The sequence below is a fragment of the Comamonas aquatica NBRC 14918 genome (assembly GCF_000739875.1).
Lineage (GTDB): Bacteria > Pseudomonadota > Gammaproteobacteria > Burkholderiales > Burkholderiaceae_C > Comamonas > Comamonas aquatica.
Genome location: NZ_BBJR01000022.1, coordinates 57672 through 112623, shown reverse-complemented (window position 1 = coordinate 112623; position 54952 = coordinate 57672). Strand labels below are relative to the sequence as shown.

Genomic DNA, 54952 nt, shown 5'->3' with positions numbered 1-54952 from the left:
GCATCGAGAAGGTCGAAGCCTGGCTGGCCAAGCCCGACCTGCTGGAAGCCGACAAGGACGCCGAGTACGCCGCCGTGATCGAGATCGATCTGGCCGACATCAAGGAACCCATCGTCTGCTGCCCCAACGATCCCGATGACGCCAAGTTCCTGTCCGAAGTGGCCGGCACCAAGATCGATGAAGCCTTCATCGGTTCGTGCATGACCAACATCGGTCACTTCCGCGCAGCGGCCAAGTTGCTGGGCGGCCAGCGCGACATCCCCGTCAAGCTGTGGGTGGCACCGCCCACCAAGATGGACCAGAGCGAGCTGATCAAGGAAGGTCACTACGCCGCGTTCGGCACCGCCGGTGCGCGCACCGAAATGCCCGGCTGCTCGCTGTGCATGGGCAACCAGGCGCAAGTGCGCGAAGGTGCGACCGTGATCTCCACGTCCACCCGCAACTTCCCCAACCGTCTGGGCAAGAACACCAACGTGTTCCTGGGCTCGGCCGAGCTGTCCGCGATTGCTTCGCGCCTGGGTTACCTGCCTTCCAAGGACGAGTACCTGAAGGAAATGGGCGTGATCGATGCCGACAAGGCATCGGTCTACCGCTACATGAACTTCGACCAGATCGAAGAGTACGCTGAAGTGGCCAAGGGCGTGAACGCCTAAGTCGTTCCGGCTGCAAGTCAAGGCCTGCTGCGCATCGCGCGGCAGGCTTTTTTTATGCAGGCCGTGGGCAGGGCCCACTATGTTGCGGGGGACCAGGACGTTGACGGCGCAGCCGCGCTGGGGGCGTTAGCATCGGTGCTCGAAGATCGTTGGACACAAGGAGCCGCATGTTGCGAACAATCCGTTGGCTGGTGGGGATGGTCCTGTGCGCCAGCGTTGTGGCGCCCGGGCTGGCGGCCGAACCCTGCACCCAGGCCGCGCCGCTGTTTGCGGCGGTCACGGCCAACCATCCGGCCGAGATCCGGCGCCTGCTGGACTGCGGCGCGCCGCTGGAGGCGCGCAATACCGCCGGTCAGACCCCACTGCTGGTGGCCACCCATCACAACCATGTGGCCGCCGCCCGGGGCTTGATCGAGGCCGGTGCCGATGTCAATGCCAAGGACCAGATCCAGGACAGCCCCTACCTGTACGCCGGGGCCCGGGGCCATCTGGACATCCTGCAGATGACGCTGGCGCACGGCGCGGACGTGCGCAGCCTGAACCGCTACCAGGGCACGGCGCTGATTCCGGCGGCAGAGCGTGGCCATGTGGAAGCCGTGCGCCTGCTGATCCAGGCGGGTGTGGATGTGAACCACGTGAACCGCCTGGGCTGGACCGCGCTGATCGAGGCCGTGGTGCTGGGCCAGGGCGGCGAGCGCCACCAGCAGGTGGTGCAGGCGCTGGTGGATGCCGGGGCCGACGTGAACCTGCCCGATGCCCAGGGCCGCACGCCCCTGGCCTTGGCCCAGGCCCATGGATACCCAGAGATTGCCCGCATTTTGCGTCGGGCAGGAGCACATTGAAGATGACAGTGACACACGACGACACACAGTTTTTGCGCGAAGCCATTGCGCTGGCGTATGCCAATGCCGAGCAGGGCGGGCGCCCATTCGGGGCCGTGGTGGTCAAGCAGGGCGTGGTGATCGCCTCGGCCGTCAACGAGATCCTGCGCAGCAACGATCCCACGGACCATGCGGAAATGCTGGCCATCCGCCGGGCCAGCCAGCACCTGGCCTCGCCGAACCTGCAGCACTGTGTGGTGTATGCCAGTGGCCACCCCTGTCCGATGTGCCTGGCGGCCATGCGGATGGCGGGTGTCAGCCAGGTGGTGTTTGCCCATTCGAATGCGGATGCCGCACCGTTTGGCCTGTCCACAGCGGCGATCTACGAAGAACTGGCCAAGCCGTTTGCCCAGCAGTCGATGGTCATCCGCCATGTGCCCGTACGGCTGACCGAGCGGCCCGGCCTGTACGCCGACTGGAAGCAGCGGCAGACGCCGCACTGAGGCCGGGGCTTGTAGCGCCCACGTCCTAGGCGCCAGGCCCTAGCGCATCGAGTGCAGACCGATCAGGTTTTCGTCCGGGTCGGTGATCAGGGCGATGAAGCCGTAGGGGCCGATCGGCATCTTGTCGCGCACCACGGTGCCGCCCTGGGCGACCGCGCGACCGGCTTCGATGGCGCAGTCCTCGCAACTGAAATAAATCAGCGTGCCGCCATTGCCGGACGGCGCTCCCGGCATGCGGACCAGGGCGCCGGCCGCCCCCCCGGCCTCGGGCTGCATGGGAAAGGCCCACATCTCCATGTCGTTGCCGTCGGCGCCGGGTGGGGCCAGGGCTTCCAGCGTGCGCGACAGCACGTTTTCATAGAACGCCTTGGCACGGTCCATGTCCTGCACATAGATTTCGAACCATCCAACGGGATTGCGTGTCATGGCAGACCTCCTGGGGGGATGCAGCGGGGGCGTGGCACGGGGCCACCGTGTGTCCCGATTGTCGAAGTCTGGCCCGCCAGGGATGCAGGACGGTGGCTTTTCTTCCAGCAGGCGCACGCGTTGTGGATTAAAAACCATAGCTGACTGCGTAGGTACAGTCTGGGATTTGTGCCATTTTGTGCACCCACCTCAATCCTGCATGTTCGCCCTGGACTCAGGTGGCGGCGGCCGGCCCTGGCGCGTCAGATGGGACGTCGGCAGGGGCGCTGGGTGCGGCATCCCCGCGCAGCGCGCCCAGCTTGGCCTGCAGCCAGTCGTCATAGCCCTTGTGCACCAGCTCGTAGGTCTGGGCAATGCCGGCCGCCACCGGGCTGTCCGCACCCAGCACGCCCAGGCTGTTCAAGATGTCTTCCGCCTCCTGGTAGCCCTGCTCGAAACCGCCGCGGATCAGCTCCACAAAATCCTGGGCCACCTCGGCCAGCGCCTTGTCGGGGTAGCGGGCCGCATAGGCGTCGAACATGGCGGTGGACAGGCCCACGATGCGGCCTGCCGTGGCCTGCGCGCTGTGGTCCTGGCCCATGGCGTTCTGGATGGCGTCGGGGCCCAGTTCGGGCGCCAGCTCCTGGTTGATGGCGTCCACCGCCGTGCGGTACAGCAGGGCCAGGCTGTCGTTGCCGGTCTGCAGGCTGACCTGCAGCGAGGCTTCCAGGATCTGCGCATTGCGCAGGTTCTGCTGGCCCTGGCTGCTGGCGGTGGCGGTTTTCTGCGCCTCGTCCAGCGGCGTGCTCTTGGCGGGCACGGCCGTGTCGGGGGAAGCGGAAGCGGGGGCGGGGAGGGGGGGGACGTTCAGCATGGTGCTCTCCAGAGGCAACACAGGCCGACAGGGCCTTATCTGGCATGTCGGCAATTTGGCGGTGTTCTGAAGTGCCATTGGTCGAGATGGCGGGTTTTGCTGAAAAAAGGAAGCGGTTGGCGCTGGATGGATAAGCTTTTCAGGGTCTAAAGAGATCGAGTACCCCATCTGTTCTGCAGTGGCAGCTCACTTTTTGCTGAACTGATATGGTGATGCTTGGATGGAGTGCATCTGATTCGGTCTTTTTGCCCCCAATCTGATGCTTTTGTTCCAGGGACGGCGCGCGCACAGTCGTTGCTGAGCGCAGCCAGGCGGTACTGGCTGGCCTGCCCATTCCCGCTATGTCCCACGAAAACTCCTCTCCGCAACCCGGCGGCACACCGCCGCCCCGCAAGACCATCCCCATCCAGGCCGCGCCGCATGCCGTGCCGTTCTACGAGCCGCGCACCAAGATCCAGCCGCGTTCCATCCAGGGCCTGTTCTCCCGCTGGCGCTGGGCCCTGGTGTGGGCCACGCAGCTGTTCTTTTATGTCGTGCCCTGGCTGCAAATCCATGGGCGCCAGGCCCTGCTGTTCGATCTGGAGCAGCGGCGTTTCTACGTCTTCGGCTGGCTGCTGTACCCGCAGGACTTCATCTACCTGACGGCGCTGCTCATCGTCAGCGCCCTGGCGCTGTTCCTGTTCACCACCGTGGCCGGACGGCTGTGGTGCGGCTTCAGCTGCCCACAGACGGTGTACACCGAGATCTTCATGTGGATCGAGCGCCGTCTGGAGGGCGACCGCAGTGCGCGCCTGCGCCTGGACGGCAGTGGCTGGACGCTGGAGAAAACGGCCCGGCGTGGCGGCAAGCACCTGCTGTGGTTGCTGCTGTCGCTGTGGACGGGCTTCACCTTCGTGGGCTACTTCGTGCCCATCCGCGACCTGGCGGTGCAGGTGATGGCGCTGCAGGGGGCGTGGCAGATCTTCTGGATCGCCTTCTACGCCCTGGCCACCTACGGCAATGCCGGCTTCCTGCGCGAGCAGGTGTGCAAGTACATGTGCCCGTATGCGCGCTTCCAGAGCGCCATGTTCGACAAGGACACGCTGGTCGTCACCTACGACGCCGCGCGCGGCGAAGGCCGTGGTCCGCGGGCCAAGGGCGTGGATGCGCGCGCCCTTGGCCTGGGCGACTGCATCGACTGCAAGCTGTGCGTGCAGGTCTGCCCCGTGGGCATCGACATCCGTGATGGCCTGCAGTACGAATGCATCGGCTGCGGCCTGTGCATCGACGCCTGCAACGGCGTGATGGACAAGATGCACTATGCGCGCGGCCTGGTGCGGCTGAGCACGCAAAGCGCCCTGGCCCAGGGCTGGAGCCGTGCGCAGATGCTGCGCCGCGTGTTCCGCCCGCGCGTGCTGCTGTACGGCGCGGGGCTGCTGGCCATCACCGTGGCCATGGTCACCAGCCTGTCTGTGCGCGTGCCGCTGAAGGTGGACGTGGTGCGCGACCGCGGCACCCTGTCGCGCATCGTGGCCGGCGGCATGGTGGAGAACATCTACCGCGTGCAGATCGGCAATGCCACGGAAGTGCCACAGCACTATGTGCTGTCGGCCGCGGGCCTGGACGGGCTGCGCGTGGCGTCAGACACCGCGGTGGTGCTGGGTGCAGCCGAAGACCGCTGGGTGGTCATCCGCCTGCAGGCGCCGTATGGGGCGGCGGCGGGCGGCTCGCACCCGGTGGCGATCGAGGTGCGCGCCCAGGCCGACCCGGCCATCCAGGTGGCCGCGCCGACCACCTTCCTGGTGCCACGCTGAGCCGCAGCGCCACTCAGCCCGCGCCCTGCTGCATGCGGTGGCACCAACTGCCCAGCTGCTGCAGGACCTGGTCGGTGCGGGCGTCCCACAGCAGGCCGTAATTCAGGCGGATGCAGCGGCCAAAGCGCTGGCTGGCCGAAAACACCGGCCCCGGCGCCAGGCTGATGCCTGCGGACAGGGCCTGCTGGTGCAGCTGCAGGGCGTCGCAGCCGGGCGGCAGCTCGATCCACATGAAATAGCCGCCTTCGGGGCGCGTGGCGCGCGTGCCAGGTGGAAAGTGGCGGGCGATGGCCTGCGTCATCGCATCGCGCTGCGTGGCCAGGGTGTGGCGCAGCTGGCGCAGGTGCTTGTCGAAACCCACGCCTTCCAGGTAACGCGCCAGCGCGGCCTGGGCCGGGGCGTTGGTGCTGAGCGAGGTGGCCAGCTTCTGCCGTGCCACGGCCTGGGTGAAGCGCCCCGCCGCCGCCCAGCCCACGCGCCAGGCCGGCGCCAGGCATTTGGAGAACGAGCTGCAGTGCAGCACCCAGCCTTCGCGGTCGTAGGCCTTCACGGGCAGGGGGCGGCGGGCGGAGAAGTACAGCTCGCCATACACATCGTCTTCGATCAACGGGACCTGGTGGCGCGCCAGCAGCGCACACAGGGCCTGCTTGTGGGCCGTGGGCACCAGGCTGCCCAGCGGGTTGTGGAAGTTGCTCATCAGCCAGATGGCCTGCGGGCGGTGGCTGGTGATGGCGGCTTTCAACGCCGGCAGGTCGATGCCGTCGCGCGGGTGGGTGGGCACTTCCACCGCCTTCAGGCCCAGGCGCTCCAGCGCCTGCAGGGCGCCGTAGAAACACGGCGACTCCACCACCACGGTGCCGCCGGGTTGGGTGACCGCCGACAGGCACAGGTTCAGCGCCTCCAGGGCGCCGTTGGTGATGACCACATCGTCCATGTGCAGCGGCATGCCATCGGCCAGGTAGCGGCGGGCGATGTGGCGGCGCAGGCCGCTGTGGCCGGTGCTCAGGTCATCAAGCAGGGCCTGCGGCTGGGCCTGGCGTGCGCAGGCGGCCAGCGACTGCGCCAGCTTGTTCCACGGGAAGTGCTGGGGCGCGGGAAAGGCGCTGCCCAGGCCCACCGTGCCCGGCTGGAAGCTGGCTTGCAGGATGGAGAACACGCGCTCGCTGACATCCACCGTCAGCGAGGCCGGGGGCGGCAGCCGGGCGATCTCGGGCTCCGGCGGCGGGTGGTGGGCGCCCGAGGCCACGTAGTAGCCGGAACGCTCGCGCGCACGGATCAGCCCGCGCGCCTCCAGCAGGTAGTAGGCCTGGAACACCGTGGACGGGCTGACGCCGCGTGCGGCGCAGCAGCTGCGCACCGAGGGCAGCTTGTCGCCCGGCTGCAGCACGCCCGCGTGGATGGACTGGGCGATGTCGGCGGCCAGGGTGGCGTAGCGCGTCAGGCTGGGGGAAGAGGCAGGTTCGGTGGACACAGCCACCCAGTGTAGGGGCTGTGCAGCGCCAGACTGCCCCGCCCCGGATTAGGCCGTGGCCGCGCTTTGCAGCAGGCCCTTGGCGCCATGCGGCTCGCAGCGCAGGTACTGCGGGGCGGCCGCCACCTGGGCGCCCAGCTGGCGGGCGGCCTCCCAGGGCCAGCGCGGGTTGTAGAGCATGGCGCGGGCCACGCCGATGGCATCGGCCTGGCCGGCATCTAGGATGGCCTGGGCCTGCTGCGCGTCGGTGATCAGGCCCACGGCAATCACGGGCATGGCCCCCTGCAGGTGGCGGCGCAGGCCGTCGGCCAGCGGCACCTGGTAGCCCGGGCCGATGGGGATCTGCTGCGCCGGGTGCAGGGCGGCGCTGGAGACATGCAGGAAGGCGCAGCCGCGCGCTGCCAGGGCCTGGGCCAGCTGGGTGCTTTGCGCCAGGTCCCAGCCGCCGTCCACCCAGTCGGTGGCGGAGATGCGCACGCCCAGCGGGAAGCCCGCCGGCAGGGCCGCCTGGATGGCGTCGAACACCTCCAGCGTCAGGCGCATGCGGTTGTCCAGGCTGCCTCCATAGGCGTCGTCGCGCAGGTTGGACAGGGGCGACAGGAACTGGTGCAGCAGATAGCCATGGGCGGCGTGCAGCTCCAGCGCATCCAGTCCCAGGCTGTGCGCGCGCAGGGCGGCATCGACGAAGGCCTGCGTGATCTGCGCGATGTCTGCCAGCGTGGCGCTGGCCGGCACCGGGTCGGTGGGCAGGAAGCCCTGGGCGCTGGCGCTGATCGTGGGCCAGGCCTCGGGGTGGTCGGCGGGCAGGGCGCCACCACCTTCCCAGGGGCGGCGGCTGCTGGCCTTGCGGCCAGCGTGGGCCAGCTGCATGCAGACGGGCATGGGGCTGTGGCGGCGGATGTGCGCCAGCACCGGGCGCAGCGCCTGCACCTGGGCATCGTTCCACAGGCCCAGGTCGTGGGCGCTGATGCGGCCTCGCGCCTCGACGGCGGTGGCTTCCAGGATCAGCAGGCCGGCGCCGGACTGGGCCAGCTGGCCGTAGTGCATCAGGTGCCAGCTGGTGGCACAGCCTTCCTCGGCCGAGTACATGCACATCGGGGGAATGACGATGCGGTTGGCCAGTTCCAGCGAACCGAATCGGATGGGGGAGAACAAAGCGGGCATGGTGGGCGCGTCCCTTCACAGCAAATCTTGCGCCGCAGCATGACACAAAAAAAGCGCGCCACCGATCCCGTCGGTGACGCGCTGCGGCTAGGGGCGGCGGCGGGCTCAGGCCTGTTCGGCCAGCAGCTCCTGCAGGGTCTTGACCTGCAGGCGCAGGCGTTCGTTCTCGGCCTCCAGCTCGGCCACGCGGGCCTGCAGTTCCTCGGGCGAGGCGGGGGCGGCGGCGTCCAGGCTGTCCTCGTCGGCCGCGAGTGGCTTGTCGGCCTTGGGCTTTTTCTTGGCCTCGCGCACGCGCTTGGCGGCCTGCTTCAGGCCCTCGGCGCCTTCGGCGGCCACGGCCTGCTGCTCTTCCATCGGCAGGGTGGCGACCACAGCAGCGGCGTTCAGCGTCAGCTCGCCGGCCTTGACGGCGGCGACCACTTCGGGGGCGGCCTTTTCCTGGATGGTCTCGATCATCTTGACCTGGCCGGCCGACAGGCGGGCGGCGCGGGCCAGGGCTTCGCGCGTGTCCAGGGCCTGGTCGGGCACCTTGGGGGTGTTGGCCAGGGCCTGGGCCACGGCGGGGTCGGTGTCACCGTCCCAGGGGGCTTCGGCGCTGGATTCGGCCTTGGCGGCGTTCACCGCGGCGGCAGCGGCGGCGCGGCGCTCGGCAATGATCTCGCGCTTGCGCAGGGCCAGCACGCCGCGCTGGAAGTCGGAGACGGAGCGGCGGCCCAGGTGCTGGTCGATCATCCACAGGTGGATGTCTTCCATGTTCTGGAAGCGTTCGTTCTGAATGGTCTGGAAGGGCAGACCGTGCTTCTGGCAGATGCCGAAGCGGTTGTGGCCGTCGACCAGCACATTGCCCCACAGCACCAGGGCGTCACGGCAGCCTTCGTCGAGGATGCTGCGCTCCAGCGCATCGTGTTCGTCGGGGGTCAGGGGGTCGATATAGGCCTTGAGTTCAGGCAGGACAACAATCTCTTCGGGGTTCATCAGGGTTCCAATCGGGCGGGCAGGCGCACTGTAGCGGTCTGCCGTGAAAAGTCAAAAGGCACCCGGGGGTGCCTTTGTGCCAAGACCGACAAGGTCTTGAAAAGAGGAGCGGTTGGCGCTGGTCTATTCTAGGTTTCAGAATGAAAAGTATCGGAAATCCTTGAGCAGCGCGCGCTGACCGCTATCAAAGATCAGGCCTGTTCGGGGTGCAGCAGGCGCGAGATCAGGCCGCCTTCGATCGGCCCCTCGACCGGGATGCGCACGCGCACGGGGTTGCCGGGGGCGACCTGCACGGGCTCGCCGTCCAGGTTGAACATCTGCTCCAGCTTCATGGTGCGGTTGCCGGTGGGGTGGATGATTTCGATCATGTCGCCCACGGCGAAGCGGTTCATGGTTTCGATCTCGGCCAGGCCGTTCTCGTAGCCGCGCACCTGGCCCACGAAGTGGCTGCGCTGCAGCACCGAGGTGCCAGTCTCGTAGTTCTGGTAGTCGTTGGCGGGGCGGCGCTCCAGCAGACCGCCGGTGTAGCCACGGTTGGCCAGGCCTTCCAGCTCGGTGATCAGGTGCGGGTTGAAGGGGCGGCCGGCCACGGCGTCGTCGATCGCGCGGCGGTAGGTCTGCGCGGTACGGGCGACGTAGTACAGGCTCTTGGTACGGCCTTCGATCTTCAGCGAGTCGACGCCGATCTTGGTCAGACGCTCCACGTGCTCCACGGCGCGCAGGTCCTTGGAGTTCATGATGTAGGTGCCGTGCTCATCTTCCATGATGGGCATCATCTCGCCGGGGCGGCCCTTTTCTTCCAGCAGGTAGATGGCGTCGGCCTTGGGGTGGCGCTTCTGGTCGCCGCAGGTGCTGGTGAACTGGTTGTCGGCGTCGTTCTTGGCGTCTTCGAAGTTGAAGCCCTGCTCCATGGCCTGGCCCAGTGCCTCGCCGGTGTTGGGGTCCACATCGGCGCCGTGGGTCTTGTATTCCCAGCGGCAGGCGTTGGTGCAGGTGCCCTGGTTGGGGTCGCGGCGGTTGAAGTAGCCCGACAGCAGGCAGCGGCCCGAGTAGGCGATGCACAGCGCGCCGTGCACGAAGACTTCCAGCTCCATGTCGGGGCATTCCTGGCGGATCTTCTCGATCTCGTCCAGGCTCAGCTCGCGCGACAGGATGATGCGCTCCACGCCCATCTTCTGCCAGAACTTGACGGTGGCGTAGTTGGTGGTGTTGGCCTGCACGGACAGGTGGATCACGGCCTCGGGCCACTTTTCCTTGACCATCATGATCAGGCCGGGGTCGGCCATGATCAGCGCGTCGGGCTTGAGGGCGATGATGGGCTCGATGTCGCGCAGGTAGGTGCGGATCTTGTCGTTGTGCGCAATGACGTTGGACGTCAGAAAGAACTTCTTGCCACGCTGGTGGGCTTCCTGGATGCCCTGGGCAATCTGCTCCATGCGGAACTCGTTGTTGCGCGCGCGCAGGGAGTAGCGCGGCTGGCCGGCGTACACGGCGTCGGCGCCAAAGTCGTAGGCGGCGCGCATCTTGTCGAGCGAGCCGGCGGGAAGCAACAGTTCGGGGGCTTTCATAGGGGGCTTATTTTCCTTGATTGGCGGCTGTCCGTCCTGGCGGTGGGGGCATGTACCCCCAGGCCGTGTGGCGGCGGCGGATAGCTCGCAATAAATGAGCTGCTGACGCTGAAAGAACAAGGACTTCAGCCAGGTATCTGTCTGAAGTCCTTGCTGGATCAGCGTCAGGCGCTCTGTAAATGATCAGTCTTGCGGGCGGAAGCCGAAGTTGAACTCGCTGGGCACGGTGCCGTTGGTGTCCTTGGGCAGGGTCTCGGTCTTGTGCAGGGCGCGCACCACGGCGTCGTCCCAGGCCTTGTTGCCGCTGGACTTGACCAGCTGCACGCTGGTGATGGTGCCGTCCGGCGCCGCGCGCACCCGCACTTCGGCGCGCGGGTTGCCGCTGACCACGTCCGGATAGACGATGTTGGGCTTGACCTTGGCCGCCACGCGCGCGCCATAGCCGGCAGAATGGCCTGCCGTGCCGCCACCCGTGCCCTTGCCGCCGTTGGGGCCGCTGCTCTTTTCGGCAGAGCCCGTGCCGCCCGAACCACCGGCCAGACCGGCCATCGCCTTGAGGTTTTCCTGGCGCATGCGCTCCAGTTCCTTGGCGGCCTTGGCCTCCTGGGCGGCCTGCTCCTTGCGGCGCTTGTCGTCGGCGGCCTTCTTCTCGGCGTCGGCCTTGGCCTTTTCGGCTTTGTCCTTCTCGGCCTTTTCTTTGGCGGCCTTGTCCTTGGCGGCTTTTTCCTTTTCCGCCTTCTCGCGCTTTTCCTTGTCCAGGCGGTCTTTCTTCTCCTGCTCGGCCTTGTCACGCTTTTGCTGTTCCAGCTTGTCGCGTTTTTCCTGCTCGAGCTTTTCCTTGCGCGCCTCTTCCGCCTTTTCCTTGTCACGCTTGGCTTTTTCGGCCTTCTCGCGCTCGGTCTTGTCCTTGGCCTTCTGGGCTTCCAGCTCGCGCTGCTTCTTCAGCTCGGCCTCCTGCTTCTTGCGCTCCTGCAAGGCAATCTCGGCGTCGCGCTGCGACTGCAGCTCTTGCTGCGTCGGCTTGGGCGGGGCGGGTGGCGGGGGCGGCGGCAGGGGAACGGGTTCCGGCTCTGGCTTGGGTTCTGGCGCTGGGGCGGGTGTGGGCGCCGGCGCAGGTGGGGGCACGACCGCGGCCGCACGTGGCGCGGCCTGCACGAAAGTGTCCGACCACAGCTCGGCCTCGACCGCGGCCTGCTCGACAGCGACCGGCGGGGTGATGTTCCAGACCAGGGCCACCAGGGGCGTGGCATGGGCCAGCAGTGCCAAGACCCAGCTGCGCAAGCGCTTGCTCGGGCGAGGTGGGGCAAAAGGGTCTTGGGCGAGGCGAGGGGACATGGAGGAATGGGGCGCGCGGGTCGGAGAAGGCGGCGGGGTTAGTTGGAGGAAGATTTGACGCCCAGTGCCACACGCACCTCGGCCGCCTGCAACTGGGCCATGGCCTGGACCACCGACTCATAGGGCAGGGTCTTGTCGGCCAGGATCTGGATGGCGGTGTGCTCGGGGTCGCTGTGTTTCCAGGAGGTGGCGATGCCCTGCAGTTCCGGCAATGCGATCTGCTGCTCGGTGTTCTTGGTCTTGAAGATCACGCGGCCGTCCTTTTCCAGCAGGACGTAGGCGATGTTCTTGGCGGCCGGCTTGGAGGACTTGCCCGCCGTGGGGACATCGATGTTGCCGGGCGTGAGCATGGGTGCCGTCACCATGAAGATGATGAGCAGCACCAGCATCACGTCGATGAAGGGCACCATGTTGATTTCCACCACGGTGCGGCGGCCTTTGCCGCGGGAGCTGACTGCGGGCATGGGGTGGCTCCTGCGCTCAGTAACCGGACGCGGTGGAGCTGGCGGTGGGGCCGCTCACATTGCGCTGCAGGATGTTGGAGAACTCTTCGATGAAGGTCTCGTGCACATTCGCGATGCGGTCGATGTTGTGGGCGTAGCGGTTGTAGGCGGTCACGGCGGGAATCGCGGCAAACAGGCCCATGGCGGTGGCGACCAGCGCCTCGGCGATGCCGGGGGCCACGGTGGCCAGGGTGATCTGCTCCATGCTGGCAAAGCCGGTGAAGGCGTGCATCACGCCCCAGACGGTGCCGAACAGGCCGACGTAGGGCGAGACGGAGCCGACAGTGCCCAGGAAGGCCAGGCCGGATTCGACCTCGTCCATCTCGCGCTGGAGGCTGGCGCGCATGGCGCGGCGCGTGCCGTCCATCAGCGTGCCGCTGTCGTTGATGCGGCGCTCGCGCAGCTTCTTGTACTCGCGCATGCCGCTGGCGAAGATGCGTTCCATCGGGCCGCCGTGCTTGGCGTTCTGGGTGGCGCTGTTGTACAGGTCGTTCAGGCTCTGGCCCGACCAGAAGTCCTGCTCGAAGGAGTCATTGAGCTGGCGCACCTGCTTGAGCGCCTGGGCCTTGCGAAAGATGGTGGCCCAGCTGGCCACCGAGGCCACGACCAAGATCAACATGACCAATTGCACCACCCAGCTGGCCTGGATGATGAGGCTGAGGATGGACATGTCTTGGGCTGCGTTCATGAGAGTTTTTCCACGATGGAGTTCGGAATACGGGCAGGGCGCATGCTGGCGGAATCCACCCAGCCGATGCGAATGCTGCCTTCACATAACAGTTGCGGCGTGCCATCGGATGACACGGGCTGCAAAAAAGCCTGCTGGGCGATGGTGATGGAGGCCCGGCCTGCCGACTGCAGCACGGCCGTGACCTCCAACAGATCGTCCAGGCGTGCAGGCCGCAGATAGTTCAACTCTGCCTGTGTGACGACGAACATGCCACCGGCTTCGTCGCGCAGCTTTTGCTGCTCCACGCCCAGGTTGCGCAGCCATTCGGTGCGTGCGCGCTCAAAGAACTTGAGGTAGTTGGCGTAGAAGACGATGCCGCCGGCGTCGGTGTCTTCCCAGTACACCCGGATGGGAAAGGTGAATGCCATGAAAGTTCCCCCTGTGGCCGGACTTTACGCGAACAGCCGTTGCATGCGGCGCACGGCTTCCTGCAGCTGCTCCATGGAGTTGGCCGTGGAAAAACGCACGTAGCGGGCGGTGTCCGCGGTGCCAAAGTCGCGCCCGGGCGTGATCGCCAGGTGGGCGCGTTCCATCAGCGCGTAGGCAAACTCCCAGCTGTCTTGGACGCCCAGCTTGGCGCACAGCGGCGTGCAGTCGGCCCAGGCGTAGAAGGCACCGTCGGGCATGACGTCGATGCCGAAGCCCAGCTCGCGCAGTGCGGGCAGGAAGTAGTCGCGGCGGGCCTTGAACTCGGCGCGGCGGCGTTCGAACTCGACGATGCTGTCGGGGCTGAAGCAGGCCAAGGCGGCGTGCTGGGCCACGGTGGAGGCGCAGATGAACAGGTTCTGTGCCAGGCGCTCGACCACGGGCACCATGGCTTCGGGCACGACCATCCAGCCCAGGCGCCAGCCGGTCATGTTGAAGTACTTGCTGAAGCTGTTGATGCTGATGATGTCGTCGCTGATGGCCAGGGCGCTCTGGCCGAAGACCTCGTCGTAGGACAGGCCCAGGTAGATCTCGTCGACGATGGTGATGCCACCCTTGGACTGCACCACCTCGTGGATGCGGCGCAGCTCGGACGGATCGATCGAGGTGCCCGTGGGGTTGGACGGCGAGGCCAGCAGCACGCCGCGGGTCTGGGCGCCCCAGTGGGTGGCCACGTGCTCGGCGCTCAGTTGGTAGCGTTCGGCAGCGCCGGTAGGGATCAGTTGGGCCACGCCCTCTGCGGCGCTCACGAAGTGGCGGTTGCAGGGGTAGCTGGGGTCGGGCATGAGGATTTCATCGCCCGGATTGATCAGCGCCAGGCAGGCCAGCTGCAGCGCCGCCGAGGCGCCTGCCGTGACCACGATGCGCTGGGCCGGCACCTGGATGCCGAAGCGGCTGCGGTACCAGTCGCTGATGGCCTGGCGCAGTGGTTCCAGGCCCAGGGCGTTGGTGTACTGCGTGCGGCCGCTGGCGATGCTCTCTTGCGCGGCCGACTGGACCTGGGCCGGGGCCGTGTAGTCGGGCTCGCCGATATTCAGGAAGATCATCGGCTCGGGGCCGTGGGCCACTTCCTGGGACAGTTGCTGGGCGGCCTTGGCCACTTCCATGACGTAGAACGGGGAGATTTTTTCGGCGCGCTTGGAAAACTTCATGGACTGGCACAGCGCGCGGGGCGCTGACAGAAAGAACAAACGGGAATCGAAAAGGCAGCGGCCGGTGGCGCGCTGCCGGGGGCGCGTGTCAGGCGCTCTTGCCGGCCTTGTCGGCCTGGACTTCGGCAGCGCGCAGCTCCGGTGCCAGCGCGTTGAGCACGCCGTTGACGTACTTGTGGCCGTCGGTGCCACCAAATTCCTTGGCCAGCTCGATCACTTCGTTGAGCACGACGCGCCAGGGCACGTCCTGGCAGTACATCAGCTCATAGGCACCGATCCACATGCAGGCCTGCTCGATGGGCGACAGCTCGCCCAGCTGGCGGTCCAGCTTGGGGGCGATCAGCGCGTTCAGGTCGGCTTCCTGCTTGATGCAGCCGTGCAGCAGCGCGTCGTAGTGCAGCGCGTCGGACTTGTGAAAGCCGGCCAGGTCGCGCGTGAACATGTCGATCGCGGTGGCCTCGTTGCGGCCCACGAGGTGCTGGTACAGGCCCTGCAGCGCAAATTCGCGCGAGCGGCTGCGCGCCGATTTGGAGGCGGCCTTGCGCACACCGGTGCTGGTCAGTCCGGTGCGCTTTTGGCGGGGGGGGCGGCTCTTGCCGGTCGAGGTGGGGGCGTGTTCGTCGCTCATGGTCATTTCAGTGTGCGAAGCAGGCTGGCCATTTCCACGGCCACACGTGCCGCGTCCAGGCCCTTTTCGGTCTGGCGGGCGATGGCCTGCTCCAGGTTTTCGGTGGTGATGATGGCGTTGGCGATCGGCAACTGGTAATCCAGGCTTACGCGGGTCACGCCAGCACCCGATTCATTGGCGACCAGTTCGAAGTGGTAGGTCTCGCCACGGATGATGCAACCCAGGGCCACCAGTGCATCGTAGCCGCCACGCTCGGCCATGGCCTGTAGGGCGGCAGGCACTTCGAGGGCGCCGGGTACCACAACATGGGTGATGGCATCGGTCTGCACGCCCAGGGCCAGTAGTTCCTGGTGGCAGGCTTCGGCCAGGGCCTGGGTGATGCCTTCGTTCCAGCGCGCCTGGACGATGCCGATGCGCAGTCCTTGGCCATTGAGTTGTGCGGCCGTGCCTTTGTCTGCATGCAGCATGTTGTCTTATTCCTTGGTGATGTAGCCAGTGATTTCCAGGCCATAGCCGGCCATGCTGGGCATGCGGCGGGGCTGGCCCAGCAGTTGCATCTTGTGCACGCCCATCTCGCGCAGGATCTGCGCGCCGATGCCGTAGGTGCGCAGGTCCATGCGACCGCGCTCGGGCGCCTGGGAAGCACGGGCCTTGCCCTCGAACTGGGCCAGCAGCTGGTCGGCGCCTTCACCGCAGTTCAGCAGCACGACCACGCCCTGGCCACGGTGGTGGATGTAGTCCAGGCTGGTGTCCAGGCTCCAGGAGTGCATGGAGCGCTGGACTTCCAGCGCATCCAGCACCGACAGCGGCTCGTGCACGCGCACGGCCACTTCGTCGGCTTCGCTCCATTCGCCCTTGACCAGGGCGATGTGCACGGACTGGCTGGGTTTGTCCTGGAAGACGTGGGCGGTGAATGTGCCCCAGTGGGTCTGCAGCTGGCGCGATCCCACCTGCTGCAGCAGCGATTCGGTGCGGCTGCGGTACTGGATCAGGTCGGCAATGGTGCCGATCTTCAGGCCGTGTTCTGCGGCGAACAGCTGCAGGTCGGGCAGGCGGGCCATGGTGCCGTCGTCCTTCATGATCTCGCAGATCACGGACGAGGGACTGCAGCCGGCCATCGCGGCCAGGTCGCAACCGGCTTCGGTGTGGCCGGCGCGGATCAGCACGCCGCCATCGACGGCCTGCAGCGGGAAGATGTGACCGGGTTGCACCAGGTCGCTGGGCTGGGCCTGCTTGGCCACGGCAGCCTGCACGGTGCGGGCGCGGTCGGCGGCCGAGATGCCGGTGGTCACGCCCTCGGCGGCCTCGATCGACACGGTGAATGCCGTGCTGTAGACGGTGCCATTGCGGGCAGCCATGGGCGGCAGCTTCAGGAATTCGCAGCGCTCACGGGTCAGGGTCAGGCAGATCAGGCCTCGGCCGTACTTGGCCATGAAGTTGATGGCTTCGGGCGTGACGTGGTCGGATGCCAGGACCAGATCCCCCTCGTTCTCGCGGTCTTCTTCATCCACCAGGATGACCATGCGCCCGGCGCGCATGTCGGCAACGATGTCTTCCACCGGCGAAATTTGCACGGGGTTGAGGGGGGTGTTCATGGAGTGGGTTCCTTGGATGACCTGTCGGGTTGCCGGCAGCACTGCCTTTGATCGGGGCTCCCGCCCTGCATGCAGGGGCCTGCATGCTTCCAAAGAACATGTGCGCACGGGTTCCGTCGCTGCAAAGCCAAGCGCCGGATGGTGCTCGGTCCAGTTGAAAGCAGGCATTTTAGTGCTTTGTGGCCTGCCTGCCAGGATTGGGTGGGCGCAAGGCCTCAGTTTTCGGGGTCTTGCAAGGTGACATCGCCGTCCGGGTAGGCCACGCAGGGCAGCACACAGCCCTCGGCCTTTTCCTCGGCGGTCAGGCTGGGCCAGCCGATCTTGTAATGCACGGAACCCGCGGTGAGGGTGCCCAGGCAGGTGCGGCAGGTCCCGTTGCGGCAGGAGCTGGGCCAGTTCAGGCCGCCCATTTCGATGGAGTCCAGCAGGGTCTGGTCGGCCCAGGCATCGCACTGCTGCCCGCTGGGCTCCAGTTTGGCGGTGAAAAGTTCGGGGGTCAGGGGTGCATTCATGTCGGAAAAGGTCCAGGCCTGTCGGGGATCAACCCGAAATTGTCGCTGGTTAAGTCGGTTGTGACACTCGTTGGGGTTTGCGTAAAAAATAGGCAATGAACTGCTTGTCCTTGCAGATCAAGTACTTGTGCGAGGGCTGTGGGCTTTGGTGGCACTTATCCACATGGTTGTTCAGTCAAATTGGGGGCAACTGGTGCGGATTGCGCGGCGTTCCACCGCGGCAGAGCTGGATCGGATCCAGCTTGTGCAAGCTGTCTATTTTTTGTTCAATGCACTGAATTTTGTTGTGAATCAAAGGTTTGGATTTGTTTTGAAAGGGAATTCGAAAACTTATCAACAGGATTGTTCAGGCTATTTGGGGGCAAAATTTCAGTAGTCTTTAAGCATGTGATTAAAAAACGGGCAATTAATGAAAACTATTGCAAAACAAGCACTTAATCGACTTGTAGGCCGGCATCCCAAGTTTGTCCACATGCTTGTGCGGTCCTGCCGTGGATAAGCTGGCGCAGGCTGCCAGTCACCTGCGTGAATGCCGCCCGTGGCCGGTGTGCGTACAGTCGGACCCAGCAGATGCAAGCCATTACAACAGGAGAGACAGCACATGCAATCTTTGTCGTTTGAAGGTCAGGTCGCCATCGTCACGGGCGCGGGCGGTGGTTTGGGGCGTGAGCACGCACTGGCGCTGGCACGCCGTGGTGTCAAGGTGCTGGTCAATGACCTGGGCGGGGCCGTGGATGGCTCCGGCGGTTCCGTGTCGGCGGCGCAGACCGTGGTCGATGAAATCAAGGCCCTGGGCGGCGAGGCCATGGCCAACGGTGCTTCGGTGACCGATTGGGTGGCCGTGCAGGCCATGGTGCAGCAGGCGGTCGATGCCTGGGGGCGTGTGGACATCCTGGTCAACAACGCCGGCATCCTGCGCGACAAGAGCTTTGCCAAGATGGACATGGACGATTTCCGCCTGGTGGTGGAGGTACACCTGATGGGCGCGGCCCATTGCTGCAAGGCCGTGTGGCCGCACATGCAGGCGCAGAACTATGGCCGCATCGTGATGACCACCTCGTCGTCGGGCCTGTATGGCAATTTCGGCCAGAGCAACTATGGCGCGGCCAAGATGGCCCAGGTGGGCTTGATGCAGACCCTGGCCATCGAAGGGGCCAAGTACGGCATCCACGTCAATGCGCTGGCGCCGACGGCCGCCACCCGCATGACCGAAGGCCTGATGTCTGCCGAGGTGCTGGCCGCCCTGCAGCCCGAGGCGGTGGTGCCGGCTATGCTGGTGTTGGCGCACGCTTCGGCCCCGACCCGCACCATCCTGTGTGCCGGGGCCGGCAGCTTTGAGGCCGCCCACATCACCCTGACCGAAGGCATCCACGTCGGCCTGGGAGAGCAGGCCCCCGAGCTGCTGGCCGAACAGCTGGCGCAGGTCTGCGACCGCCACAACGAACAGGTGCCGCAAAGTGGCTCGGCCCAAGGCGCGCTGGAGGTTGGCAAGGCCCTCGCCGCGCGCGCGGCCACGCCCTGATCGGGCGCCCCTAGCGGTTAGAAAGTCAGCGTGCAATCACGCGCCCCGGGCGGCACAGCCGCCGCGTGGTTATGCCCCTGGGGGGCATCGGTGCGCCAGCCTTGTCTCTATCATCACTGCGCACGGGGGGCCGCATGCTAAGGTGGCTCCGTTTCCTGCACCCTAATCGCAGACAAGAATGAATCCAACACCCAAGTCGCACCCCCTTCCCGCAGCCGAACGTCTGGCAGGCATACGCCGCGGTATTGAAAAAGAGGGCTTGCGCGTGTTGCCATCCGGTCAGCTGGCCCTGACGCCGCATCCGGCGGCGCTGGGCTCGGCCCTGACCCACCCGCACATCACCACCGATTACAGCGAATCGCAGCTGGAGCTGATCACGGGCGCCCGCCTGGGGGTGGATGAATGCCTGCAGGAGTTGCAGCACATCCACCAATACACGCTGCGCAGCATGGCCGCCGTGGGCGAGGAGATGATCTGGGCCTCCAGCATGCCCTGTCACCTGCCCACCGACGAGACCATTCCGTTGGGGCGCTACGGCTCCTCGCACTCGGGGCGCTCCAAGAGCGTGTACCGCATGGGCCTGGGCCACCGCTATGGCCGTCGCATGCAGACCATTTCGGGCATCCACTACAACTGGTCGCTGCCCGGCGTCAGCAGCGAGGACTATTTCGCGCTGATCCGCAATTTCCGCCGCCATGCCTTTGTGCTGCTGTACCTGTTTGGTGCATCGCCGGCCTTGAGCACATGCTTTGTTGAGGGGCGTGAGCACCGCTTGGAGCCCCTGGGCGATTCGGGCAGGACCTTGTACCTGCCGCATGCCACGTCGCTGCGCATGGGGCGCCTGGGCTACCAGAGCGATGCCCAGGCTTCCATCAATGTCAGCTACAACGGCCTGGAAGGCTATGCCAACTCGCTGCACCAGGCGCTGACCCAGCCCTATCCGGCCTATGAGCAGCTGGGCATCCGCAACCCCGGCGGGGATTACAACCAGCTGGGCACCAGCCTGCTGCAGATTGAAAACGAGTTCTACGGCACCATCCGCCCCAAGCGCACCACGCGCAGCGGCGAGCGCCCCCTGCATGCGCTGCGCGAGCGCGGTGTGGAGTACGTGGAAGTGCGCCTGATGGACCTGGACCCGTTCGAACCCCTGGGCATCAACAGCACCACCATGCGCATGCTGGATGTGTTTTTGCTGCACTGCCTGCTGACCGACAGCCCGCCCGATTCGCCCGAGGAGATCGCCCAGCTCAAGCACAACCAGCACCTGGCGGCCGAGCGCGGGCGCGAGCCCGGGCTGCAGCTGCTGCGCGGGCAGGACCGCGTGGCCCTGGTCGATTGGGCCGCCGAGGTGCTGCAGGAGTGCGCGCCCATGGCGGCGGCGCTGGACGCCACCCACGCCACCACGGCCTACAGCGATGCCCTGGCCCAGGCCCGGCAGCGCGTGGCCCAGCCGCAGACCACGCCGTCCGCACGGGTGCTGGACGACATGCGCCGTCTGCATGGCAACAGCTTCGAGCAGTTCGGCCTGACCCAGTCGCTGTGGGCCCGTGAGCACCTGCTGGGCCTGCCCTGGAGCGATGCCCAGCAGGCACAGTTTGTGCAGTTCGCACAAACTTCGGTGCAGGCGCAGCAGGCCATCGAGGCGGCCGACACCGGCACCTTCGAGGAATGGCGCCAGCGCTACATGGACCCCGCGGCGCTGGGCTGAAGCCCTGGGTGGGCGCCATCGCCCACCTTAAAAACATGAGCTGCCTGCGCTGGTGCTCAGCGGTCTTGAAGATGCAACATCTTTGAAATCTGCTGTACATCAACGCCGGCAGCTCTTGTTTTTGGTGACTGCAGATGACTGAGCGCCGGGCGTGGTGTCATTGCGCTGTCACAGTGTTGACATTTTGTAGCACTAGATTGCGGCTATCCCTTGGAGATGTTGGCCGCCATGTCGCTTGTTGTTCGCTCTGTCCCTTCCCATGCCACACCTGTGCGGGAAATGGTGTCTGCCCCCAGCACCGTCAACCCGAAGCAGCCGGCGCCTGCCCATCCCCGTGCACCGTCGGACCGCGGGGTCCTGCGCCACTGGCCGGTGGCGGTCAAGATCGCCGTGGTGTTCGGCGGCCTGCTGCTGTGCGGTGTGCTGGTGGCCGGCGGCTTGATCGCCTACCTGCAGCAGGTCGAGCGCGACGCCGCCGCCAGCCTGCAGGTGCACGATGCCCAGCTGGCCCAGGCCCAGCAATGGCAGGCCCTGACGCAAAAGGGCGTGGAAACCGCACTGGCCAGCGTGCTCTCGTCCGAAGAGACCGTGATCGCCGGCTTTGCCGCCAAAGCGCGCGACTACCTGGCGCAGGCCGATGCCCTGACCCAGGTGATGGAACTGCAGGGCGCGCTGGGACAGCAGGTGCAGGCGCAAGGCCAGCAGCTGGCCAAAAGCTATGCCGAGACCTTCCGCGCCCGCGACCTGGGCATGGCCTGGGAGGCCGAGAAGCTGGTGCAGGAATCCCTGCAGCCCGCAGCCCAGGCCTATCTGTCCAGCCAAGACCAGTGGCTGGACCACCTGCAGCAGCTGCGCCAGACGGCACAGGATGCCGCCGCCGCAGTGCGCCAGCAGGCCCAGCTGTGGGCCCTGTCGGTCTACGGGTTGCTGCTGGTGGTGGGGGTGCTGATTTCGGTGGCTATCACCCGTTCCATCACCCAACCGTTGGCGCAGGCCGTGGCCTTGGCCGAAGCGATCGCCCACGGCGACCTGACCGAACAAGTGGCCGACAGCCGCCGCGACGAGATGGGCAGTCTGCTGCGGGCCTTCAACCGCATGTGCGCGCAGCTGCACGGCGTCGTTGCCCAGGTGCGCCACGGCGTGGGCCATGTGTCGCAAACCGCCAGCAACCTGGCCCAGGGCAATGCCAAGCTGGCGCAGCGCACCCAGCACACCGATGCGCAGTTGCAGCTGGCGGTCACTGGCATCGAGCAGATCAGCCAGCAACTCAATGACGCCGTGGCCGATGCCGGCCAGGCGCACCAGCTGTCGGCCTCGGCCGCGCAATCGGCCAGCGACGGCGGAGCGGTGGTGCAGCGGGTGGCGCAGAACATGGACCAGCTGCGCGCGCAAAGCGCCGAAATCGCCGCCATCACCGGGGTCATCGACAGCATCGCCTTCCAGACCAACATCCTGGCGCTGAATGCCTCGGTCGAGGCGGCGCGCGCCGGCGAGCAGGGGCGCGGCTTTGCCGTGGTGGCCGAGGAGGTGCGCGCCCTGGCGCTGCGCAGCGCCGATGCGGCACGCCGCATCAAGGCCTTGATCACCCACTCGCTGGAACAGATGGAAAACGGCGCCAGCCTGGCCCAGGACGCCGGCCAGCGCATGCAGCGCATCGTGCAGGATGTGCAGCATGTCAGCAGCCTGGTCGGCGGCATCACCCACAAGGCGCAGGAGCAGAGCGCCGGCATTGCCCAGCTGCACCAGGCCATGGTGGCGCTGGACGGCATGACCCAGGAGAACGCCCGCCTGGTGCAGGCCAGCAACCAGGCCGCTGCCGACCTGCACGACCAGGCCGGTTACCTGGAGCAGCAGGTGGCGGTGTTCAAGCTGCAGTCACATGCTGCAACTTTGATAGCGTAAAGCGCAGGCGCAGAAAGCGCTAGGCAGCTTTTTTATGCCCAGTGTGCGCTGGGCTGGGGCCTTGGCAGGCCCGGGCCTCAGTCGCGCTTGTCCTTGAGGCGCTGCTTGGCGTACTGGCCCATGAAGGCCAGGCCCAGCACCAGGGAGAACCAGGCCGGGATCTGGGCGTGCGTGAACAGGTCGCGCGTCGGGCTGTTGCCCATAAAGTGTGGGGCGATGATGAGGATCAGGCCGATCAGCGCCAGGATCACACCACGCACCAGCATGTCGTTGTTCAAGGGGCTGCGGGAAGGGGTGGGGCGTTGGGAGGGCATGGCAAAGTGGCGATGACGGGATGACAGCTTGCGATTATCCTTGCGGCCCCAAGTCCCCCCACAACTAGAACAGAGAAAGCCCTTGCCATGCAGATGATCCAGTGGTTCCCCGGTCACATGCACCTCACCCGCAAGCTCATCGAGGAGCGCGTCAAAGACATCGACGTGGTGATCGAGGTGCTGGATGCGCGCATCCCCGGCTCCAGCTTCAATCCCCTGCTGCAAGAACTCACGGGCCACAAGCCGCGCATGAAGCTGCTGAACAAGCAGGACGTGGCCGATCCCGTCCAGACCCAGGCCTGGCTGGACTGGTACAACGCCCAGCCCGAGACGCGCGCCATCGCCATGGATGCCGAGGAAGTGGCGCCCGCGCGCCGCCTGGTGGAGACCTGCCGCCAGCTGGCGCCCAACCGTGGCGGCATGGCCAAGCCCATGCGCGTGCTGATCTGCGGCGTGCCCAACGTGGGCAAGTCCACCCTGATCAACACCATGACCGGCAAGAAGCAGGCCAAGGCCGCCGACGAGGCCGGCGTGACCAAGGACGAGCAGCGCATCGTGCTGGACCACGACTTCTACCTGTGGGACACGCCCGGCATGCTGTGGCCGCGCATCTCCATCGCGCAAAGCGGCTTCAATCTGGCGGCCTCGGGCTCGGTGGGGCGCAACGCCTACGACGAGGAGCTGGTGGCGCTGGAGCTGTTGCTGTACCTGCAAAAGCACTATCCGCAGAACCTGGAAGACCGCTTCAAACTGGGGCTGGGGGTGGAAAAAATCCAGGCCCTGCACGACGACGAACTGCTGGAAGCCATCGGCCGCAAGCGTGGCTGCGTGATGAGCGGCGGCCGGGTGAACCTGCAAAAGGCCGCCGAGATCGTGATCACCGACTACCGCACCCATGTGCTGGGCCGCATCACGCTGGAAACACCGGCCGAGTTCGAGCAATGGGCCGCCGTGGCCGCCGTGGCCGATGCCGAACGCCAGGCCAAGAAGGATGCGCTGGCGCAGTCGCGCAAAAAGGGCCGCAAGCCGCGTTAAGGCAAGCCCTTCGCCTACGCGCCGGGGGCGCCGGCCTGTGGATGCTCGGGGGGATTGTCCCCAGCCGCCGTCTGCCCACGCCCCATGCTGTCCCGCACCTTCCCGCGCCTTGCTCCGCCGCCCGAAGCGAATGCGCGCTTTGCCGTGGTGGTGGTGGCGCTGTGGTTCTGGATACTGGGCTGGGGCGCGGCGGCCCTCTCAGGCCCCGGGGGCGAACGCTGGTGGCTGTGCTTGGCAGCCGGCCCCATCGCCTGGGTGACCCTGCTGATCGGCTGGCGCCTGCGCTGGCGGCTGGCGGCCCAGTTGCTGCTGCTGGCCGCACTCAGCGTGGTCTGCTTTCTGGCCTGGCAAGGCGCCTTCTTTGGCGCCAGCACCGTGCTGGTGCTGGCCGTGCTGGTGGTGTTTGCCGGCTGGTCCATGGGGATTGCGGAAGCCACCCTGGTTGCTGGGGCCGTGGTGCTGCTGGGTGGCGCTCTGGCCTACCAGGGGCGCACGCACTGGGAGCAGGTGCTCATCGTCGGCTACGTGATGCTGTTCCTGCTGTGGGTCACCTTCCGCATGCTGCACAGCTATTCGGCGCAGATGCTGCAGTTGCGGCATTCGCTGGACGAGCTGGGGCGCCACAAGCAGCAGCTGGGCGTGCTGTTCCAGGCGGTGGAGCAAAGCCAGGACAGCGTGCTGATCGTCGACCTGCAAGACCGGCTGGTTTACGCCAACCAGGCGTTCGAAGAGCATTCCGGCCTGCAGCGCAGCGCCATCGTCGGCCAGACCTCGCTGGCCCAGGCGGGCCTGGGCCCGCAGGAGCGCCAGGAGGTGCAGGATGCCGTACAGCGCGGTCAGGTCTGGCAGGGGGTGGTGCACAGCCGCCGCCCGGATGGGGTACAGGTCACGGAAAGTGTGCGCATCGCCCCGGTGACCGATCCGGATGGGGACCTGAGCCACCTGCTGGAAATCCGCCAGGACATCTCCCAGTTGCTGGAGGCCGAGCGCCGCATCCGCCACCTGCAGCACGTGGATGCGGTCACGCAGCTGCCCAATCGCAAGGCCCTGTTGTTGCGGCTGGACATGCTGCTGCAGCAGCAACCTGCCAGCCGCAGCGACGGTACACCGCAGCAGTGCCATGCGCTGCTGCTGCTCGAGATCGACCGCTTCCAGAAGTTCATCGACGCGCGCGGCAGCCAGTGGTCGGATGCGCTGCTGCAGGCCTTCGTGGCGCGGCTGCAGTCGCTGCTGCCGCCCAGTGCGCGGCTGGCGCGCACCTCGGCCAGCCAGTTCGCCGTGATTCTGGAGCGCGTGGGCAAGACGCGCCATCGGGCGCGCATGCACAGCTATGCCGTGGCGGAGGAGCTGCAGCATGGCCTGGGCACCATCGCCTGCCTGCAGGAGGTGCCGGAAACCGTGCAGCTGTCGTGCAGCGCCGGGTTCAGCGTCTTCCCGCTCGTGGAGCCGGGGCTCCAGGCCGACGCCGGCGACCATGTGCTGCGCCGGGCCAGCGTGGCCTTGTCGCAGGCCCGCCACCAGGGCGGGGGGCAGGTGCATGCCTATTCCGAGGCCTTGGCCGCCACTGCCCAACGGCGCATTGAACTGGAGAAAGGCCTGCACATGGCGCTGCAGGAGGGCCAGTTGCAGCTGTTCGTGCAGCCCCAGGTCGACATGATGGGGCGGGTGGTCAGCGTGGAGGCGCTGGTGCGCTGGCTGCACCCGGTTAACGGCATGGTCGACCCCGCGGAGTTCATTCCGGTGGCCGAGGACACCGGGCTGGTGGTGCCGGTGGGCGACTGGGTGCTGGAGCAGACCTGCCGGCTGCTGAACGACCCGCGGGTGCAGCAAGGCGGCTACCGCGTCTCGGTGAATGTCAGTGCGGTCCAGTTCCAGCAGGCCGGGTTTGTGCGCAAGCTGCAGGAGCTGATCCAGCGCACGGGGGTGGATGCCAGCCGGCTGACCCTGGAGGTGACCGAAAGCCTGCTGCTGCAGGAGGTGGAGCAGACCATCCAGAAGATGGTGAGCCTGCGCGCCCTTGGGGTGCACTTCGCACTGGACGACTTCGGTACTGGGTATTCGTCCCTGGCCTACCTGATGCGGCTGCCGATCCAGGAGATCAAGCTGGACCAGACCTTCATCCACGACCTGACGCCGCAGTCGCATGGCGCCGTGCTGGTGGAGGCGCTGCTGATGGTGGCTAAGGGACGCGCTCTGCGCGTGGTGGCCGAGGGTGTGGAGCACAAGGCCCAGGCCCAGCTGCTGCAGGCCTGGGAGCCCGGCATCCTGTGCCAGGGCTACCTGTTCAGCCGCCCGTTGCCGGCGTCGGAATGGCTGCAGGCGCCCGACCTGAGCGGGCCGCAGGCCTTGCGCACCTGGTGATCACTGCGCCTGGATGCCGGCCTGCTCGATCACCACGCCGTTGAGCGCATAGTCCTTGCGGATCAGGGTGCCGAAGGCCTCGGCCGACAGCGGCAGGGGCACGTTGTCCAGTTGCAGCAGGCGCTGGCGCATGTCCTGGCTGCGCAGCAGCTGGTTGAAGGCGGCATTCAGGCGTGCCACCACCGCCGCCTCGGTGCCCTTGGGGGCGTAGAAGCCGAACAGCGAGGTGAGGTTGGCCTTGTCCCAGCCCAGTTCGCCCAGCGTGGGCAGCTGCGGAAAACTGGTGGCCCGTTGCGGCCCTGTGGTGGCCAGCACGCGCAGCTTGCCCTGGGCGATCAGGGCATTGATGGGGCCGAAGGGGTTGGCCAGCAGCAGGTCGAACTGTGCCCCGGCCGCGTCGGTGATGAGCTGGCTGCCGCCCTTGTACGGCACGTGCACGAAGCGGCCACCCGTGGCGCGGATCAATTGCTCCACCATGATGTGGCCCAGCGTGCCGTAGCCCGAGGTGGCCACGCTGACGCCCTGGGCGGTCTTGGCCTGGCGCAGCACCTCCTCGAAGCGCTGGGCCTGCAGGGCGCGGGTGGCCATCACGTAGACCGGTGCGTATATCACGCTGGCCACCGGCAGGATGTCGGTCAGCGGGTCGTAGGCCACCTTCATCAGGTAGGGGTTGAGCGTCAGCGGGCTGATGGCGCCAAACGCCAGCGTGTGCTGGTCGTGGGCCTTGGCCAGCTCGGCCATGCCGATGGTGGCACCGGCCCCGGGCTTGTTGTCCACCACCACGGGCTGGCCCAGGGTTCTGGCCAGGCGCTCGCCGAACAGGCGCGCCACCACATCGTTCACCCCGCCGGCCTGGTAGGGCACGATCAGCCGCAGGGGCTGGGTGGGCCACGCTGCGGCCATGGCGGTGCCGGCCGGCAGGGCTGCCAGGCTGGCGCCGGCCAGCAGCAGCTGGCGGCGGGTGAGGGGGAGGTCGTGGCTCGTGGGCATCGTGGGCTTTCCCCATAAAAAACCGCGCCAGGGCGCGGTGGGTGGTGGGGCGCTCAGCGCGGCTGCGCGAACCAGCGGCGTGCCAGCTGGTCCCAGAAGCGGGCGCCCAGCTCGATGTTGTCGTCGTTGAAGTCGTAGCCCGGGTTGTGCAGGCCGACGCCGGGCTGGCCGTTCGGGCCGTTGCCGATCCAGCCATAGGCGCCGGGCACTTGCTCCAGCATGAAGCCGAAGTCCTCGGCCGTCATCGCGGGGGCGATGTCGGGGAAGGTGTTGTCGGTGCCGACCATCTCCTGCATCACCTCGGCCATGAAGCGGGCCTCGTTGGCGGTGTTGGTGGTGTTGGGGTAGCCGGGCTTGTGGATGTAGGTGGCCTCGCACTGGTGGGCCGCGGCCACATGGTGGGCGATGCGCTGCAGGCCTGCGGTCATGTAGTCCTGGGTGGACTGGCTCAAGGCACGCACGGTGCCGTAGATGGCGGCCTCGTCCGGGATGATGTTCTCCACGGTGCCCGACTCGATCTTGCCGATGGTCAGGACGGCGCTGTCCAGCGGGTCGACGCCGCGCGACACCAGGGTCTGCAGCTGGCTGACGATGGCGCAGGCGACAGGGATGGGGTCCAGCGTCTTGTGGGGCATTGCCGCGTGGCCGCCCTTGCCGCGCACGCGGATTTCAAAGCGCATGGTCGAGGCCATGATGGGGCCGACACGCACGGCCATCTGACCCTGGGGCAGCGAGGGCCAGTTGTGCAGGGCGAACACGGCATCGCAGGGGAATTGCTGGAACAGGCCGTCGTCCATCATCGCCTTGGCCCCGGCGCCACCTTCTTCGGCGGGCTGGAAGATCAGGTGCACGGTGCCGTCGAAGGCGGGGTTCTTGGCCATCAGGGTGGCGGCGCCCAGCAGCATGGTGGTGTGGCCGTCGTGGCCGCAGGCGTGCATCTTGCCGGGCACGCAGCTGGCGTGGGCGGCGCCCGTGGCTTCGGTCACGGGCAGGGCGTCCATGTCGGCGCGGATGCCGATGGTGCGGCCGGGGTTGTCCTTGGAGCGGCCGTGGCCGTAGATGCTGGCGACCACGCCAGTCTGGCCCAGGCCGCGGTGCACGGGCAGGCCCAGCGCCTGGAGGAAGGCCGCAACCTTGTCGGCCGTGCGGTGCTCTTCGTAGCGCAGCTCAGGGTTCGCGTGCAGATCGTGGCGGAAGCTGAGCAGTTGTCCCAGATAGGGGGCGATGTCGTTGACGTTGTTCATCAGACTTGGTGGCTGGCGTTGGGGCTCAAAGCCAGTCACTGAAACAGTGATGCAAGCATTATGTGGGGTCGCCCGCAGGCTGTCTGCGGACCTGGAATGTAATCAACCATGGCTTGTCGGTGCTTTGTTGACGCTGTGGAATGTTCAAGTGGTTGATGGCAAAGGGTTTTGTGCACAAAATGCCGCGCTTTCAGGCATGAATTGGCGAAATTGAATCATTCCAAACTTGCATTGATCACGGCCTGTCAATACCGCTCAGGGTATGTACTGAGCTGTTGCGCCAGGCTGCCGGCCGGGGGGACACCGGCCGAGGCCAGTGCACGGTGGCGGTGCATCTGGGGCCGGGCTGTGCGCCGGCCGCGCGCTGCGGCGACAATCGGACACACATGAAAAATACCATCCTCCCCCTACAACTGCTGGTGCGTCCTTCGCTGCAAGATGACGTGCGCCCCCTGATCCTCTACCACGGCCGCCGCTGCCCGGACGGCTATGGCGCGGCCCTGGCGGCCTGGCTGTACTACGGGGACCAGGCCGAATTCCGCGGCCTGGACCATGGTGAGATACAGACCGCCGAGGACCTGGGCGACCTGGACGGGCGCGCCGTGTACGTGGTGGACTTCGCGTTCGAACCTGCGCTGATGGCGCAGATTGAGGCCAAGGTCAGCAAGCTGGTGGTGCTGGACCACCACAAGAGCGCGGCCGAGAAGCTGACCGGCTACCAGTGCCGCTGCGGGGTGGTGCACTTCGACATGAACAAGTCCGGCGCGCGCCTGGCCTGGGAGTTCTTCCACCCCGACAAGCCCGTGCCTGGCCTGATCCGCTACATCGAGGACCGCGACATCTGGAAGTGGGAGTTCGCCGAGAGCGCGCCTTTCCTGGCGGCGCTGGACATGGAAGAGCGCAGCTTTGCCCGCTGGGCCGAGATTGCCGCCTTCACGCCCGAGATGGAGGCGGCCTTCATGGCGCGCGGGGGCGCCATGGACGAGAAGTTCCAGAGCCTGTGCGCCGAGATCGCCTCGGGCGCGCAGGTGCTGGTGTTCAACGGCTTCCAGGGTCTGATGGTCAACAGCCCCGGCGTCTTCCACAGCCAGGTGGGCGACCTGCTGGCCAAGCAAAGCGGCAGCTTCGCGCTGATGTGGCACGCCGGCCCCAAGGGCGTGAAGGTGGGCCTGCGTTCGCGCTCGGACTTCAACTGCATCCCGCTGGCCGAAAGCTTTGGCGGCGGCGGCCATGCCCAGGCCTGCGGCTTCAAGATGGACAACACGCGCCTGCTGGACCTGCTGTCGGCCGAGCTCAAGGCCGACCCGGACGCCAGCTACCCGCTGGTGCCCGCGCCGCTGCTGGAGTTTGACGAAGACGGCAAGTGGATCAAGCCCAAGAAGTGAGCACGGCACCGCGGGCTGGCGCCGGCCACGCGGCCCTGCGTGCAGGGCCTGGGGCCGGACTGGCGTGCCTTGCTGGATCGCTGCACGCCCCTGGTCGGCCGCCGGTGGCGCCTTGGCCCGGTGCTGAGTGTGCAGGGCGCAGTAGCGCTGCGGCTTGGCTAAAATAGGAGCTGCTGGCGCACGCCAAACAAGGACTTCAGATGGTTATCCATCTGAAGTCCTTTGTTTTTGTGCGCAGACTGCTCTTGTTTAATCAGTGCGCAGGGGCAGCACCAGGCCACAGCTGTCCGGCAGGCCGTTGGCCGTGGCCTGCCAGCCGGGCTGGGCCAGCAGCTGTTGCCATTGCTGCACTTCGGGCAGATGGCCCAGCTGGCGCCAGTCGGCACAAAAGCGCAGGGGGGCACCGGTGCGCGGGTGGGGCAGCTCCAGCGCGTGCGCGTGCAGCCACAGGCGCTGCAGGCCGATGCGGGCGGCCCACCAGCGGTTCAGCGCGCCCTTGCCGTGCGTGGCGTCGCCGATGATGGGGTGGGATTCGTGCTTCAGGTGGCGGCGGATCTGGTGGCGCCGGCCCGTCTTGGGCAGGGCTTCGACCAGGGAGATGCGCGTGCTGGGGTGGCGCGGGTCGTAGGCCTCGGGCCAGTCCAGCGTGGCCAGGCCGCGCAAGGTGGTCTGTGCGGCCTGCGCAGGGGCGTCTTCTGGGGCATCGTCGGGCTTGAGGGCGTAGTCCACCTCGACCAGCTCGGGGCACCAGCCGCGCGCCAGCGCCAGGTAGTGCTTGCGCGCCGTGTGGTCCATGAAGGCGGCGGCCAGCCGGCGGCAGGCTTCCTGTTTCAGCGCAAACACCAGCACGCCGCAGGTGCCCTGGTCCAGGCGGTGCACGGGCCAGACATGCTGGCCGATCTGGTCGCGCAGGCTTTGCAGCACAAAGCGCGTTTCATGGCGCGCCAGCGCCGTGCGGTGCACCAGCCAGCCGGCGGGCTTGTAGACCACGACCATGTCCTCGTCCTGCCAGAGGGTCTCCAGCGGGTGGGTGTAGCAGGGGCGGGGCAGGGTCGGTTCGGTCATGCGGGGCGGTCGAAAGCGCAAAGCGGGCCAGTGTAGTGGCGGCGTGCCTGGCGTGTGCGGGTTTGGGCGAATACGAGGGCGGGGCGCGGTGATTTGGCCGAGAATCACCAGTTTGGTGCATGCCACAGGGGCCGGGCGCCGGAACATTTTCAGAACAAGGGCAGGGGCGCAGATGGTGCAGGGTGTGTTGGCTTCGATCGTGGCCTCGTGCATTTTTGGCGGAATTTACTACCTGGTGCCTGCGCTGCAGCCGCTGGATGGCGAGCAGATCTTTGGCTGGCGCATGCTGATGGCCCTGCCGTTCACCACCGCGTGGCTGCTGTACAGCGGCCAGCTGGGCGGGGTGCTGGCGATTGCGCGGCGCGTGCGCGCGCAGTGGACACTGGGCCTGTTGCTGCTGCTGTCGTCGGCACTGGCGGGGGTGCAGCTGTGGCTGTTCATGTGGGCCCCGCTGCACGGCCATGCGCTGTCGGTGTCGCTGGGCTACTTCCTGCTGCCGCTGGCCATGGTGCTGGCCGGGCGCCTGGTGTTTGGCGAGCGGCTGAGCCGCCTGCAACTGGCTGCCACGGTGCTGGCCGCCTGCGGCATGGCCTGGGAGCTGCTGCGCGTTGGTGGCCTGGCCTGGCCGACCTGGGTGGTGGTGCTGGGGTATCCGGGCTATTTCGTGCTGCGCCGCAAGCTGCACACCAACACCCTGGCCGGGCACTGGCTGGACGTGCTGCTGCTGACCCCCGTGTGCCTGTGGCTGGCGCTGCGCGTGCTGCCGCAGGGTATTAGCGGCTGGAGTGCCATCCAGGGCGAGCCGGCGCTGCACCTGCTGGTGCCGTTGCTGGGCGTGCTCAGCGCCGTGGCGCTGGCCTTGTACATGGCGGCCAGTCGCCTGCTGCCGCTGGGCCTGTTCGGCCTGCTGTCGTATGTGGAGCCGCTGCTGCTGGTGGTGGCCGCCCTGCTGATGGGCGAGCGCATCCAGCCCGGGCAGGAGTCGATGTACGCCCTGATCGGTGCCGGCGTGCTGCTGCTGGCGCTGGAGGGCGGGCTGCAGGTGCGCCGCCCGCAAGGCGTGGCTGCCACTGCGGGTTGAATGGTCTCAAAAACCGCTGTAGCGCGCTTCTGGATTGCGCTGACAGCTATGGTTTTTGTGCCGGATCGGCTGGAGCCGCGGCCGCCAGGCTGAGCGCGCATTTCTGCGCCAGCGCCTGCAGATAGCCTTCGGCAAAGAACACGTGCTGGTAGCTGCTGGTCTCGAACAGGCGCAGCGGCTGCTGGTCTGGCCCGCGCACCAGGGTGTCGCCGTGCTGCAGCGTGGCGTAGTAGTCGCCGCTGCCCGCATCGCGGTGCAGGGCAAAGCGCGCGCCGCGCAGGTTGAGCACCAGGTTGTGGCTGGCGCGCTGGTCGATGACCTGCATGGTGCAGGGGTCCTGCGGGTCCAGAAACTCCCAGTCGTCGCCGAGCACGGCAATGCGCGACAGCTGGTTCAGGGCATCGGCGATCTGGTTGGAGCTGGCGCTGTCCAGGTGTAGCACCGTGTTGGTGGTGGGGTAGCCGCCCAGGCGTTCCTGGAAATCACTGCAGGCCAGCAGGCCTAGGCTGCAGGCGCTCCAGGCCAGCCAGCGGTAGACAGGGGACATGGTCAGGGCTGGGCAGTTGGGGTGGTGGTCACGGCGGCGGGCGGGCTGGGCGGCGGGGCGGCATCTTCCAGTCGGTCCACCTGGCGCAGGCTGGGGAAGCGCTGCATCCACGCCGCCACCACGCCCAGGGTGCACAGGCTGCCCACAATCGCCGCCGGTACGGCGCCCAGCGCGGCCGCCATGGAGCCGGCGCGGAATTCCCCCAGCTCGTTGCTGGAGCTGATGAACAGCATGTTGACCGCGTTCACACGCCCGCGCATGGTGTCCGGCGTCGAGAACTGCACCAGGGCCGAGCGGATGTAGACGCTGACCATGTCGGCCGCCCCGGCCACGGCCAGCATGGCCATGGACAGCCAAAACCAGTGCGACAGCGCAAACGCCAGGTTTGCCAGCCCGAACACGGCCACGGCGGCAAACATCACCTTGCCCACATGGCGCTGGATGGGGCGGTTGCTGAGCCACAGACCCATCAGGATCTCGCCGCCGGCCATGGACGAGCGCAGCAGGCCCAGGCCTTCGGGGCCGGTGTGCAGCACCTCCTTGGCGTAGACGGGCAGCAGGGCGATCACCCCACCCAGCAGCACGGCGAACAGGTCCAGCGAGATGGTGCCCAGCACGATGGGGCGGCTGCGGATGAAGTGGAAACCATCCGTGGCGCGTTGCCACATCGAGCCCTCCAGCGCCTGGCGCGGCGCGGCGTAGCGCACAGGCACCCGCCACAGCAGCAGCACCCCGGTGGCCAGGGCCAGAGCGCAGACGGCATAGGTCAGCACGCCACCGCCCAGGCCGTACAGCACGCCGCCCAGCACGGGGGCGGCAATGGCGGCGGTGCGCATCAGCATGCTGTTGGTGGCCAGGGCCTGGGCCAGGTGCTCGCGCGGCACGATCTGCGGCAGCAGGCTTTGCATGGCGGGGCCGGTGAAAGCGCGGCTGCAGCCAAACAGTACCAGTACGGCGTAGATGCCGCCCACCCCGTGCGCACCCAGGGTGCTTAGCCACAACAGCAGCATGGCGCAGACGCTTGCCACAGCCCAGCTGGCGCCCAGCATGTGCTTGCGGCTGATGCGGTCGGCCAGATCGCCGGCCGGGATCAGCAGCAGCAGCATGGGCAGGAACTGGGCCAGCCCGACGTAGGCCAGGGAGATGGGCTCGCGTGTGATGTCATATACCTGCCAGGCCACGACGACGGCCTGCATCTGCTGGGCAAACACCCCCAGCATGCGGGCGGTCAGAAAGGGCAGGAAGCCGGGCTGCTGCAGGGCAGCGTTGTGGAGCGGAAGAGGACGGGACACGGTGGAGCAGGGGCAGGGAGTGGGCACAGTGCGGCGCCATCGCCGCGCAAAAAAGCCGCTGGTGGTCAGCGGCTTGGGGGAGGGGCTAGCCCAGGGTGACGACCACGGGGGCGTGGTCGCTGGGTTGCTTGTTCTTGCGGGGGGTGCGGTCCACCACGCAGGCGGTGGTGAGGGCCTTGAGGGCCGGACTGACCAGGATGTGGTCAATGCGCAGGCCCCGGTTCTTCTGGAAGCCCAGCATGCGGTAGTCCCACCATGAAAAGCTCTTTTCAGGTTGCTCGAACATGCGGAAGGCATCGGTCAGGCCCAGGTCCAGCAGGCGTTGGAAATGTGCGCGTTCCTCGGCCGTGTGGTGGATGGTGCCGCGCAGGCCTTCGGGGTCGTAGGAGTCCCGGTCTTCGGGCGCGACGTTGAAGTCGCCCACCAGCGCCAGTTGCGGGTGCTGCGCCATCTCGGCCTGCACAAAGGCTTCCAGTGCGGCCAGCCAGCGCAGCTTGTAGGCGAACTTGTCGGAATCCGGCGCCTGTCCGTTGACGAAGTAGCAGTTGATCAGGCGCACAGGACCTTGAGGGGTCTGCAGCGTGGCGGCGATCACGCGGGCCTGTTCATCGTCCAGGCCGGGGATGTTGCGCACCACATCCTGCATGGGGTGGCGACTCAGGATGGCGACGCCGTTGTAGGTCTTCTGGCCGTGGCAGACGGCCTGGTAGCCGGCAGCCTCCAGTTCCATGAAGGGGAACTTGTCGTCCGTGAGCTTGAGCTCCTGCAGACCGATCGCATCCACGGGGTTGGTCTGCAGCCAGTCGAGCAACTGGGGCAGACGCACGTTCAGGGAGTTGATGTTCCAGGTGGCAAGTTTCATTGTTATGTAAACCCATTTAATTTCAATGGGTTGCGTATTTTGTTTTTAGGTTTCTAGCTCTAGCTACCCAGCTAGCTACCCCAAAAAGTGTTCAAAAAATGGTCGTTCTTTTAGCTTCTTCTATCGTATCAGCCACATGGTTCCCGCTGCGCGAGGGCGATTTAAGAATAGGGTGGCCACGTGTCGTTGCACCTGGCGTATGAGCGTTCAGTATGGATTTGAGTCGTTGCACATATTCCATCGCTGGCAGCGCAGTGTCAGCCGCCCAGTCGGTCACGTCGACCAGGCTCAGGCCGGAAGGCTTCCACAACCCGTCACACCAACAGCAACTGATTTCCCATTGGGTGGCGCTTATGCGCGCAAACACGGGCTGCTGCAGTTGCGCTACTTTCCAGCGCTTGGCGATGCCCGGCTGCAGTTGAGTGGGCAACACGCCTTCACCTCGCAACAGCAAACGCAGCTCCAGCCCTGATCCCCAGCCTTCTTGACGCAGTTGAATAGTGGTCAAATTCGGCTATGCGGGTGCAGCCCCAAACGCACGAGGCAGCTGAGTCGTCAGCATGGGTTGTCCTTGCCGTAGGTGTATGGCCAATGACAGCGGTAAAGGCTCCGTCACACCTTGAGCCTGCACTATGACCGACGTGGATGCGTCAGTTGAGCCTGCAAGGTGCGCTTTACGCATTGCCACCACGCCAGCCGGAGCTCTGGCACATCTTCCAATGCTTGATGCAGCCGCTCACGCCACGCGATGCGCCTGGCTAAAACCTTGGCGCTTAAGTTCATGGCATCGGCCATTTTCTGAACCGCCAGCATGATGTGCCCATGTGCAGGGGCCTGGCCAAGCACCCGTCTTGCAAACGTCAGCACCCATGGCACATCGCACTGCCCGCTGTTCAAGTGCTGCAGCAAAGCATTGATCGTGTCTGTCGGCAGATGTTGTGCACCTTGCAGGACAGCTTGCGCATCTGCCGTATCCCGCCACTGCAGCCAACTGGCGGCATTGGTGATGCCCTGGCCTTGCACTGATGACAGTGTGCTTGCGCCGAGGCGCTGGTGGTGCGGTAGTCGCTTGGGAAGCGGCCGGCCAGGGCCAGCCGGCCGTCAGGCGGCCACGGCCAGGGCCGGGCGCATGAAGCCGGTGGTGGCGTGGGTGCTGCCGTCGTCGAACACCAGGCTGCGCTCGGGCCAGCACAAGGCGGCCAGCTTCATGTGGGCGTGCGGACGGCCAAAGGTGCGGGCCTGGGCCCGGGCACCGACGGAGTAGTCCACGCAGAACACGTTGCCGCGTCGGCCCAGCCATGCAAACGGCGCCGCGCCGCGGAACAGCCCCTCGTGCGTGGTCTGGGCCGGCAGGGTGGAGCGCCAGTAATGGCCGACGACGACGGGCGTGTCTTCGGCATAGCTGTTCCACCAGGCCATGCGCTCCACAAAGCGCCATTTGTTGCCAGCGAAAAACGGTTCGGGCGTCTGGCGCTCCAGCCCGCAGGTCAGCACCTTGAGCGGGTTGAACAAGGCCTTGTTGAGTTCGTTGTCGCAGTGGGCCTGCAGGAAGGGCGGGCAGTGTTCGCCGTCTTCCAGGCTGTAGGGCCAGATGCTTTTCTCCGCGGCCATGCGCTCGGCAATGCTGCGCTGCTGGGCCACGGCGGCAGCCTGGGCTTCCCAGTGGTCGTACTCGGCGCGGGCCGTGCCCAGGGGCATGGCGCGGGCCTTGTCCACATCGGGGCCATGCCAGGCGGCGTGGATGACGCGCAGGTCGGCGCGCTCCAGCGCCAGGGGCAAGCTGTTGAGAAAGGTCTCGATGCGGGCGCGCTGCAAGGTGTTGGTGGCGCGCGCGAACTGGCTGTATTTGGTGGTGTCGCTGGCCAGGCGTTCCTCGAAGTACCAGCCGGCGCCGTCCTTGGGGTCGTGGCGCAGCAGGTTGATCTCGTGGTTGCCGGCGATGGCGCAGGCGTTGCCGCTTTCGACCAGGCGCTGCACCAGGTCGACCACGCCCGGGCTGTCCGGCCCGCGGTCCACGAAGTCGCCGACAAACACCAGGGTGCGGGCCTGGGGGTGGCGGCCGCTGTCGTCGTAGCCCAGGTGGTGCAACAGGTCCTGCAACGCAGACAGCTCACCGTGGATGTCTCCCACGATGTCGAGCGGGCCGGGGGGCAGGGGCTGGATCAGGCTCATGGCGGCAAGGCTTTCAACGAAAAAACGCCCGTTGGCAATTGAACGGGCGTTCCATATTGTTGCAATGCAGCAAAATCGTCAACCCGTCTTCACCCTGAGTCGGTTCATCTTTGTCGCGTGGGCTGCACTCGCTGTCAACGCTGGCGGGTGTAGCGCACAAAACTGAAGGGCAGGCCCTGGGCGCTGACATGGTCTTCGCGCGTGGCTTCCTGCCACTCGGCACCCAGCACGGGGGCATGGGCATCGCCGTCGAAGTCCTGGTGAATGATGGTGACCTCGACCACATCGGCCAGGGGTAGGGCTTGGGCGTAGATTTGTGCGCCCCCCATGACCCAGACGGTGTCGCCATGATGCGCGCCGGCGTGCAGGGCTTCTTCCAGGCTGCTTGCGCGCAAAACGCCCGCGGCCTGCCAGTCGCTGTTGCGGGTGACGACGATGTTGGTGCGCCCGGGCAGGGGGCGAAAGCGCTCGGGCAGCGAATCCCAGGTCTTGCGGCCCATGACCACGGGGTGGCCGCTGGTCAGCTGCTTGAAGTGGGCCAGGTCCTCGGGCAGGTGCCAGGGCATGCGGTTGTTCAGGCCGATCACGCCGTTGGCGGCGCGGGCATAGATCAGGTGGATGGCCATGGACGGGGGTCTTCCAGAGAGCTGTGCAAAAAAGTGAGCTGTCTGCGCGCGTTATTCATAGACTTTGGATGCTTTGGCATCGCAAGTGCTTGAAATGCGCGCGCTGACTGCTCTGGTTTTAATACAGGGGCGTCACACCGCCACGGGTGCCTTGATGGCGGGGTGGTGCTCGTAGCCTTCGACCACGAAGTCCTCGTACTGGTAGTCGAAGATGGAATCGGGCTTGCGCAGGATTTTGAGCGTGGGGTAGGTGTGGGGTTGGCGCGCCAGCTGGGTCTCAACCTGCTCGAAGTGGTTGTTGTAGATGTGGCAGTCGCCACCGGTCCAGATGAAGTCGCCCACCTCCAGGCCGCACTGCTGGGCCAGCATGTGGGTCAGCAGCGCATAGCTGGCGATGTTGAAGGGCACGCCCAGGAAGATGTCGGCGCTGCGCTGGTAGAGCTGGCAGCTGAGCTTGCCTTCGGCCACGTAGAACTGGAAGAAGGCGTGGCAGGGCATCAGGGCCATCTGGTCCAGCTCGGCCACGTTCCAGGCGCTGACGATGATGCGGCGGCTGTCGGGGTCGGTGGTGAGCTGCTTGACCACTTCGGCGATCTGGTCGATGTGGCTGCCGTCGGCCTTGGGCCAGCTGCGCCACTGCACGCCGTAGACCGGGCCCAAGGAGCCGTCTGCACGCGCCCATTCGTCCCAGATGGTGCAGCCACGCTCCTGCAGCCACTGCACATTGCTGTCGCCGCGCAGGAACCACAGCAGCTCCAGGATGATGGACTTGAGGTGCACCTTCTTGGTTGTGACCAGGGGGAAGCCTTCGCTCAGGTCAAAGCGCATCTGGTGGCCGAACACGCTGCGCGTGCCCGTGCCGGTGCGGTCCCCCTTGCTGACGCCATGTTCATACACATGGCGCATGAAGTCTTCGTACTGCGAACGGACAGGGCGGTCTGTGGTGGTGGTCATGGGCTGCATCTGCAAATCAAAAACAAAACCGCCCTGTGCGCAACAAGCTTGCTTGCACCAGCACCGGGCGGCCAACAGGCCATTGTGCCATCGCTGCCTGGGTGGCTGCAGCCATCAGGGCAAATGCGGTCTTGACGGACAGACGTTCCACCAGTGTGCAGGGACAATCGTCACAAGCATCGGTTAAAAAGACCGTGAGCCAATATCTATCTAGCGCAGGCTGCTCTCTTTTTTGAGGGCTGTTCGGCGCACAGACCTGGAGGACACTGATGAAGCGCATGTTCAATCCGTGGCACACCCTGGCGGTGCTGGCCATGGCCACCACCCTGGCCGCCTGTGAACCTTCCGCCCCCTCGCCCAAGCTGGACGGGCCGGCGCCAGCCCCCGCACCTGCGGCGGGCCCCGGGACAGAGGCGGTGCATGGCCTGGGGGCCGATGCCGCCACGGTGGCCGCCAGCGTGGCCAAGGCCGACGCCCCCCATGGCGACGGTGCCCCGCAGGCCGCCGCATCGCCGCTGGCGGAGCTGCGCAGCTACGTGGGCACCTACCCCAGCGACAGCAATGTGAGTTTTCTGGAGCAGGGTGTGCTGGCCGAACGCCTCAAGCAACTGCTGGGCAAGGACTACCCCACGCTGCTGGCCAACATGCGCACCGTGGGCCCGCTGACCGAAGACCGGGGCCGCTGGTTCATCACCGGCAACCGCCCGCACGAGGGTGGGGCTGAGGCGGCCGCCATCGTCGTCGATGCGGCCCAGAACGCTGTGCGCGTGTGGATCCTGCACGAAAGTGCCACCCGCGAGTTCCTCGACCCCCCGGGCGTCAACGTGCCCTGGCCGCAGGATGTGCAGACCTTGATGGGCAACCACGCCGCGGCCCCCAAGGGCTGAACCCGGCGCGGTGCGGGTGTGCCGCCCATGCAACCACGCCACGGTGAGCGTGGCGTGGGTTTGAGGAGGGTGCGCCGCGGTGGCGCGGCCTGTGTTGGACAGGGCCGCCGGCCTCGCAGATCGGCAAAACCGGGCCCGCAGGGGCTAGGCTTTGCAGCGTCTGCAAGGCCACCCCGGGTGGGGGGCGTGTGTGCGGTCACCCTTGAGCCATCTGCACTGCCGGGTGCCCCGCAGGTTGCCGCAGGCAATCCGGCCGTTTAGGCGCGGTCCAGCACCTGCAGCACGCAGCCGGGGTTCATCAGGCCTTGCGGATCCAGGGCCTGCTTGATGGCCCGCATCATGCCCAGCGCCACGGGCGATTTGTAGTGCGCCAGCTTGTCGGCTTTGAGCGCGCCCACGCCGTGCTCGGCCGAGAACGAGCCGCCGAACTGCGCCACGGCGTCGTAGACCAGGGTGTTGACCAGGTCCTCCTTGTCGCGCAGGAAGGTCTTGCCGTCCTCGCCCTCGGGCACCTGCACGTTGTAGTGCAGGTTGCCGTCGCCCAGGTGGCCGAAGTTGACCAGGCGCACACCGGGAATCTCGCGCTGCAGCACGGCATCGGCATGCTCCACAAAGGCCGGGATGCGCGACGCCTGGATGGAGATGTCGTGCTTGATGTTCAGGCCTTCCTCGGCCTGGGCCAGCGGAATGCTTTCACGGATGTGCCACAGGTCGTGGGCCTGGGCCATGCTCTCGGCCACCACGGCGTCCAGCACGCAGCCTTCTTCGAAGGCCAGCTCCAGCAGGTGCTCGAAGCGGGCGCGGGCGTGGGCTTCGGATTCGCTGTCCGAGTTTTCCAGCAGCACGCAGTAGGGCGCCTCGGCCATGTCGGCAAATGGCACGCGCAGTTGCGGCATGTGCTTGACCACCAGGGACAGCGCGAAGCGGCCCATGACCTCGAAACCGGTCAGCCCGGCGGCCAGGTGCTGGTGCGCCAGGCCCAGCAGGCGCACGGCGGCTTCCATGCTGGGCACGGCGGCAAAGGCCGTGAGCTGCGCGGCGGGCTGGGGGAACAGCTTCATGGTAGCCGCAGTGATGATGCCCAGGGTGCCTTCGCTGCCGATGAACAGGTCGCGCAGGTCGTAGCCGGTGTTGTCCTTGCGCAGGCCGGTCAGGCCATCCCAGATCTCGCCCTGGGGGGTGACGACCTCCAGGCCCAGGCACAGCTCGCGCGCATTGCCGTAGCGCAGCACCTGGGTGCCGCCGGCGTTCGTGCCCAGGTTGCCACCGATGGTGCAGCTGCCCTCGGCCGCCAGCGACAGGGGGAACAGAAAGCCCGCCTTGTCTGCCGTTTCCTGCAGGGTCTGCAGGATCACGCCCGCCTCGACGGTCACGGTCAGGTTGTCGGCATCCAGCTGGCGCACGGCCTGCATGCGCTGCAGGCTCAGCACCACCTGCTGGCCCGAGTGGTCGGGGGTGGAACCCACGGACAGGCCGGTGTTGCCGCCCTGGGGCACGATGCTGACCCCGGCAGCCGCACAGGCCTTGACCACGGCGGCCACCTCCTGGGTGGTGCCCGGGCGCACCACGGCCAGGGACTTGCCATGCACGCGCTTGCGCCAGTCTTGTTCATAGGCGCTGAGGTCCCCCTCGGTCAGCACATGGGCGGCCCCCACGGTGTGGCGCAGGGTATCGAGCAAAGCAGTGGAAGTCATGGCAAGCAGGTGGCCCGCACAGGGCGCACGAAAGAAGTCACAAAGGAAACAGGCCCCATCCTAAGCCCGCCAGGCGGGTGCCGGCAGGGGCGCACCAAAAGCATAAGCCTAGGGGATTGCCGACTGCGGAACAATTGGAATAAATTTCAGGTTTATGCCAGTTTTCCCGAATAATCTCAGCCTGCGCCAGCTGCGCGCCTTTGACGAAGTGGCGCGCCAGGGCGCGTTTGCCCCGGCGGCGCGCGCGCTGTGCATCACCCAGTCGGCGTTGTCCGAGTCGATCCGCCAGCTCGAAGAGGCGCTGGGCATGCGCCTGTTTGACCGCACGACGCGCACCGTGGGCCTGACCAGCGCGGGCCAGGCCTTCCTGCAGGATGTGCGCCATGCCTTTGACACGCTGGAGCAGGGCGTGCAGCACCTCAGCGATCTGGCGGCCCTGCGCCGGGGCAAGGTGCGGATTGCGGCCGCGCCCTCGGTGCTGGCGGTGCTGCTGATGCCGGCATTGCCCCGCCTGCGGGCCGAGCACCCGGGCATCGAGGTCGATCTGATCGAGGACAGCGCGGAAGGCATTGCGCTGCGCGTGCACAGCGGGCAGGTCGACTTTGGCGTGGGTGCGGCCCACCCGGCCGGGGGCGAGCTGCTGACGCAGCCGCTGGTCAGCGACCAGATGGGGTTGGTGGCGCAGGCCGATGAGCCCTTGTTGCAGGCCGCGCAATTGCACGCGGCCGACCTGTCGCAGCTGCCGTTCGTGGGTTTGACCACGGACACCGCTATCAGCCAGTTGCTGGCCACGGCCCCGGGCATGCCGGCGAATGTGCTGCACACGCCGCTGCGCGTGTCCAACCCGGCCTTGCTGTTCGACGCCGTGCGCCAGGGGCTGGGCGTCAGCCTGATTCCGGCCCTGACGGCGCAGCACCCGGCGCGCGGGGCCCTGGGCTTTCGCGTGCTGGACACGCCGCAGGTGGTGCGCCGCACCTTGCTGATCCAGCGCCCGCGCCGGGCACTGTCTCCGGCGGCGCAATTGCTGTGCGAGGCCTTGGTGGCGCAGGTGCACACCCTGTCGCACCAGGCCGGGATGCTGCCGGATTAGGCCAGGGCCGTCTTGGCGGCTTTCTGGCGCAGGCGCACGTGCAGGGCGCAGGCCACGAACAGCAGCAGGCACAGGGCGATTTCCACCAGAGCCAGCCAGCGGCCGGGTGCCGTGTCGCTCCAGGCGCGCACCACGCCCTCGGTGAAATACAGCCACACCACCAGGCTGACCCAGCGGTAGGTGTACATGCGGCGCTTGAGCAGGCCCGCCAGCGGGATGCACAGCGGCAGGGCCTTGAGCACCAGCCACGAGCCGCCGGGGCGCAGCGGCGCCAGCCACAGCTCCCAGGCCACATTCAACACGATCAGGCCCAGCAGGCTGCCCACGGCCAGCCAGCGGGTGGCAGCCACATCGCTGCCGGGAAGGGGGTTGGTTGCGGAATTCATCGGGGTGGCATCATACGGGGCATGGTCACCACCTTACACCGAGCACGTCAGCGCACGCGCCAATTGTTCAAAACCCTGCAGTCTTTCCCGTGGCGCAACACCCTGCGCACCCTCCAAACGCGCTTCAGCCAGGACCAGCTGGGTCTGACGGCCAGCAGCCTCACCTTCACCACCTTGCTGGCCCTGGTGCCCTTCTTCACGGTGCTGCTGTCGGTGTTCACGGCCTTTCCCAGCTTCGGGCGCCTGCAGGAGACCTTGCAGCGCTGGCTGGTGGACAGCCTGATTCCCGGCGAGATCGCCGTCCAGGTGATGAACTACCTGGTGCAGTTCTCCAGCAAGGCCAGCCAACTGGGCGTTGTGGGCCTGGCCTTCTTGCTGCTCACGGTGGTCAGCCTGATCCTGACCATGGACAAGACGCTGAACCACATCTGGCGCGTGCAGCGCATGCGGCCGCTGGGCCAGCGCCTGCTGATCTACTGGGGCGTGATCACCTTCGGCCCGCTGCTGATGGGCCTGAGCATTGCCACCACCTCGTACGTGCTGTCGGCCTCGCGCGGGCTGGTGGCGGTGCTGCCGGAAAGCGTGCAACTGGGCTTCAATTCGCTGGAGTTCATGCTGCTGTCGGCCGCCATGGCGGCGCTCTACCACTTTGTGCCGAATACGCCGGTGCAGTGGCGCCACGCCTGGGCCGGCGGGCTGTTCGTGGCCGCGGGCATGGCCCTGGCCAAGAAAGTCCTGGGCCTGTACCTGTCGACCGTGCCCACCTACTCGGTGATCTACGGCACCTTCGCCACCCTGCCCATCCTGCTGATCTGGATCTACACCTGCTGGGTGATCTTTCTGCTGGGGGCGGTGGTGGCCGCCTACCTGCCCAGCCTGTTGGCTGGCAGCAGCCGCAGCCTGCACGAGCCCGGCTGGGAGCTGGAGCTGGCGCTGGAGGCCATCGCCGTGCTGGAGCCGCTGCGCAGCCAGGACCAGCGCGGTCTGCCCGCCATGGCCCTGGCCAAGCGGCTGCGGGTCGACCGCCTGCAGCTGGAGCCGGCGCTGTCCGCCCTGACCAGCATCCGCTGGGTGGGGGCCATGCCGGAATCCGGCACCGCCTACCTGGAAGAGGGCGAGCCGCGCTACGTGCTGCTGGCCGACCCCGACCAGACCTTGCTGGCCCCCTTGCTGCAGCACATGCTGATCCGCCACACCGAGGGCACGGATGCGCTGTGGCGCTCCGCCGGCTGGGAGCACCGCCTGCTGCGCGATGCGCTGCCCAGCAGCCACGTCCCCTGGAAGGACCCCGTGGCCCAGGCTGGCGCCACCAGCCCTGCCGCGGTGCACTGAATAGTGATGAAATCGGGGTGCAGCGCAGATGGGGTATACGCTGATTGCTGCGTTTTCAGGAGTTTTTTCACCGCCCGCCCGCAGACAAAACGAAGCCCCGGTGCATGCGCAACCGGGGCTGTCGGCGACCACCTAGACTTGGTGCGAAGCCGTCTGCCTGTGTTTTCGGCCGGCGGCGCGGCAACTTGAGGCCGATTTCACACGCAGGCTGCGGCCTGTAGGCGCAGGGCGGCCGGCGTCACTGGCCGGACAGCCCGGGGGCGGGGGGATGGCCTAGCATCCACCGGGCCACCGGTGCAGGGCCGGTGGCACCTTCCTGACTGTATTCCGCTCCACCATGCTGTCTGCCGTGATCACGCCCCAGATCTTCCGTGTGCCGACGCCCGAGGGCCAGCTGCATGTCCAGCGCTGGCAACCCCCCGTGATGGCGGGCAAGGCCCCGGTCGTGCTGTTGCATGACTCGCTGGGTTGCGTCGCCCTGTGGCGCGCGTTCCCAGCGCAGTTGGCGGCCGCCATCGGGCGCGCCGTGATCGCCTATGACCGGCTGGGCTTTGGCCAGTCCGATGCGCACCCGGGGCGGCTGGCCCCCGGTTTTGTGCAAGCCGAGGTGGCCGCCAGTTTCACGCCGGTGCACCAGGCGCTGGGGCTGGACGACTTCGTCATCCTGGGCCACAGCGTGGGCGGTGGCATGGCCGTGCAGGTGGCGGCGGCGTATGCCGCGCAGTGCCGGGCCTTGATCACCGAATCGGCGCAAAGCTTTGTCGAGGACCGGACCCTGGCGGGCATCCGTGCCGCCCGCGACCACTTTGCCCAGCCCGGCCAGCTGGAGCGCCTGGCGCGCCACCACGGGGACAAGGCCGCCTGGGTGCTGGCGGCCTGGGTGGAGACCTGGCTGAGCGCGGCCTTCGCCGACTACCGCCTGGACACGGCCTGCCAGCAGGTGCGCTGCCCGGTGCTGGCGATCCATGGCGAGTGCGATGAATTCGGCTCCCTGGTGCATCCCGAGAACCTCTGTGCCTGGACACAAGGCCCTGGCGAAATGGAAATCATCGCCGGCGGTGGCCATGTGCCGCACCGCGAGTTGCCCGATCGCATCAGCAATCGCATCGCCGGTTTTCTGTCAAGAATCGCCTGACTGCGCCTGATCCAGGCGCCCGCGCGCGTAGTCGACCAGATCGGCCGGGTAGTGGGGGCTGGCGCGCAGGGCGCGGTCCTCCCAGCCGTAGAGCACGGCCAGGGCTGCGACCTCCAGCGCCCAGTGGCCCGTGCCCAGCCACGGGCGCCCTTGTTGCGGCTGCTGGGGCGAGCGCTGGAAGAACTCTAGGTACTGGGTGTGCAGATAGGGCAGCAGCGGCTCGGGCAGGGCTTCGGTCACCTGCTCAAAAAACGGCCGCAGCGCGCCATAGGGGCGCGGGTGGTACAGGGTTTCGCTGACCTCCTCTAGCTCCAGGGCTCCGGCGCTCAGGTAGTCGAGCAGCTGGTCGGTATCGGAAGCCAGCACCTGCTCCACGAGGGCGGGCACTGCTTCCTGCGCGTCGAGCAGCGTGGCCAGCGACAGCAGGGGCACGCCGATGGGGTAGTCGGCGCTGCGGCTGCTGATGGGCGCGGCCACGCCATGGTCCTGGCCGGTGGCCTGCCGCAGGCTGGTGCGGGCATGCTCGGCCACGCCGGCCGCATCGCGCCACAGGACGACGATCTCCTGATAGACCGGGCGCAGCACATCGCCGCTCAGGCCCAGATCGATGCCGTGGACCAGCAGCCCGTGCGCCTGCTTGCCGGCCTGCTGCCACTGCCCATAATTTTCCAGTGCGGCCTGGGCTGCAAAGGCCTGCGGTGTCTGGTAACCCGCACTGCCGGCAAAGCGCGTGAGGGCCGACAAAGCCTGTGTCCAGCCGGCTTTTGTGTCGGCCAGATTCAGAGGGCGCCGAGGCGGGGTTGCAGTGGGTGGAATCTGGGCCCAGGCGGCGCAGGCCGCGGCCAGCTGGCCAGAGGGCAGAAAGGCATTGCGCATGGCCGCAAGCATAAGAGCGTATCCACGATCGCCTCACGCCGTGGCAGAGAAATCGCGCAGCCGGCAAAGCAAGGCCGCACACTGCCCCGGACCGGGTGTCTGCCAAGCCACTGTCCCGAAGGGGGAGCGCCATCGGGTAAGTTCTGCACGCGGTCTTGTGCGGATAGCACCAGTGCCCGCGGCGCGCCAGCGCTTCAAACACCTCCCGCGTTTGTGCAACGCGGCGGCGCAGAGATCCTGGGCAGGCGCCCAGGACGCCGGCACCGCAAACAACCGGATCCTGCCAGCGCCGACCTGCCCGTGGCACACGGGGGCGCCATCAGGCACTTGGCCACCCCAGACCGCGCCACCGGTCGGCCTGGCCGGCCGCAAGGCATGGCGCGCAGCCCAGGGCGTGAAGATTCAGGACGCCAGAAAATCGCGCACCGCAAACAGCGTCGCGTCCGGTGACTCCGTCATCTGGTTGTGGCCGTGCGGGATCATCTGCACCGTGACCGCCTTGCCGGCCGCCTGGGCGGCCTGGATCAGACCCTTGGCGGCCTTGGGCGGCGTCATCTGGTCCTGTTTGCCCAGCACGAACAGCACCGGGCAGGTGATGGCCGCCATGGCCGCTTCGCCGCCGGCATAGTTGTCGCAGGCGGTGAAGCCGGCATGCAGCAGGTTGGTGTCGGCATTGCTGGCCAGCACGCGGCGGCCCAGGGCCATGCCGGCGCCAAACACCCAACTGCCCGCGCCATTCGGCGGTGCCAGCGTGGCGCGCGAGAAGGTGTTGACCATCTGGATGGCCTGCTCGGGCGTGTTCAGGGCCGACGCCAGCAGCGCGGGCGAGACCTTCATCGGAAAGGCCGTGCCCACCAGCACCAGGTGGCTGATGCGTTGTTGCAGGCGCGCCGCGGTTTCCATGGCGATCAGGCTGCCCCAGCTGTGGCCGACCAGGGCGGCGTGCTGCAGCTCCGCGGCATCCATCAGCTGCGCGATGCTGTCCGCGGCGGCTTCGACCGACAGCGGGGGCGTGCCGCCGCTCCTGCAGTGGCCGGGCAGGTCGAGGGCCAGCACGTTCCAGCCGTGGTTGGCCAGGTAGCGGCTTTGCAGCGCCCAGACGCTGTGGTCGCACAGCACCCCGTGGATCAGGATGGCCGTGGGCTTGGTGGCATCGAAGGCCTTGCCGCCGGTGTAGGCGTAGAGGGGGGCGTTGTTGACTGTGAAAAACATAGCTGTCTCCGCAATGTGGATAAGCGCCAGAGGCTGTTTTTATGAGAATTTTGGGGCTCAGGTGTCGGCAATCAGCCGCTTGCCCAGGCACACGCTGTGGTCGTGCACATAGCCCAGGCTGGCGTAGAAGGCGAGGACGGCGTCGTTGCCGGCGCGCACCTGCAGGTTGAGCTTGGGGCAGCCGCGCGCGGTCAGCATCTGCTCGGCCAGCTGCACCAGGCGGCGCGCATGGCCCTGGCGCTGCAGCGACGGGTGCACGGCCAGGTAGTTGATCCAGCCGCGGTGCCCTTCGTAGCCGATCATGATCGAGGCCATGACCGCGCTGTCCGCGTCCGTGCCCACCAGGAACATCTCGGGTTGCACCTGCAGCTTGCGGTCGATGTCCTGGTACGGATCGTTCCAGGGCCGCGTCAGGCCGCAGGCCTGCCACAGCTGGACCGTGGCCTCGGTATCGGCGGGCGCGAACGCGCGGATCTGCAGCGCCATCAGGCCGCCTTCTCCGCGGCCTTCAGCGCGCGCTTGAGGTCGTCGATCAGGTCGTCGGCGTCTTCCAGGCCGATCGACAGGCGGATCGTGCCCTGGCCAATGCCAGCCTGGGCCAGTGCCTCGTCGCTCATGCGGAAGTGCGTGGTGCTGGCGGGGTGGATCACCAGCGAGCGGCAGTCGCCCACATTGGCCAGGTGGCTGAAGACCTTCAGCGTTTCGATGAACGTCTTGCCCTGGTTGCGGTTGCCGGCAATGTCAAAGCTAAACACCGAGCCCGCGCCGCGTGGCAGCAGCTGCTGGGCCAGCGCGTGGGACGGGTGGCTCTCCAGCATGGGGTGACCCACGCGGCTGACCAGCGGGTGGCTGGCCAGGAACTGCACCACCTTCTCGGTGTTCTTCATGTGCTTTTCCATGCGCAGCGGCAGCGTCTCGATGCCCTGCAGGATCAGCCAGGCGCTGTGCGGACTCATGCAGGCGCCGAAGTCACGCAGGCCTTCGCGGCGCGCGCGCAGCAGGAAGGCGCCGACGGTGCTTTCCTCGCTGAACACCATGTTGTGGAAGCCGTCGTAGGGCTGGGTCAGCTCAGGGAAGCGCCCCGATTTTTCCCAGTCAAAGCGGCCGCCGTCAACGACGATGCCGCCGATCACCGTGCCGTGGCCCGACAGGAACTTGGTGGCCGAGTGGTAGACGATGTCCGCGCCATGCTCGAAGGGCTTGATCAGCCAGGGCGAGGTCAGGGTGGAGTCGACCAGCAGCGGCACGCCGGCTTCGTGGGCAATCGCGCTGACGGTGGGAATGTCCAGCACATCGAGGCCGGGGTTGCCCACGGTTTCGCCGAAGAACAGCTTGGTGTTGGGGCGCACGGCGGCTTTCCAGCCGTCGATGTCACCGGGCTTCACAAACGTGGTCTCGATACCGAAGCGCGCCAGCGTGTAGTGCAGCAGGTTCTGCGAACCGCCATACAGCGCCGTGCTGGCCACGATGTGGCTGCCCGCGCCCATCAGCGTGGCGATCGACAGGTGCAGCGCCGCCTGGCCGCTGGCCACGGCAATTGCGCCCACACCGCCTTCGAGCGCCGAGACGCGCTGCTCCAGCACCGCATTGGTGGGGTTGGAGATGCGGCTGTAGACATGGCCGGGGCGTTCCAGGTTGAACAGGCTGGCCGCGTGGTCGCTGGATTCGAAGACGAAGGACGTCGTCAGATGGATGGGCACGGCGCGCGCGCCGGTGGCGGGGTCGGGCTGGGCGCCCGCGTGCAGGCTGAGGGTGTCGAAGCCGGGATCGGCGTAACCGGGCATGAAGCGTCTCCAGATCAATCAGGAAAATGCCGAACATGCTGGCACAGATGCGCGCACGGAGCAGCCAATTGGGCGACCGGGCGACCTGCGGAAAACCCTGAGACCCCACCCCGCACGCAGGGGCGCGGCGTGGTTGAAAAACCATAGCTGCTGGCGCGCCAGTTGGCGGTGTTTGCTGTGCTTGGGGGGTCATTCCAGAGCGTGGGTAAGCGTGGGTAGCTATTTTTTGTGTAGCGTGGATGTCCGCCGTGTGGCAGATCCGGCCCGCGCTGCCCTGGATGTGGGCTATATTGCGCCACAGGCGCCGCCGCAGGCTGCGGCAGCCATTCCTGGAGAGACAAGACATGAAAGTGAGCGACATCCTGCGCCTCAAAGGCAGCACCCTGTATGTGGCACAGGCCGACGATGCCCTGGCCGATGCGGTGGCGGTGATGGCGGAAAAAGACATTGGCTCGCTGGTGGTCATGGAGCACGGCGACGTGGTCGGCATGCTGACCTTCCGCGAGGTGATCCAGGCCACGGTCAAGAACGGCGGCAGCCTGGGCACGACGCGCGTGCGTTCGGCCATGGACGATGCCCCGCTGACCTGCACCATGGAGACCGAATTGGACGAAGTGCGCCGCATGATCTTGGACCGCCACGCGCGCTACATGCCGGTGATGGACAAGCGCATGTTGATGGGCGTGGTCAGCCTGTACGACGTGGCCAAGGCCGTGGTGGACAGCCAGAACTTCGAGAACAAGCTGCTCAAGGCCTACATCCGCGACTGGCCGCAGCAAGAGCCCAGCGATTCGCAGGACCAGGGCCGCTGAGCCCTGGCGTGTCCGCGCTGGGCGCGGTGCGGCATCCCCGAAAAAAAAGCTTCCCCACGGGAAGCTTTTTTCATGCCCGCCGCACGATCCGCAGGCCTCAGTCGTTGGGGTGGGACAGCGGTGCAGCAGCGTGTCGCTCGGCATGCTGCTGCACCCAGGGGCCGATGTCGGTGGCCGGCATCGGCTTGGCGAAGCGGTAGCCCTGCAGCACGGGGCAGCCGTGGCGCGCCAGCCAGTCGGCCTGCTCCTGCGTTTCCACGCCCTCGGCGACCACGGTCATGCCCAGGCTGGTGGCGATGTTGAGCACTGAGCGTGTCAGGGCGCTGGCGGCACTGCTGACGGTCACATCCTGCACAAAGCTCTTGTCGAGCTTGAGCTCGGAAATCGGCAGGCGGTGCAGATAGCTCAGGCTCGAGTAGCCTGTGCCGAAGTCGTCCATGGACAGGCGCATGCCCATGGCGTGCAGCGTCTGCAGGTTGTTGAGCGTGGCGGGGCTGCTGTCCAGCATCACGCTTTCGGTGATCTCCAGCATCAGGTCCTGGCCGTTCAGGCCATGGCGCAGCAGGGTCTGCTGCACTTGCATGGCGAAGTCGGGCAGGTGGAAGTTGTTGGTGGACAGGTTGATCGACACGTGCGGCATGGGCACGCCCTGGGCGCGCCAGGTGGCCAGTTGGGTGCAGGCCGCGTCAATCAGCCAACTGGTCAGGGTGTGGATCAGGCCCGAATCCTCGGCCACGGCGATGAAACGCGGCGGCGGCACCCAGCCCCATTCAGGGTGCTGCCAGCGGGCCAGCGCTTCTACGCCGTACAGCCGTTGCGCCCCACTGCTGCAGATCTGGGGCTGGTAGTGCAGCTGCAGGCCGCCGGCGGCCAGGGTGGTGCGCAGCTCGCGCTCCATGTCGGCGCGCTCCTGGCTGATCTTGCCCATCTCGGGGCGGTAGCGCTCCCAGCGCTGGCTGCCCTGGCCCTTGGCGGCATACATGGCCTGATCGGCGTGGCGCAGCAGGGTTTCGATGTCGGTGCCGTCCTCGGGGTAGGTACACACGCCGACGCAGGCGTTGGGCGTGGTCATCACGCCGTTGATGCTGAAGGGCTCGGCAATCGCATCCAGCATGCGCTGCGCCAGAAAGCGCATTTGGTCGGGGGCGCAGTGCGGCATCAGGACCGCGAATTCGTCGCTGGACAGGCGCCCGACCACGTCTTCGGGGCGCGTGCAACCGCCCAGGCGGTCGGCAATTTCGCGCAGCAAGGCATCGCCGGCGGCGTGGCCCAGGCTGTCGTTCCACAGCTTGAAGCGGTCCAGGTCCAGGAAGAACAGCAGGCCCTGGTGGCCACGCATGGCGTGCAGGGCCTGCTCCGCACACTCGTTGAACATGGTGCGGTTGGGCAGGCGCGTGAGCGTGTCGTAATATGCCAGTTGCCGGATGCGGTGCTTGCTGGCGTCGCGCTCCATGGCAACGGCGCACAGGTGCAGGCAGGCCAGCACCAGCTGGCGGTGCAGCTCGTTCGGGCTGCGCGGGGTGTCGAAGTAGAAGTCCAGCGTGCCGACGACCCGGCCTTCGTGGTTCTTGATTGGGTTCGACCAGCAGGCCTGCAGGCCTGCGCTGGTGAACAGGGTGGCGACGGCGCCCCAGTGCGCATCCTCGGCAATGTCGGGGGTCATCACTTCATGGCCGAGGTAGGCGGCCGAGGCGCTGGCACCGTGGTCGGGGCCGGAGCGCACGCACTTCATGAGCTCCAGCACCTGGGGCGCGATGCTGGGTGCAGCCAGCGGGTTCAGCAGGCCGCTGGCGTCCACGTCCATGACGCAGACCTTCAACCGGGGAATCATCTGCTCCAGCGTGCCGCACATGTCGTGCAGCAGGTTGGCCAGGGGCTTTTCCATGACCACGTCTTCCAGCATCTGGCGCTGCAGAGCTTCGAAGCGTTTGGTGAAGCCGATGTCGGTCAGCACGATGACCTCGGCCGTGGTGCCGACCTTGGGGAAGGGCTGGCGGTTGAGGGTGTTGACCGTGGCCGCGACCCACAGGGGGCTGCCGTCTTTGCAGCGCAGCAGCAGCTCGCCCGTGTAGGCGCCGTGCTGCTCCAGCTCGTCGCGGATGTGGGGCGCCAGCTCCGTGTCCTGTCCCAGCAGCTTTTCCAGCGGCCATGCATCTTGCATGTCTTGCAGGCTGTAACCCAGCAAACGCGTAAAACCTTCGTTGACATGGGCCACGCGCAACTGCTTGTCGGTGACGAGCCAGGCACTGTTGCTGCTGTGTAGCGCTTGTAACCAGTCCGCAGTGGGGGTGGCTGGTGTCAAGATGGTCATCAAGCGGCTTCCTTGAAAAATTTCTCAAATAGTAACAAGCTGTGGAAGCCACGCCAAGGCGTGACGGGTTGCGCATGCATAATTCAGCGCACTATGAGCGGCAATACCTTCGGAACTCTTTTCACCGTCACCAATTTTGGCGAGTCGCATGGCCCAGCGATCGGCTGCGTTATCGATGGCTGCCCCCCAGGGCTGCCCTTGACCGCGCAGGACATCCAGGCGGACCTGGACCGCCGCCGTCCCGGCACCAGCCGCCATGTGACGCAGCGCCAGGAACCCGACCAGGTGGAAATCCTCTCGGGCGTCTATGAGGGCGTGACGACAGGCACTCCGATTGGCTTGCTGATCCGCAACACCGACCAGCGAAGCAAGGACTACGCCAACATTGCGCAGAGTTTTCGCCCCGGGCATGCGGACTATGCCTACTGGTACAAGTACGGCGTGCGCGATCCGCGCGGAGGCGGACGCTCGTCGGCCCGCCTGACGGCCCCCACCGTGGCGGCCGGCGCGGTGGCCAAGAAATGGCTGAAGCAGAAGTTCGGCACCGAATTCCGTGCCTGCATGACCCAGATCGGGGAGCTGCCCATCGGCTTCGAAAGCTGGGAGCATGTGCCGCACAACCCCTTCTTTGCGCCCGTGGCCGATGTGCAGGCGTTCGAGGACTACATGGATGCGCTGCGCAAGTCCGGCGACAGCTGCGGCGCCCGCATCCGCGTGCAGGCCACGGGCATGCCCGTGGGCCTGGGCCAGCCGCTGTACGACCGGCTGGATGCCGACATCGCCTACGCCATGATGGGGCTGAATGCCGTCAAGGCGGTGGAGATCGGTGCCGGCTTCGGCAGCGTCGCCCAGCGCGGCACCACGCACGGTGATTCGCTCAGCCCCGAGGGTTTTCGCAGCAACCACGCCGGCGGCATCGTCGGCGGCATCAGCACCGGCCAGGACCTGGAGGTGAGCATCGGCATCAAGCCGACCAGCTCCATCCTGTCGCCGCGCGAGTCGATCGACGTGCATGGCCACAGCACGGAAGTCAGCACCAAGGGCCGGCACGACCCCTGCGTGGGCATCCGCGCCGCACCGATTGCCGAGGCGCTGCTGGCGCTGGTGGTCATGGACCATGCGCTGCGCCACCGCGCGCAATGCGGCGATGTGCAGTGGACGGTGCCGCCGATTCCTGCGGCAGCGCCCTGAGAGCTGCGAAAAAGATAGCTGTTAGCGCTGAGTAAATCAGTGGTTCAAGGTCTTAATGGTCTGAAATGCTGAATCCTGGCGCGCCAGCAGCTCTCTTTTTCGATCCGCTGAAGATAAAAAAGGCCGCATGCAGCGGCCTTTTTTCATGGGGAGGCATGGGCTTCAGGTGCGCACTTCGTCCACCAGCAGCTTGAAGTCGTCAATGTCCTCGAAGCTGCGGTAGACGCTGGCAAAGCGGATGTAGGCCACCTTGTCCAGCTTGCGCAGCTCGTGCATCACCAGCTCGCCGATGCGGCTGGAGGGCACTTCGCGCACGCCGGCGGTCAGCAACTGCTCTTCCACGTGCTCGATGGCCGCATCCACCTGGGCGGAGGCCACGGGCCGCTTGCGCAAGGCCAGGGCAAACGAGGCCTGCAGCTTGTCGCGGTTGTAGTCGATGCGCCGGCCGTCCTTCTTCACCACGGTGGGAAAGCTCACGTCGGGGCGTTCGTAGGTGGTGAAGCGCTTGCCGCAGCTCAGGCACTGGCGGCGGCGGCGGATGAAGGCCCCTTCCTCGGCCACACGTGTTTCCACCACGGCGGAATCAGGGTGGCTGCAGAACGGGCACTTCATGCGGTCACCGGATTACTGGTAGACGGGGAAGCGGGCAGTCAGCTTAGCCACTTCGGCACGCACGCGCGCCAGATTGGCCTCGTCGTTGGGGTTGTCCAGCACGTCGGCCACCAGGTTGGCGGTGATGCGGGCTTCCTCTTCCTTGAAACCACGGGTCGTCATGGCGGGGGTACCGACGCGGATACCGCTGGTCACCATGGGCTTTTCGGGGTCGTTGGGGATGGAGTTCTTGTTGATGGTGATGTGGGCGGCACCCAGGGCAGCTTCCGCAGCCTTGCCGGTGATGCCCTTGGCACGCAGGTCCACCAGCATGACGTGGCTCTCGGTGCGGCCGGAGACGATGCGCAGACCGCGGGCGGTCAGGGTCTCGGCCACGACCTGGGCGTTCTTCACGACTTGCGCTTGGTAGGCCTTGAACTCGGGGGTCAGGGCTTCCTTGAAGGCCACGGCCTTGCCGGCGATCACGTGCATCAGCGGGCCACCTTGCAGGCCGGGGAAGATGGCGCTGTTCAGCGCCTTCTCGTGTTCGGCCTTCATCAGGATCACGCCACCGCGGGGGCCGCGCAGGCTCTTGTGGGTGGTGGTGGTGACCACGTCGGCGTGGGGCACGGGGTTGGGGTACACGCCGGCGGCAATCAGGCCGGCGTAGTGGGCCATGTCCACCCACAGGATGGCGCCGACTTCCTTGGCGATCTTGGCGAAACGCTCAAAGTCGATGCGCAGGGCGTAGGCCGAGGCGCCAGCGACGATGATGCGGGGCTTGTGTTCACGCGCCAGCGCTTCCATCTTGTCGTAGTCGATAGCTTCTTCGGCGTTCAGGCCGTAGGACACCACGTTGAACCACTTGCCGGACATGTTCAGGGGCATGCCGTGGGTCAGGTGGCCGCCTTCGGCCAGGCTCATGCCCATGATGGTGTCACCGGGCTTGGCAAAAGCCATCAGCACGGCCTGGTTGGCCTGCGAGCCGGAGTTGGGCTGCACGTTGGCGGCTTCCGCGCCGAAGAGTTGCTTGATGCGGTCGATGGCCAGCTGTTCCACCACGTCCACGTTTTCGCAGCCGCCGTAGTAGCGCTTGCCGGGGTAGCCTTCGGCGTACTTGTTGGTCAGCTGGGAGCCCTGGGCTTCCATCACGGCGGGCGAGCAGTAGTTCTCGCTGGCGATCAGCTCGATGTGCTCTTCCTGGCGGTGGTTTTCAGCCTGGATGGCCGCAAAAACTTCGGGGTCGACGATCTCGACGGTATTGGTGCGTTGGAACATGGTTTGGCAGTCCTGTGAACTTGTATTCCCTTGAAAAGGGCTGCCCAGGCGAACGGCTAAGACGCCCGATCAGTCTGGGCGGTACGCTCCCCGGTGGTTGGCACAGGGTCGGCAAGCCGCCCTGTACAGCGATTCCACGTCAGTGCGGAGCCCGGAAGGCGGGCGCGCACCTATCGCCAGTTGCGTACCCTGCAAGTGTAGCCCAG

54 protein-coding genes and 1 riboswitch (1 of these 55 running past the window's edge) are annotated in these 54952 nt (G+C 66.7%); of the genes, 17 read left to right on the top strand and 37 right to left on the bottom strand.

The features are described 5' to 3' along the window. The 3 genes from acnB to CA2_RS02680 form a co-directional block, all read left to right on the top strand. Positions 1-653, top strand: the end of a protein-coding gene (acnB, locus tag CA2_RS02690; protein ID WP_042412353.1) for a bifunctional aconitate hydratase 2/2-methylisocitrate dehydratase. 1939 nt of this gene lie to the left of the window's left edge; the window shows 653 of its 2592 coding nt (coding positions 1940-2592); its start codon lies beyond the left edge, outside the window; its stop codon occupies positions 651-653. A gap of 167 nt (positions 654-820) precedes the next feature. Further along, positions 821-1495: an ankyrin repeat domain-containing protein gene (locus CA2_RS02685; protein WP_081888835.1), complete on the top strand. Its 675-nt coding sequence runs from the start codon at positions 821-823 to the stop codon at positions 1493-1495. 2 nt (positions 1496-1497) lie between these two features. Continuing rightward, the gene (locus CA2_RS02680; RefSeq protein WP_042412351.1) at positions 1498-1977 is read left to right on the top strand and encodes a nucleoside deaminase; all 480 of its coding nucleotides are present in this window, start codon (positions 1498-1500) and stop codon (positions 1975-1977) included. Positions 1978-2016: 39 nt separating this feature from the next. Here the strand turns inward: CA2_RS02680 and CA2_RS02675 are convergent, their stop codons facing one another. Together CA2_RS02675 and CA2_RS02670 are read right to left on the bottom strand one after the other, a co-directional pair. Beyond that, positions 2017-2403, bottom strand: a complete 387-nt coding sequence (locus tag CA2_RS02675; protein WP_042412347.1) for a VOC family protein — start codon at positions 2401-2403, stop codon at positions 2017-2019. A gap of 214 nt (positions 2404-2617) precedes the next feature. Beyond that, complete coding sequence (locus tag CA2_RS02670) at positions 2618-3256, bottom strand: DUF5610 domain-containing protein (RefSeq protein ID WP_042412527.1); 639 nt, start codon at positions 3254-3256, stop codon at positions 2618-2620. Between the two features lie 341 nt (positions 3257-3597). Here CA2_RS02670 and ccoG point away from each other — a divergent pair, with 341 nt between their 5' ends. Continuing rightward, the gene (ccoG, locus tag CA2_RS02665; protein WP_052369801.1) at positions 3598-5049 is read left to right on the top strand and encodes a cytochrome c oxidase accessory protein CcoG; all 1452 of its coding nucleotides are present in this window, start codon (positions 3598-3600) and stop codon (positions 5047-5049) included. 13 nt (positions 5050-5062) lie between these two features. On the opposite strand, the gene CA2_RS02660 is transcribed toward ccoG, so the two are convergent. From CA2_RS02660 to CA2_RS02600, 13 genes are all read right to left on the bottom strand, one after another. Further along, positions 5063-6490 (bottom strand): aminotransferase-like domain-containing protein, encoded by a 1428-nt coding sequence (locus CA2_RS02660; RefSeq protein ID WP_042412522.1) that lies wholly within the window; start codon positions 6488-6490, stop codon positions 5063-5065. A gap of 78 nt (positions 6491-6568) precedes the next feature. Next, positions 6569-7684 carry an NADH:flavin oxidoreductase/NADH oxidase gene (locus CA2_RS02655; RefSeq protein WP_042412344.1) on the bottom strand — a complete coding sequence of 372 codons (1116 nt, stop codon included), beginning with the start codon at positions 7682-7684 and terminating at the stop codon, positions 6569-6571. A gap of 105 nt (positions 7685-7789) precedes the next feature. Beyond that, positions 7790-8659 carry a plasmid replication/partition related protein gene (locus CA2_RS02650; RefSeq protein WP_042412341.1) on the bottom strand — a complete coding sequence of 290 codons (870 nt, stop codon included), beginning with the start codon at positions 8657-8659 and terminating at the stop codon, positions 7790-7792. 191 nt (positions 8660-8850) lie between these two features. Next, positions 8851-10227 (bottom strand): prephenate-dependent tRNA uridine(34) hydroxylase TrhP, encoded by a 1377-nt coding sequence (gene trhP, locus CA2_RS02645; protein ID WP_420839381.1) that lies wholly within the window; start codon positions 10225-10227, stop codon positions 8851-8853. Positions 10228-10410: 183 nt separating this feature from the next. Then, positions 10411-11562 (bottom strand): cell envelope integrity protein TolA, encoded by a 1152-nt coding sequence (gene tolA / locus CA2_RS02640; RefSeq protein WP_042412338.1) that lies wholly within the window; start codon positions 11560-11562, stop codon positions 10411-10413. A gap of 38 nt (positions 11563-11600) precedes the next feature. Further along, positions 11601-12026, bottom strand: a complete 426-nt coding sequence (locus tag CA2_RS02635; protein WP_042412334.1) for an ExbD/TolR family protein — start codon at positions 12024-12026, stop codon at positions 11601-11603. Between the two features lie 16 nt (positions 12027-12042). Continuing rightward, positions 12043-12753, bottom strand: coding sequence for a protein TolQ (gene tolQ, locus CA2_RS02630; RefSeq protein WP_042412331.1), 711 nt, complete (start codon positions 12751-12753; stop codon positions 12043-12045). Next, on the bottom strand, positions 12750-13163 hold the full coding sequence (gene ybgC / locus CA2_RS02625) for a tol-pal system-associated acyl-CoA thioesterase (protein ID WP_042412329.1): 414 nt from the start codon (positions 13161-13163) through the stop codon (positions 12750-12752). Before ybgC ends, tolQ begins: the two co-directional genes overlap by 4 nt. Positions 13164-13187: 24 nt before the next feature. Further along, positions 13188-14372: a pyridoxal phosphate-dependent aminotransferase gene (locus CA2_RS02620; RefSeq protein ID WP_042412517.1), complete on the bottom strand. Its 1185-nt coding sequence runs from the start codon at positions 14370-14372 to the stop codon at positions 13188-13190. An 88-nt stretch (positions 14373-14460) separates the two neighbouring features. Continuing rightward, positions 14461-15000, bottom strand: a complete 540-nt coding sequence (gene nusB, locus CA2_RS02615; RefSeq protein WP_042412327.1) for a transcription antitermination factor NusB — start codon at positions 14998-15000, stop codon at positions 14461-14463. A gap of 2 nt (positions 15001-15002) precedes the next feature. Beyond that, on the bottom strand, positions 15003-15467 hold the full coding sequence (gene ribH / locus CA2_RS02610) for a 6,7-dimethyl-8-ribityllumazine synthase (RefSeq protein ID WP_042412324.1): 465 nt from the start codon (positions 15465-15467) through the stop codon (positions 15003-15005). 6 nt (positions 15468-15473) lie between these two features. Beyond that, a complete protein-coding gene (gene ribBA, locus CA2_RS02605) occupies positions 15474-16595 on the bottom strand; it encodes a bifunctional 3,4-dihydroxy-2-butanone-4-phosphate synthase/GTP cyclohydrolase II (protein ID WP_042412321.1) in 1122 nt (373 codons plus the stop codon). A gap of 215 nt (positions 16596-16810) precedes the next feature. Continuing rightward, positions 16811-17107 carry a 2Fe-2S iron-sulfur cluster-binding protein gene (locus CA2_RS02600; RefSeq protein ID WP_042412319.1) on the bottom strand — a complete coding sequence of 99 codons (297 nt, stop codon included), beginning with the start codon at positions 17105-17107 and terminating at the stop codon, positions 16811-16813. A gap of 601 nt (positions 17108-17708) precedes the next feature. On the opposite strand from CA2_RS02600, the gene CA2_RS02595 reads away from it, so the two are divergent. From CA2_RS02595 to CA2_RS02585, 3 genes are all read left to right on the top strand, one after another. Beyond that, positions 17709-18629 (top strand): SDR family NAD(P)-dependent oxidoreductase, encoded by a 921-nt coding sequence (locus CA2_RS02595; protein WP_042412315.1) that lies wholly within the window; start codon positions 17709-17711, stop codon positions 18627-18629. A 178-nt stretch (positions 18630-18807) separates the two neighbouring features. Then, the gene (gene gshA / locus CA2_RS02590) at positions 18808-20337 is read left to right on the top strand and encodes a glutamate--cysteine ligase (RefSeq protein ID WP_042412312.1); all 1530 of its coding nucleotides are present in this window, start codon (positions 18808-18810) and stop codon (positions 20335-20337) included. A gap of 279 nt (positions 20338-20616) precedes the next feature. Then, positions 20617-22239, top strand: coding sequence for a methyl-accepting chemotaxis protein (locus CA2_RS02585; RefSeq protein WP_052369800.1), 1623 nt, complete (start codon positions 20617-20619; stop codon positions 22237-22239). Between the two features lie 77 nt (positions 22240-22316). Here the strand turns inward: CA2_RS02585 and CA2_RS02580 are convergent, their stop codons facing one another. Continuing rightward, complete coding sequence (locus tag CA2_RS02580) at positions 22317-22553, bottom strand: SPW repeat protein (RefSeq protein ID WP_042412309.1); 237 nt, start codon at positions 22551-22553, stop codon at positions 22317-22319. An 87-nt stretch (positions 22554-22640) separates the two neighbouring features. Here CA2_RS02580 and ylqF point away from each other — a divergent pair, with 87 nt between their 5' ends. Both ylqF and CA2_RS02570 read left to right on the top strand, forming a co-directional pair. Beyond that, positions 22641-23588 carry a ribosome biogenesis GTPase YlqF gene (ylqF, locus tag CA2_RS02575; RefSeq protein WP_231499157.1) on the top strand — a complete coding sequence of 316 codons (948 nt, stop codon included), beginning with the start codon at positions 22641-22643 and terminating at the stop codon, positions 23586-23588. A gap of 84 nt (positions 23589-23672) precedes the next feature. After that, positions 23673-25949, top strand: coding sequence for a putative bifunctional diguanylate cyclase/phosphodiesterase (locus CA2_RS02570; RefSeq protein ID WP_052369798.1), 2277 nt, complete (start codon positions 23673-23675; stop codon positions 25947-25949). On the opposite strand, the gene CA2_RS02565 is transcribed toward CA2_RS02570, so the two are convergent. Together CA2_RS02565 and CA2_RS02560 are read right to left on the bottom strand one after the other, a co-directional pair. Further along, positions 25950-26939 (bottom strand): Bug family tripartite tricarboxylate transporter substrate binding protein, encoded by a 990-nt coding sequence (locus tag CA2_RS02565; protein ID WP_042412307.1) that lies wholly within the window; start codon positions 26937-26939, stop codon positions 25950-25952. A gap of 53 nt (positions 26940-26992) precedes the next feature. Then, positions 26993-28183 carry a M20 aminoacylase family protein gene (locus CA2_RS02560; protein WP_042412304.1) on the bottom strand — a complete coding sequence of 397 codons (1191 nt, stop codon included), beginning with the start codon at positions 28181-28183 and terminating at the stop codon, positions 26993-26995. A gap of 386 nt (positions 28184-28569) precedes the next feature. Here CA2_RS02560 and CA2_RS02555 point away from each other — a divergent pair, with 386 nt between their 5' ends. Next, positions 28570-29568, top strand: a complete 999-nt coding sequence (locus CA2_RS02555) for a DHH family phosphoesterase (RefSeq protein ID WP_042412300.1) — start codon at positions 28570-28572, stop codon at positions 29566-29568. A 249-nt stretch (positions 29569-29817) separates the two neighbouring features. Here CA2_RS02555 and CA2_RS02550 read toward each other — a convergent pair whose 3' ends face one another. Then, on the bottom strand, positions 29818-30633 hold the full coding sequence (locus CA2_RS02550; RefSeq protein ID WP_042412298.1) for a pseudouridine synthase: 816 nt from the start codon (positions 30631-30633) through the stop codon (positions 29818-29820). Between the two features lie 172 nt (positions 30634-30805). On the opposite strand from CA2_RS02550, the gene rarD reads away from it, so the two are divergent. After that, a complete protein-coding gene (rarD, locus tag CA2_RS02545; RefSeq protein WP_042412294.1) occupies positions 30806-31714 on the top strand; it encodes an EamA family transporter RarD in 909 nt (302 codons plus the stop codon). Positions 31715-31760: 46 nt separating this feature from the next. Here rarD and CA2_RS02540 read toward each other — a convergent pair whose 3' ends face one another. The 9 genes from CA2_RS02540 to CA2_RS17895 form a co-directional block, all read right to left on the bottom strand. Then, complete coding sequence (locus CA2_RS02540; protein WP_042412292.1) at positions 31761-32261, bottom strand: hypothetical protein; 501 nt, start codon at positions 32259-32261, stop codon at positions 31761-31763. A 2-nt stretch (positions 32262-32263) separates the two neighbouring features. Then, positions 32264-33580, bottom strand: coding sequence for an MFS transporter (locus tag CA2_RS02535; RefSeq protein ID WP_439708925.1), 1317 nt, complete (start codon positions 33578-33580; stop codon positions 32264-32266). 58 nt (positions 33581-33638) lie between these two features. Beyond that, the gene (xth, locus tag CA2_RS02530) at positions 33639-34415 is read right to left on the bottom strand and encodes an exodeoxyribonuclease III (protein WP_042412286.1); all 777 of its coding nucleotides are present in this window, start codon (positions 34413-34415) and stop codon (positions 33639-33641) included. 91 nt (positions 34416-34506) lie between these two features. After that, positions 34507-34923, bottom strand: a complete 417-nt coding sequence (locus CA2_RS18470; protein ID WP_245620862.1) for a hypothetical protein — start codon at positions 34921-34923, stop codon at positions 34507-34509. 122 nt (positions 34924-35045) lie between these two features. After that, the gene (locus CA2_RS18465; protein WP_245620861.1) at positions 35046-35438 is read right to left on the bottom strand and encodes a hypothetical protein; all 393 of its coding nucleotides are present in this window, start codon (positions 35436-35438) and stop codon (positions 35046-35048) included. Between the two features lie 78 nt (positions 35439-35516). Continuing rightward, on the bottom strand, positions 35517-36587 hold the full coding sequence (locus tag CA2_RS02525) for a metallophosphoesterase (RefSeq protein ID WP_042412282.1): 1071 nt from the start codon (positions 36585-36587) through the stop codon (positions 35517-35519). A 134-nt stretch (positions 36588-36721) separates the two neighbouring features. After that, the gene (locus CA2_RS02520; protein WP_042412279.1) at positions 36722-37213 is read right to left on the bottom strand and encodes a dihydrofolate reductase; all 492 of its coding nucleotides are present in this window, start codon (positions 37211-37213) and stop codon (positions 36722-36724) included. A gap of 132 nt (positions 37214-37345) precedes the next feature. Next, positions 37346-38167, bottom strand: a complete 822-nt coding sequence (locus CA2_RS02515) for a thymidylate synthase (RefSeq protein ID WP_081888840.1) — start codon at positions 38165-38167, stop codon at positions 37346-37348. A 16-nt stretch (positions 38168-38183) separates the two neighbouring features. Next, positions 38184-38447 (bottom strand): hypothetical protein, encoded by a 264-nt coding sequence (locus CA2_RS17895; protein WP_154163689.1) that lies wholly within the window; start codon positions 38445-38447, stop codon positions 38184-38186. On the opposite strand from CA2_RS17895, the gene CA2_RS02510 reads away from it, so the two are divergent. Further along, entirely contained in the window at positions 38437-39054 is a 618-nt protein-coding gene (locus CA2_RS02510) for an Ivy family c-type lysozyme inhibitor (RefSeq protein WP_042412277.1), read from the top strand. The two genes, CA2_RS17895 and CA2_RS02510, sit on opposite strands and share 11 nt — an antisense overlap. Positions 39055-39311: 257 nt before the next feature. On the opposite strand, the gene CA2_RS02505 is transcribed toward CA2_RS02510, so the two are convergent. Next, positions 39312-40748 (bottom strand): FAD-binding oxidoreductase, encoded by a 1437-nt coding sequence (locus CA2_RS02505; RefSeq protein WP_042412274.1) that lies wholly within the window; start codon positions 40746-40748, stop codon positions 39312-39314. 154 nt (positions 40749-40902) lie between these two features. On the opposite strand from CA2_RS02505, the gene CA2_RS02500 reads away from it, so the two are divergent. Continuing rightward, positions 40903-41838, top strand: coding sequence for a LysR family transcriptional regulator (locus tag CA2_RS02500; protein ID WP_042412271.1), 936 nt, complete (start codon positions 40903-40905; stop codon positions 41836-41838). Here the strand turns inward: CA2_RS02500 and CA2_RS02495 are convergent. Beyond that, a complete protein-coding gene (locus CA2_RS02495) occupies positions 41835-42224 on the bottom strand; it encodes a DUF2069 domain-containing protein (RefSeq protein WP_042412267.1) in 390 nt (129 codons plus the stop codon). The genes CA2_RS02500 and CA2_RS02495 overlap by 4 nt on opposite strands. A 21-nt stretch (positions 42225-42245) precedes the next feature. Between CA2_RS02495 and CA2_RS02490 the strand changes: the two genes are divergently transcribed. Both CA2_RS02490 and CA2_RS02485 read left to right on the top strand, forming a co-directional pair. Continuing rightward, the gene (locus CA2_RS02490) at positions 42246-43556 is read left to right on the top strand and encodes a YihY family inner membrane protein (protein WP_081888834.1); all 1311 of its coding nucleotides are present in this window, start codon (positions 42246-42248) and stop codon (positions 43554-43556) included. 337 nt (positions 43557-43893) lie between these two features. Beyond that, on the top strand, positions 43894-44691 hold the full coding sequence (locus tag CA2_RS02485; protein ID WP_042412265.1) for an alpha/beta fold hydrolase: 798 nt from the start codon (positions 43894-43896) through the stop codon (positions 44689-44691). Here the strand turns inward: CA2_RS02485 and CA2_RS02480 are convergent. From CA2_RS02480 to CA2_RS02465, 4 genes are all read right to left on the bottom strand, one after another. After that, positions 44677-45567 (bottom strand): PoNe immunity protein domain-containing protein, encoded by an 891-nt coding sequence (locus tag CA2_RS02480; RefSeq protein WP_042412262.1) that lies wholly within the window; start codon positions 45565-45567, stop codon positions 44677-44679. The genes CA2_RS02485 and CA2_RS02480 overlap by 15 nt on opposite strands. A gap of 402 nt (positions 45568-45969) precedes the next feature. Next, positions 45970-46779 (bottom strand): alpha/beta fold hydrolase, encoded by an 810-nt coding sequence (locus tag CA2_RS02475; RefSeq protein ID WP_042412260.1) that lies wholly within the window; start codon positions 46777-46779, stop codon positions 45970-45972. Between the two features lie 57 nt (positions 46780-46836). After that, entirely contained in the window at positions 46837-47259 is a 423-nt protein-coding gene (locus tag CA2_RS02470) for a GNAT family acetyltransferase (RefSeq protein WP_081888839.1), read from the bottom strand. A 5-nt stretch (positions 47260-47264) separates the two neighbouring features. Further along, positions 47265-48563 (bottom strand): O-acetylhomoserine aminocarboxypropyltransferase, encoded by a 1299-nt coding sequence (locus tag CA2_RS02465; RefSeq protein ID WP_042412256.1) that lies wholly within the window; start codon positions 48561-48563, stop codon positions 47265-47267. 344 nt (positions 48564-48907) lie between these two features. On the opposite strand from CA2_RS02465, the gene CA2_RS02460 reads away from it, so the two are divergent. Then, positions 48908-49375, top strand: coding sequence for a CBS domain-containing protein (locus CA2_RS02460; protein WP_042412253.1), 468 nt, complete (start codon positions 48908-48910; stop codon positions 49373-49375). A gap of 97 nt (positions 49376-49472) precedes the next feature. Here the strand turns inward: CA2_RS02460 and CA2_RS02455 are convergent, their stop codons facing one another. After that, on the bottom strand, positions 49473-51686 hold the full coding sequence (locus CA2_RS02455; protein WP_042412251.1) for a sensor domain-containing protein: 2214 nt from the start codon (positions 51684-51686) through the stop codon (positions 49473-49475). A 93-nt stretch (positions 51687-51779) separates the two neighbouring features. Here CA2_RS02455 and aroC point away from each other — a divergent pair, with 93 nt between their 5' ends. Next, positions 51780-52877 (top strand): chorismate synthase, encoded by a 1098-nt coding sequence (aroC, locus tag CA2_RS02450; protein WP_042412249.1) that lies wholly within the window; start codon positions 51780-51782, stop codon positions 52875-52877. A 162-nt stretch (positions 52878-53039) separates the two neighbouring features. Here aroC and nrdR read toward each other — a convergent pair whose 3' ends face one another. Together nrdR and glyA are read right to left on the bottom strand one after the other, a co-directional pair. After that, a complete protein-coding gene (gene nrdR / locus CA2_RS02445; protein ID WP_042412247.1) occupies positions 53040-53489 on the bottom strand; it encodes a transcriptional regulator NrdR in 450 nt (149 codons plus the stop codon). A 12-nt stretch (positions 53490-53501) separates the two neighbouring features. Continuing rightward, entirely contained in the window at positions 53502-54746 is a 1245-nt protein-coding gene (glyA, locus tag CA2_RS02440) for a serine hydroxymethyltransferase (protein WP_042412245.1), read from the bottom strand. A gap of 35 nt (positions 54747-54781) precedes the next feature. Continuing rightward, a riboswitch (ZMP/ZTP riboswitch) is annotated at positions 54782-54940 on the bottom strand. Between the last annotated feature and the right edge of the window lie 12 nt (positions 54941-54952).

Excerpts from the sequence above, each read along its gene's own strand:
- CA2_RS02685 (WP_081888835.1), top strand. The coding sequence starts at position 821 with ATGTTGCGAACAATCCGTTGGCTGGTGGGGATGGTCCTGTGCGCCAGC.
- CA2_RS02680 (WP_042412351.1), top strand. The coding sequence starts at position 1,498 with ATGACAGTGACACACGACGACACACAGTTTTTGCGCGAAGCCATTGCG.
- CA2_RS02675 (WP_042412347.1), bottom strand. The coding sequence starts at position 2,403 with ATGACACGCAATCCCGTTGGATGGTTCGAAATCTATGTGCAGGACATG.
- CA2_RS02670 (WP_042412527.1), bottom strand. The coding sequence starts at position 3,256 with ATGCTGAACGTCCCCCCCCTCCCCGCCCCCGCTTCCGCTTCCCCCGAC.
- ccoG (WP_052369801.1), top strand. The coding sequence starts at position 3,598 with ATGTCCCACGAAAACTCCTCTCCGCAACCCGGCGGCACACCGCCGCCC.
- CA2_RS02655 (WP_042412344.1), bottom strand. The coding sequence starts at position 7,684 with ATGCCCGCTTTGTTCTCCCCCATCCGATTCGGTTCGCTGGAACTGGCC.
- CA2_RS02650 (WP_042412341.1), bottom strand. The coding sequence starts at position 8,659 with ATGAACCCCGAAGAGATTGTTGTCCTGCCTGAACTCAAGGCCTATATC.
- trhP (WP_420839381.1), bottom strand. The coding sequence starts at position 10,227 with ATGAAAGCCCCCGAACTGTTGCTTCCCGCCGGCTCGCTCGACAAGATG.
- tolA (WP_042412338.1), bottom strand. The coding sequence starts at position 11,562 with ATGTCCCCTCGCCTCGCCCAAGACCCTTTTGCCCCACCTCGCCCGAGC.
- CA2_RS02635 (WP_042412334.1), bottom strand. The coding sequence starts at position 12,026 with ATGCCCGCAGTCAGCTCCCGCGGCAAAGGCCGCCGCACCGTGGTGGAA.
- tolQ (WP_042412331.1), bottom strand. The coding sequence starts at position 12,753 with ATGAACGCAGCCCAAGACATGTCCATCCTCAGCCTCATCATCCAGGCC.
- ybgC (WP_042412329.1), bottom strand. The coding sequence starts at position 13,163 with ATGGCATTCACCTTTCCCATCCGGGTGTACTGGGAAGACACCGACGCC.
- CA2_RS02620 (WP_042412517.1), bottom strand. The coding sequence starts at position 14,372 with ATGAAGTTTTCCAAGCGCGCCGAAAAAATCTCCCCGTTCTACGTCATG.
- nusB (WP_042412327.1), bottom strand. The coding sequence starts at position 15,000 with ATGAGCGACGAACACGCCCCCACCTCGACCGGCAAGAGCCGCCCCCCC.
- ribH (WP_042412324.1), bottom strand. The coding sequence starts at position 15,467 with ATGCTGCATGCAGACAAAGGCACGGCCGCACAACTCAATGGCCAAGGA.
- ribBA (WP_042412321.1), bottom strand. The coding sequence starts at position 16,595 with ATGAACACCCCCCTCAACCCCGTGCAAATTTCGCCGGTGGAAGACATC.
- CA2_RS02600 (WP_042412319.1), bottom strand. The coding sequence starts at position 17,107 with ATGAATGCACCCCTGACCCCCGAACTTTTCACCGCCAAACTGGAGCCC.
- CA2_RS02595 (WP_042412315.1), top strand. The coding sequence starts at position 17,709 with ATGCAATCTTTGTCGTTTGAAGGTCAGGTCGCCATCGTCACGGGCGCG.
- gshA (WP_042412312.1), top strand. The coding sequence starts at position 18,808 with ATGAATCCAACACCCAAGTCGCACCCCCTTCCCGCAGCCGAACGTCTG.
- CA2_RS02585 (WP_052369800.1), top strand. The coding sequence starts at position 20,617 with ATGGTGTCTGCCCCCAGCACCGTCAACCCGAAGCAGCCGGCGCCTGCC.
- CA2_RS02580 (WP_042412309.1), bottom strand. The coding sequence starts at position 22,553 with ATGCCCTCCCAACGCCCCACCCCTTCCCGCAGCCCCTTGAACAACGAC.
- ylqF (WP_231499157.1), top strand. The coding sequence starts at position 22,641 with ATGCAGATGATCCAGTGGTTCCCCGGTCACATGCACCTCACCCGCAAG.
- CA2_RS02570 (WP_052369798.1), top strand. The coding sequence starts at position 23,673 with ATGCTGTCCCGCACCTTCCCGCGCCTTGCTCCGCCGCCCGAAGCGAAT.
- CA2_RS02565 (WP_042412307.1), bottom strand. The coding sequence starts at position 26,939 with ATGCCCACGAGCCACGACCTCCCCCTCACCCGCCGCCAGCTGCTGCTG.
- CA2_RS02560 (WP_042412304.1), bottom strand. The coding sequence starts at position 28,183 with ATGAACAACGTCAACGACATCGCCCCCTATCTGGGACAACTGCTCAGC.
- CA2_RS02555 (WP_042412300.1), top strand. The coding sequence starts at position 28,570 with ATGAAAAATACCATCCTCCCCCTACAACTGCTGGTGCGTCCTTCGCTG.
- CA2_RS02550 (WP_042412298.1), bottom strand. The coding sequence starts at position 30,633 with ATGACCGAACCGACCCTGCCCCGCCCCTGCTACACCCACCCGCTGGAG.
- rarD (WP_042412294.1), top strand. The coding sequence starts at position 30,806 with ATGGTGCAGGGTGTGTTGGCTTCGATCGTGGCCTCGTGCATTTTTGGC.
- CA2_RS02540 (WP_042412292.1), bottom strand. The coding sequence starts at position 32,261 with ATGTCCCCTGTCTACCGCTGGCTGGCCTGGAGCGCCTGCAGCCTAGGC.
- xth (WP_042412286.1), bottom strand. The coding sequence starts at position 34,415 with ATGAAACTTGCCACCTGGAACATCAACTCCCTGAACGTGCGTCTGCCC.
- CA2_RS02525 (WP_042412282.1), bottom strand. The coding sequence starts at position 36,587 with ATGAGCCTGATCCAGCCCCTGCCCCCCGGCCCGCTCGACATCGTGGGA.
- CA2_RS02520 (WP_042412279.1), bottom strand. The coding sequence starts at position 37,213 with ATGGCCATCCACCTGATCTATGCCCGCGCCGCCAACGGCGTGATCGGC.
- CA2_RS02515 (WP_081888840.1), bottom strand. The coding sequence starts at position 38,167 with ATGACCACCACCACAGACCGCCCTGTCCGTTCGCAGTACGAAGACTTC.
- CA2_RS02510 (WP_042412277.1), top strand. The coding sequence starts at position 38,437 with ATGAAGCGCATGTTCAATCCGTGGCACACCCTGGCGGTGCTGGCCATG.
- CA2_RS17895 (WP_154163689.1), bottom strand. The coding sequence starts at position 38,447 with ATGCGCTTCATCAGTGTCCTCCAGGTCTGTGCGCCGAACAGCCCTCAA.
- CA2_RS02505 (WP_042412274.1), bottom strand. The coding sequence starts at position 40,748 with ATGACTTCCACTGCTTTGCTCGATACCCTGCGCCACACCGTGGGGGCC.
- CA2_RS02500 (WP_042412271.1), top strand. The coding sequence starts at position 40,903 with ATGCCAGTTTTCCCGAATAATCTCAGCCTGCGCCAGCTGCGCGCCTTT.
- CA2_RS02495 (WP_042412267.1), bottom strand. The coding sequence starts at position 42,224 with ATGAATTCCGCAACCAACCCCCTTCCCGGCAGCGATGTGGCTGCCACC.
- CA2_RS02490 (WP_081888834.1), top strand. The coding sequence starts at position 42,246 with ATGGTCACCACCTTACACCGAGCACGTCAGCGCACGCGCCAATTGTTC.
- CA2_RS02485 (WP_042412265.1), top strand. The coding sequence starts at position 43,894 with ATGCTGTCTGCCGTGATCACGCCCCAGATCTTCCGTGTGCCGACGCCC.
- CA2_RS02480 (WP_042412262.1), bottom strand. The coding sequence starts at position 45,567 with ATGCGCAATGCCTTTCTGCCCTCTGGCCAGCTGGCCGCGGCCTGCGCC.
- CA2_RS02475 (WP_042412260.1), bottom strand. The coding sequence starts at position 46,779 with ATGTTTTTCACAGTCAACAACGCCCCCCTCTACGCCTACACCGGCGGC.
- CA2_RS02465 (WP_042412256.1), bottom strand. The coding sequence starts at position 48,563 with ATGCCCGGTTACGCCGATCCCGGCTTCGACACCCTCAGCCTGCACGCG.
- CA2_RS02460 (WP_042412253.1), top strand. The coding sequence starts at position 48,908 with ATGAAAGTGAGCGACATCCTGCGCCTCAAAGGCAGCACCCTGTATGTG.
- CA2_RS02455 (WP_042412251.1), bottom strand. The coding sequence starts at position 51,686 with ATGACCATCTTGACACCAGCCACCCCCACTGCGGACTGGTTACAAGCG.
- aroC (WP_042412249.1), top strand. The coding sequence starts at position 51,780 with ATGAGCGGCAATACCTTCGGAACTCTTTTCACCGTCACCAATTTTGGC.
- nrdR (WP_042412247.1), bottom strand. The coding sequence starts at position 53,489 with ATGAAGTGCCCGTTCTGCAGCCACCCTGATTCCGCCGTGGTGGAAACA.
- glyA (WP_042412245.1), bottom strand. The coding sequence starts at position 54,746 with ATGTTCCAACGCACCAATACCGTCGAGATCGTCGACCCCGAAGTTTTT.